This is a genomic window from Cytobacillus luteolus (assembly GCF_017873715.1).
Lineage (GTDB): Bacteria > Bacillota > Bacilli > Bacillales > Bacillaceae_L > Bacillus_BV > Bacillus_BV luteola.
The window spans coordinates 692,060-749,730 of record NZ_JAGGKM010000001.1 but is presented as its reverse complement, the minus strand read 5'-3'; the positions used below and the strand labels follow the sequence as shown (position 1 = coordinate 749,730).

Below are 57,671 nucleotides of genomic sequence, written 5' to 3'. Positions count from 1 at the left end.
CCGAGAAAAGATATTTTCTCAAGAGAGTTTGATGTTGAAAAACAAAAAGCGTTCAATCGTTTCCTTTTACCTAAACTAGGTTTTGACATGGACGGTGGTCGTCTAGATGAGACGGTTCATCCATTCGCTCAAAATGTAAACACAGGTGATGTTCGAATTACAACTCGTTACCTTAAAGATAACGTACGTTCCGCCATCTTTGGAACAATCCACGAGGCTGGCCATGGTATGTATGAGCAAAACGTAAATCCTGATTTCAACGGAACAGGAATTGTCGGTGGTACTTCTTTCGGTATTCATGAATCACAATCACGCTTCTTCGAAAACACAGTTGGTCGTAGTAGAGAATTCTGGAATCACTTCTATGGTGATTTAAAAGAACATTTCCCTGCAGAACTTGCTGATGTGGAGTTAGATGAGTTTTACCGTGCAATTAATGCGGTTGAGCCTTCTTACATCCGTGTTGAAGCAGATGAACTTACATATAACCTACACATTATGCTTCGCTTCGAAATTGAAAAAGCATTAATGGCTGGTGAAATTGAAGTGAAAGACCTTCCTAAGGTTTGGAATGAAAAAATGGAAGAGTACTTAGGAATTACACCTCCAACAGATACACTTGGTGTACTACAGGATGTTCACTGGTCATTTGGTGGCCTAGGGTACTTCCCTTCTTACTCATTAGGAAATCTTTATGCAGCTCAATTGTTCTATAAAATAAAAGAAGAAATGCCTGAGTTTGATTCAGTCATTGAAAATGGTGAAATTCCTAAAATTAAGGACTGGATGAAAGAAAAAATCCACCAATACGGTAAGTTTTATACTCCGGGCGAGCTAATCGTAAGAGTTACTGGAGAAGAACTGAATGCTGATTATTTAGTAAAGTATTTAGAAGAGAAATATAGTGAGGTTTATAAATTATAAATTAAACTAAGCTTTATAAAGGCCTACTGACTTAATAATCAGTAGGCCTTGTTTAATTAATTAAATTAGTTTTTTGTATACTATTAAGATTAAATGTGTTCTCAATTAAGTATTTCACTTAATTTGTTAAGTATTTGATAAAATTCGTTAAGTATTTGCCCGTTTTACTTAAGTATTTTCTAAATTTGATTAAGTATTTTAAAAAAACAATTAAGTATTGTTAAAATTTAGGAAAAGATATCAACCACCCAAACAAAAAAAGCAATAGATACCCTCACCTGTCACTCTAACTCGACTTATTCTCATACTTCAACATATAAATAGGTTGTTCTTCCTTCCATTCCGCGTAGAGAATTTCTTTATAATCCCTAACATGTTGCTGCGCCAATTGACTTTTTAGCCAATGTTCGTCCTTACCAGCTTCCTTTAAGTTCTTATGGACTACTTCTCCATCAAGAATAAAGGTGTATGGCAGATAAGCTGGTTTAATCGGCAAATTCAAATCGCTGTTTTTAGGCTTATCATACTGTGGTTTCGCCATCACACTCATAATCCCATTCGATTCTAAAATGGCGTATTCTACTTCTTGAATGGAAAAATACCCTTGTTGTCGGATTAAACTTAACATTTGATTTAAATCCAATTTTGCCTTTTTTAAAGCATCAAATTTGATTTTCCCCTTTTGTACAACTATATTTGGCTCTCCTTCTAAAAACTTTCTTGTTCGTTTAAACTTTTGTGTAGCCATTTCAATTCCATAAATTAAAATCCCCCAAACGAGTGTCGCAAAGATAATTTCATAGAATTTTGTTTCATGGTCATATACAGCATTTCCAACTAATTCCCCCAAAACTAAGGCAGAAATAAAATCAAAGGGTGTTAGCTGAGAAAACTGTGTTTTACCTAATAACTTTGTAAGTATATATAGAAGTACCAGCCCGATTGCTAATTCAGTTGCTGTCTGCAAATAATGAGTCATGAAAAAACACCTATCCTTTTTTTACATCTCTTTTCATTATTTCCAATAGAACCCTTATTCAAAACCAAAATAAAAACACCGCACAAACAAGCGGTGTCGTTACGCACTCTTTATAGAAAGTGTTATGCTCCCGAAACATTCGAATCAACCGCATCTGGATCTATACCAGAAGAAGTACTTACTCCATTATTTGTTACAATCCATTGGCCAGTGTTAAACCCGCCTGATCCAGCTACTACTTTACTTGTTGATTTCGGGGATATATAAAATGCATCGCCAGTTACAACCTGACCTTCATTGCTATTAAAAACAATTGGACCGACCACTATTGAAGGCACTATATCAACTCCTATTCCCATACTTTCTGTCAGTATATGATAAGAAACACTAAATTGTTTCGGACATGTAACTCCTTTTTAAAAGAATCCAAGTCCAAACACACGGTTCACTTTAGACAGGATTAACTTCATTAAAAACAAAAAGCCAGAGGGCAACAGAAGTACCCTCTAGCTTACATATTAGTCTTCCTGCTCATCATCCGCTAACTTCTCACCCTGACCAGATAAAATTTTCAATTGATCATTTTCATAACCAACCTCATAATCAACACGGTACGATTGTTGAACAATTTCTCCATTTACTCTTTCATCCGCAGTAATCAATACCGTCACGGTCATATTTTTACCTGTTTGTGTTGCTGTTAGTTCATCAATTTGAACGGCTAATGTATTGATGTAACCTGTTCGAAAATCCTCATAGGACGTTTCTGTTTGCCAATTGCTCCCTAACGCTGCATAAGCCGTAAGATAATCTCCGTAATTGATGCTTTCATAAAAATAGGTCACAACATAGCCAGCAATGTCTTCATCAGAAATTTCCTCAATCGCCATACCTTCAATCCCTAAATCAATGGAAGGTAATTCAACCATCGGACTCTCTGACCACTCTTCAATCATTGCTATAATCGATGAGATAGGAATACTAAATCCAATCACACCCTCAATAATTCCTGCAGAGTTAATTCCTATCACTTCACCTGTTTTACGGTCAATCAAAGGGCCACCACTGTTTCCACGAGCGATTGGAGCTGAGATCTGGTAAACATCCTCATAATGGAACGGTTCAATATCTAAGTCTCGATTTACACCACTAATAATTCCAGTAGTAACCGTATTTTGAAATCCTAGTGGGGTTCCAAGAGCTAACACTTCATCACCAATTTCAGCTTTACGCTCTTTTGCAATTGGAAGTGGCTCAATTCCTGCAAGACCTGGTACACGAATCAACGCGATGTCTGTTTCTCCGCTAATACCAATAACCGTACCCTCATATCCTTTTGAATCTGCTGTTGTAATCCGAACATTGGTTGCATTTGCTGCCACGTGGGCATTTGTGATCACATCACCCTTATTATTGTATAAAAACCCTGAACCAATCGAGCCGTCATCAAGTTCTACTTTTACAACGAGTTTTTGAGAATCATAAATTATCTCTTTCAACTCTCGCTTACCGCTATCTTCCTTCTTCTTACTACCTTCATTGACAATAAGTTGAGAAGACGCTGTAAGCTTTTGGGGGATAGAGTCTTGTATCGTTAAAAAAGCAAAAATCCCAGCTCCCCAAATGATCACTGAAGTGACTATACTTACAATCCATTTCCCCTTCACTCTACTCACCTTCTTCTATTATCCGAGGCTATTTTTTACTACTCCAAGTACCAACTAATATTTTCTACTTCTACATATACATCTTTATTGATGCCATAATGAATATCTTCGAAATATCCATTTTCTCCAGGGCTTAATGTGTAAGGATAGACGGTACGACTTCCTTCATCATACAAATTCCCCATACCATCATAGATTTTGTAAAAGATCGTGATTCCATAAATACTCGTTGTAGCTAAGTTTTTTACTTCACCGCTTATATACAAATCACCAAATTCATCAACAACAGATTCCAACTTAAGAACTTCAACTGCAGCAGTTCGGTTAACTAAGTCTTCTTTCTCTGCTGCCTCCATGGCCTTTTCCAGTCTAAGTTGTTCCGCTTCCTCAAATTTAAATCGTTCTCTCTCTATTCTTTCTTTAAAGGCAACCAATTCATTATGGTCCTTGGAATAATGTAAAGCCTTATCAATTGTAGCAATTGCTTTTGAAAATTCCTTATTTGCTAGCTGTCCTTCTGCGTCTTTAATCGTTAACTGAACGATTTTCTTTACAATTTGTTGTTGGGTTGCTTTTGCTTCCTCTGAAGTAAGTGATGTTAAGACGGATAGTTTGCTAATTAGTTCCTCAACTGTGTCTAATTGATCAATTTCAAGCTTAATTTTACCTACAGTTGCTATTACATCTTTCTCTTTCACTTTCTTGCTAATCACTTCGAATAATGGACCTTGCTCCTTATCTACATCATTAGCTAATAAAGCAATCTTTTGGGAAGCCTCATTCCACTTTTTCCTTTTAATTAGTATAGAAACTTCATTCAATCTTTCCGAGAATTCATCTGCCTTTACCACCACAGCCTTGGTATCTTTTAAAATTACATACGAAGGGCGAAGTTCAATTGCCTTGTCTAGCTCTTTTATCGCTTTTTCGTAATCTCCATCAATTGCATACCTTTCTGCAGATGCTTTAAGCGACATAACATTTTCATTCAGGGTGCTTTCATGGGTGTAATAACCATACACACCTCCACCAACAAGAAACAAACTAATCGTTGGAATTAGCAGCATAACAAGTTTTTTGGTAGATTGATTTCGTCTGCCTTCTCTAGAATCTATCTCAACTTCTAGATCTACTACATTATTTAGGTCGTTTTCTTGATCCAGCTTTGTGCCACAGTTTGCACAAAAGCGTGAGCCTTCGACTATTTTTGAACCACATTCATGACAATACACTCATTACCGCTCCCTTACTACTGGACACATAAGGTCTCTAGGATTTTTAATCTATGATTCTACTATGTTATGTTTTTTTTCTATCATTATTAATTAGGTACTATAGTAATTTAACATTTTTATGCCCCTTCGACAAATACTTACAAGAAATTGGTAGTTTTTCCTTAAGTCTTATTACAATCGAAATAGGACTATTTCTTTAATCCGTTTAATTCAAAATGATATACATTTTTATCCTATCCATTTACAATTATAAAATATATTGAATCTGCGAGGTGGGAAATTGGAGAAAAATAGTGCATATCTATTTATTATTATCGGAGCGGCTCTCTGGGGAATAATTGGCATATTTGTAACAACCTTATACGAACTTGGGTTTTCACCAACTCAGGTCGTGACAATACGTGCGATTACGGCAGCCCTTTTTCTAGTTCTTTATACTCTTTTAAAAAATCGACAACTTCTTAAAATACATATCTATGATACTAAATATTTTATAGGGACAGGAATTGTTAGTATTGTATTTTTTAACTGGTGTTTGTTTAGTGCTATTCAAGAAACTTCAATTTCAATTGCAGCCATTCTATTGTATACGGCTCCAGCATTTGTAACAGTTTTATCAAGAGTGATCTTTAAGGAATATTTTACGACCAAAAAGATTATAGCTTTATTTACCACACTAATAGGATGTGCACTTGTCATCGGAGTACTTCCAACTAACAGTGGCACCATCTCGTCATATGGGCTGATCCTTGGACTTGGGTCTGGTTTTTTCTATGCTCTTTATAGTATTTTTGGTAAATTTGCCCTACAGAAATATGACTCATTAACCGTTTCTGTATATACCTTTATTTTTGCGTCAATTGCGATTACACCTTTTAGTGGACTCTGGTCTATTTTACCACTATTTGTAAGTGTAGAGGTATGGTTAAATATCATTGGTCTTGGCTTTTTGTCAACGATGCTAGCCTATATCTTGTATACAAAAGGGTTACATTATGTAGAAACAAGTCGAGCTTCCATACTTGCCACTGTTGAACCTGTTGTAGCTGCATTATTAAGTTTCATTATTTACCAAGAACAACTCCTCTTTTGGCAGTATATAGGGATTTTCTTGGTTATCTTAGCTGTAATGATTGTTCAGGAATCAAAAAAACACAAAATTGAACATAATTTAACACGTTCGTCAGGCACATAGCCCCTAACGAACGTGTTTTTTATTTCGGACTTGGACCGTATTTATTTTCCCCGGGCTCACTATCTAATACAGTAAAGACAAAAAGGACGATTGCTCCAATTAGAGGAATTAAACTGATTAGTATCCACCAACCACTTCTCCCTGTATCATGTAATCTTCTTACAGTTACAGATAAGGAAGGTAAAAGCAGAAATAGAGAATAAATACCTGAAAGAATCGGTTCTATTCCTAAAAATGGTTCTATAAATGCAATAACGAATGCAAAGATTGCGCTGACTAATACAAACATCCAGTATTCCGTCCTTCGTGCTCTTCCACGAAACACTGCATAGTTCTTAATTGCCTTTAAAAACCAACTCATCATTTTCACCTCACATGAAGTCTATAATGGTTCATTTTTAAGGTACACCAAATGACTTAATGCTATTCATTTTTTCTATTTTCAAGAACATCTGACTAAGTTGAAAAACAGGCGGACAATAGTTCCACCTGTTTTTCGGTCAAAATTAAGTATTCTACTCAATTAGGAAAGTAAATTACTAGGTCTGTTAAGTATTATGGCAATTTAAGAAAGTAATTTAACAACAAAGTTAAGTATTCTTCGCAATTAATTAAGTATTACCATTCTACTGGAAATTACAACACCATCTACCAATCCAACAAAGCCGTTTTCAACACCGCAACATACTCTCTGAGCCATAACTTCTCCCGAACAATCCTTGGAGTTTCCGCGGCCAGCATATATGGCTCAAATCCCTGTCTGTTTGCAATAATTTTTGCTCGAAACAGATGAAAATCATTACTTACAATAACCACTTCATCGACCTCTGAGCCAAGTACCTCTTTCGAGAATTTTAAGTTTTCAAATGTCGAGGTTGATCGGTCTTCCATTATGATTCGCTCATCCTCGATTCCATTTTCTTTAAAAAATCGTGCCATCGCTTCTGCTTCTGTTATATCTTCCCCTGGTCCCTGTCCACCAGAAACAACTACATTTGTATTTGGGTTGCTTTTTAAATACTCTAAGGCGACCTGCACGCGATGATATAGCGCTAGTGACATATCCTCCCCATGCAATCTAGCACCAAGTACAATCATGTAATCAACTCCATCTGGCGGCTGCTCTTTTCCAATAGAAGCAATTAGCATATGTACAGATATCACATAACCAAGTCCAATCACCAAAACTAATACAAGAATCTTTCCCCACATTTTTTTCATTCTATAAGAATTCCTCTCAGGTCGCAATTTGACAATGTACTTACTACCATTCTACTAAAATCTACCATAAAACAAAAGGGCATTAAGCACCTAAGCTTAATACCCTTACAATCTATTACTTCCCGGTTGGTCCTTTTACTGCCACTACTTCATACTTATCTCCTTCTGAGCTAACAATGTAGTCTGGCTTTGGTTGACCTAACTTTGCTTTATGACCCGCTATATGAGCATCGCTTTTTTCCCATTGTTTCCAATGATCTTCAGACTCCCAACGGATCATTACAACGACTTCTTCATCACCACGGCGAATCTTTTTAACCATAACTGACAAATCAACAAACCCTGGTTGTTTTTCAATAATCCCTTCGCCACTAAAGCGCTCAACAACTTTGTCAGAATGGCCTTCTGTTACAACTGTTTTTCTCATTTGAACAAACATGCACAAAGTACCTCCTTCTTGTATTTCTACTATTCTAAGCTTGCACTAATTTCCTTAATCATTTCAGATACAGAGATTAATCCTCCGCCAGATAAATACCAGAAGTTTGGATCTAAGTAGACAATGTTACCTTCTTTAAATGCTTTTGTATTTTCAACTAAGCTATTTTCGATTAATGCTTTTGCAGAAGATTGACCATTTACCGCTGCTCCACGATCAATAACAAATAAGAAATCTGGATCTTTTTCAACGATATATTCAAAGGATACGTTTTGACCATGTGTTGATACTTCGATATTCTCATCTGCAGCAGCAAAACCAAATACATCGTGAAGAATTCCAAAACGAGAACCAGCACCATATGCACTGATATTTCCTTCATTCGCTAAAATAATTAGTCCCTTACCTGCAGCTGTTGCTTTATCATTTAGTGTTTTAATATCTGCTTCAATTGTAGAAAGCTCTGCCTTCACTTCTTCTTCCTTGCCAAAAATCTCACCTAATCTAGTCATGTTTTCGGTAAAAGAATCCATGTATCTTGATGTATCAAGTCCCATGAAGATTGTTGGACCAATCTTGGATAACTCTGCATACGCTTCTTGTTGTCTTCCAGAAATGATAATTAGATCTGGATTAAGTGAAGCAATCTTTTCGAAATCTGGCTCTTTTAAACTACCAACGTTTTCATACTTCGCATCTTTAAATTTCTCTAAGTAAGCCGGAATATTTGCTTGTGGTACTCCTGTTACTTCTACACCTAATTTATCTAGTGAATCTAACACACCGAAATCAAATACAACAACCTTAGCTGGATTTGTCGAAACAACAGTTTCACCTAATTGGTGAGTAAGTGTTAATTCTTTTGGCTCTTCTTTTACTTCTTCTTTTGTTGAATCAGTTGTTGAACCTGTTTGTGTTTCTTCATTTGAAGTTGATGTTTCCTCTGCTCCACCGCAAGCTGCTGTGAATATTGCAAAAAATAATACTAGCATAAGTAACGCTATTTTTTTCATGTAAAAACACTCCTAAATAAATATATTTTTATATTTAAAATTACTTTGATGTCAATCACTTTGAAAATTCTCACTCTATAGTTGCTAGCAACAGCCTTTTCTTGTAAAGTTAGATTTGTAAGGGCCTTCTAATCTCTTTGAAATTGGCAGATTTCAGATTAGTGGGTCTTTTTTTGAGCATTTCTACGGTCTGACATCAAAATAAGTTAAACCAAGCGGTTAAGAAAAATAAACACAAATCTTATTTTCATTGATGCATTGGATTTCAATATCCATGTCATATATATCCTTTAGAACAGCACGGTTAATAATTTCGTCTGTCTTTCCTTCTTTAACAACCTTACCATCCTTAAGAGCAACAATATAATCGGAATAACAAGAAGCAAAGTTAATATCGTGTATAACAATTACAACTGTCTTGCCGAGTTCATCTACTAATCTACGAAGAACCTTCATGATCTGAACTGAGTGCTTCATATCAAGATTATTTAGTGGTTCATCTAACAAAATATACTCAGTGTCTTGGGCAATAACCATTGCAATGAACGCTCTTTGCTTCTGACCACCACTCAATTGGTCTAGGAATTTATCCTGCATATCCGCTAATTCCATATAATCGATTGCCTCATCAACAAACTTCCAATCTTCTCTTGTTAACCTACCTTGTGAGTAAGGAAAGCGCCCAAAACTCACCAACTCTCTAACTGTTAAACGTAGATTAACATTGTTCGATTGTTTTAGAATGGAGATTTTCTTTGCTAGCTCATTGCTTTTTGATTTTGTAAGGTCTTTATCATCAATAAATACCTCTCCACTATCAACTGGGATAAGCCGGCTAATCATTGAAAGTAGTGTACTTTTACCAGCACCATTTGGACCAATAAACGAGGTAATCTTTCCTTTTTGAATATTGACGGAAACATCTTCAACTACGTTTTTATTACCATATTTCTTAAAAACACTTTTTACATTTACCATGATTTATTCCCCTTTAACAGAAGATAGATAAAGTACACTCCACCTACAAAGTTTATGATGACACTTAAAGTTGTCGAAAATGTAAACACTCGTTCTACAATGAGCTGTCCACCAACTAAAGCGATAATACTTATTAAAACAGAACCAAAGATTAAATATTGATGTTTATAGGTTTTGAAAAATTCATGTGCAACGTTTGCCACTAACAGTCCTAAGAAGGTAATTGGACCAACAAGTGCCGTTGCAACTGAAATAAGGATAGCAACAACGACAAGTAATCTTTTAACTACCGCGTCATAATCCACACCAAGGTTGATTGCATGCTCCTTTCCTAGTGAAATTACATCAAGGTATTTTGTAAATCTTAGGAAGTACACCACTGTTAAAACGACGAGAATACAAGAGATTAAAAGCACATCTGTGTTTACGTTATTAAAGCTTGCAAACATTCTGTCTTGAACAATCATGAATTCATTTGGATCAATTAGGACTTGCATAAAATCGGAGATACTTCCAAAGAAAGTTCCAAGGATAATCCCTACCAGAAGTAAGAAATAAATGTTCTGCCCTTCTCTTTTAAAAAGAAACTTATATAACAACCCAGCAAAAAGGACCATTAGGCCAACAGATACTATAAAATTAAAATTTTTATCTGTTGCAGTTAAACTCATTGAGCCAAAAACAAAGATGATAAAAGTCTGAATTAACAAGTAAAGTGAATCAAGACCGATAATACTTGGTGTTAGTATTCGGTTATTTGTGATGGTTTGAAAAATAATGGTTGAAAATGCGATAACTCCACCTGTTACAGCAATCGCAAGAATCTTCTTGCCTCTTCTTGGTAAAACATAATCCCAGTTTCCACCTGCATCGATAAACATAAATATGGCAATTAATATAATTGAAATCACGGACAATACAATTAGCTTCAGATTATTACTCATGTGTCTTTCTCCTCAAAAGTAAGTAAAGAAATATTCCGCTTCCGATGACACCGACAGTTACTCCGATTGGAATTTCGTATGGGTAGATAATAATACGCCCCAAAATGTCACAGGCTAAAACGAAAACGGCACCTAGTACTGCGGTGTGAGAAAGACTTTTCTTTAAATGATCTCCTTGATAAATCGTTACAATGTTTGGAATGATTAATCCTAAGAATGGAATCATCCCAACCGTTAGGAGAACAACTGTAGTAACAAGTGCTGATATGACCAGACCAATGTTTACCACCTGTTTGTGATTTAAACCTAAGTTAATTGCAAACTCTTCACCCATACCAGCTATTGTAAACTTGTTTGCATAAAGATAAGCAATGATAACTAGTGGGATACTTATGTAAAGCAGTTCATATCTGCCCTGAATGCTCATTGAAAAATTCCCTTGCAACCATGATGACATGTTTTGAATCAAGTCATTTTTATAAGCAAAAAAGGTTGTAATTGAACTAATAATATTACCAAACATTAAGCCTACTAACGGTATAAATATAGCATCTTTGAATTTGACCTTATCTAATATTTTGATAAATATAAAGGTTCCTAGTAAGGCGAACACAAAGGCAACAAGCATCTTCTCAATCGGGCTCGCTGATGTAAACAACATTAAGGCAACTAATATTCCTAATCTGGCAGAGTCCATCGTTCCAGCCGTTGTTGGTGAAACAAATTTGTTTCTTGTAAGCTGCTGCATGATTAAACCTACAATACTCATACTTAGTCCAGCTATGATAATACTAATCAATCGTGGAAAACGACTGACTAAAAGAATTTGTACTTGATCTTCAGTTAATGAAAAGAGATCAAGTGGTGAAACATCCTTTACCCCGATAAATAGTGAGGCTATAGAAAGGATGAATAACGCAATAAGTAAGTATCGTAGTTTCATAGAATCTGCCAAACCTTTCTAGAGCTGTATTTAGATAAAGATAATCATTATCAATTGAGTTTTTAAAAAAAGATGGCAGATTAAGCCATTTCCCATTTTGGTAATACTGATTATCATTATCATATGTCGTGAAAAAAATTTCTTTTTTTATATAAATACTTGTTTAAACAAGTACTTATGCAAAAAAAGAACTATTTTAAATTTTTTCTTATCTTATCGAGAATTTCCAAACAGTTATTTAAGTCTTCCTCTGCCATTCCATTTGAAGCTTCTGCAATCGTTTTCTTAGCTAAGCCTTCAAGATCCCCTTGAATCTTTTTACTTTCTTCCGTTAAAAAAATTAGATTTATTCTTTTATCTTCTGAATGAGGTACCCTTTTTACGAGGTTTCGCTTGATCATGTTATCAATTAACCTCGATACACTTGCCTGGTCCCGTTCGTTAAGAATGGCTAATTGGTTCTGTGTTTGCCCATCCTCATCGTATAACCTGCTTAATATCTGCCATTGCTCATAAGTAACAGGATAACCCTGCTCCTTAAAGTTTTGGTTCAGACGATTCATCATCAGACGTGAAGCATGAAAAAGCTTGTAACCAAGTGAATGGTCTAAGCAATATTTATAATCTTCCATTTTTAACCTCATTTCTAATAGTATAACGCGATACTTGTTTATGCAAGTATTTTTTATGAAATATTTTATGTCTATTTTATGAACTCTTTTATGTACTTAGATTCGCATTTTTTTCATTTCTCTTTATTTTATCACTTTAATTTCTAACTACATACATATATTTTCTATATCTACCCAAAATAACAGGAGAATAATAGGGGCATGTTTACCTGTATTAACACTATTTGGGGTGATTACAATCGATTCGAAACCACCTGTTCGATTAACAGCAGCAGAACTTGCAAACTTATGGACACAATACATGAATGATAGTATGGCATATCATTTCCTATCTCATGCTATAAAAAATTGTCAAGATCAAGACATAAAGAATGTATTAGAAAAAGCAGTTTCTATGTCTGAGAAACATCTTAAGAAACTAAAAGGCTTTTTTAACGCCGAGAAGTACCCAGTACCACACGGTTTTACAAAAGCTGATGTTAACCTTAACGCTCCTCCCCTTTTTTCAGATTCATCCATGCTCATCTATATGCAAACGATGACTCTACATGGTCTAACTGGTTACGCACTAAGTGTTGGCACATCAGTACGAGAGGATATTAGAAACTTTTATATTGAAGTGAATCAAGGTACGATGGACTTATACAGTATGACAATAGACATCATGTTAAAAAAAGGAGTCTATGTTCGACCTCCATCTCTTAACCCACCTGAAGAAGTTGACTTTGTAAAAAAACAAAGCTTTTTAAATGGTTGGTTTGGAGATAAAAGACCTATTAATGCCATTGAGTTAAGCGGGATTTTTTATAACATGCAAAAAAATCACGTCAAGATCTTACTAGAAATAGGGTTTAGCCAGGTCGCAACTAGTGCGGAGTTGCGTGATTACTTCTTACGAGGTATGAAAGTTTGTGAGAAGCAGAACGAAGTATTAGGGTCGATATTGGCCAGCGAGCACTTACCAGAACCAGGGAGTTTGGCATCTGAAGTAACAAACTCCACAACTCCGCCCTTTTCAGATAAACTAATGCTTTTTCACGTTGTTTCTCTTATATCTGTTGCGTTAGGTTACTATGGAGCTGCAGTTTCAGTGTGTCAAAGGAGAGACTTATCAGCTCATTTTTTGAGACTGATGGCTGAAATTGGACAGTATGCTGAAGATGGAGCAAATCTACTTATAAAAAATGGTTGGTTGGAGCAGCCTCCAACAGTTACAGATCGTGAATCATTAGCAACTAGAAAGTAGCCCTGCCATATTTGGTAGGGCTATTACTAATTTTATTCTACTGCTTTTAATACAGCAATTACTTTTATATAAAAAGCATTTATGACTGACTCTTAAAATACCACTTATAAAAGAATCGTAATAGAGCTAATGTAGCAAAAATACTACCCCATGAGATATACCATGTCCAGTTTATATATTCAATTAGGTCTGTATATTTCTCTACAATAATTTCTGGAATTACTATTCCTGTCGTTAAAGCGGCAGTATAAAAAAACTGTTTCCATTTAGTTGAAGATGCAGGATAGTACAGATTATAAAAGATACCAATCACGGGAAAAACAAAGAATTCAAACGTAAAACTCGTTTCGTTAACTGAAGCTAAGAACCTTTTTGGATACTCAATTAAATCGTATTCAACAACAAGAATCCCTAAAAACCATGATACGAAAATCATAAATAAAAAGGATATACTTGCTTTACGATAATAATACTTAGGAATAAAAAACACGGAAATGGCTGTTATCATCCAAACATAGTGTTCAATAAACGACTCTATACTCATATAACATCATGCCTTTTTAACGATTTAGTAAATGGCTCTCCTTTTAACATCCACATAATATATTTTCTACAAAGCATAAGTTCAAATAGAAAATTGATTGCACTTGTCTGGGGTTTTGCCTCCATTAAATCAGTTGTTCTCCCTATAATAAATAAGAATAAAATAATTCCGCCTACAGTATAAAGATAATGAAGTGCCTGCCTAATCTTCCCTCCATTTTCTGGATACCATCGTTGAAACAAAACTGCAGCTGTTGGAAAAACGATATATTCAGAAGAAAAATTAATTTTAGTTGCCTCTGGAAATTCACGAATCGGAGCAGATAACACACCAAACTTCGTCATAACGATACTAAACAACCACGTTAACATTTGAAAAAACAAAAAGACGGCAATCATTTCTCTTACTCGGTCACGTGGAACAGCAAAGTATAAGATTAATGGAAATATAACCCAGATGGCTAAAATAACAGTAAAATCAATCGACATATTTCACCATCCTTTTTTTGTTAGTATACTTTGTTGAAGCATAAATATACTTCGAATAGCGAAATGCTTTTAGGCTTAGATAAATAAGAAAACGCCCCTACCATTTATTAGTAGGAACGCTCTGCACGAAATTAGTTACATCTTGAATTAGTTGATCAACATCTTGATAACCACTATCTATTTGAAGCATTCTCTTTATTATTTTTAGACTCTTTGGTCTTAATGAGAGCTCTTCCATCCAGCTTCTTTCCTTCGCCTTATCTTCATAGCTTGAATAAAGCAAAAATAGCACAAAATGACCTAAGCCGTAAATATCTGAACGAAAAGCAATTTCACGAAACAACCTTACCTCTTCTGCTTCAATAAATGCTTGTTCGGATGCATGTTGTATATAACCTGCCAACCCAAAATCAATTATTACAATCTCATTTTCTCTAAGTAGGATGTTTGGAATTCGTAAATCTCGATGAACAATTCCTTTTTCATGGATCATTTTTACAACTCGAAGGACCTGTAATAGCACCTCAAAGGACTCTCGTTCATTAAAGGTCTTACCTTCTTCAAATATTAATTGCTCAAAGTTTTTCGCCTTTATCCATTCCATAACAAGAAAATGCCTTTTTCCTTCTTGGAATCGTTCATAGCAGACAGGAATCGATGAATGTTGGAACAAACCTAGGATGGCTTCCTCTTTTTCAAATGTCGCTAACCCTGTTCGATACTTTCGCTTACGAAGCTGCTTAACAATTACTTCTTGACCTATTTCCATATCAAGGGCTATATATACTAGACCATATCCACCCTTGCCTAAAAAGCGGTCAATTCGATACCTTTCTTTTAACACAGTACCTTTAGGTAAGGTTCTTTCAAGTAAATCAACAATGAACATATTACTTCTTAACTACTAAACGAGCTAAATTTATATTTGCCTTTTTTCTTATAGTAATGGTTACCGTATTTTGAAGGATGACCAAAGTGCTTCATTTTTTTATAATCGCTGCTAGAGTACTTATGGTGCTTGTTTTTGTGTAATTGTTGTTTTAAAAACATCTTTAACAGTTTCTTTAACATAAAACTCCCCCATTCTTAAACCTTAATTAGTTTCATTTATGTTACTTACATTGTAGATATGCTAATGAAAACAAAGCTTTTTTAAACTATGTGTTGATTTTCGTTACAGGACACTCGCTTTCCGCGGGGCGGGCGGTGAGCCTCCTCGGAGCACAGCTCCTGTGGGGTCTCACCTGTCCCGCTACTCCCGCAGGAGTCTCGTGTCCTTCCACTACAACCAACACTACTAGTTAATAAACACTGTCTCATAACTGCGCCAAAAAAAAAAACGCTTCTACCCATACTACCTGGTAAAAGCGTTTTACATCATACCTTTACCAAAGCAATTGGCAAAGGTCTCGCTTACAACAAAATGTTGCCAACAAAGCCGAGGAATGTTTTTCCTGAAATGACGACTTTATTGTGATTGCTACTCCCCTTTGAATGTAATCTCATTATATCGTAAAAAAGAGAACAACATCAACTTATTTTAATGAGACTTATTCCTCCAAATTAAATGCGATATCTCACATCATGAAATATCGCCACTGTCTTTTTTATTGATATAACTTTACGATTTCCTGAAGCTTTAAAGCTAACCCTAGCTTACCTTCAACCTTTAAGCCACCTGTCATAAAGGCCATCGTCGTATTTAGGTCGTCCTTTAAAAGTTTCGAGAAGTTCTTTTCATTTAGAAAAAGTGTTACCTCTGCCTCATGTGGTGTTCCTTCTACTACTTCAACACGTCCACTAGTTAGAACAATTTGTAGAGGCCCGCTTTCTTCTAAATTCACTTGATATACTCTGTCTTTTTCATTTTCGATATGTTCCGGATTTGTATTCATTTTTTCAACTAATGATTGTAATTCATCTCTTACTGACATCGAATCACCCTACCTAATCCTTATGTATTTATTATTCTACTAGACTATTCTAGAAAAATATAACATACTATTTTAACGGATTCAAAAGTTTTTTCGAAAAATTCGTTTTTTTGAGATAACTCTTCGTTAGGATGGTTAGTATTAGTATCATTCCAAGTAATCCAGAACCCACTGGATACAGAAATGGGAAAAAATACGTTGGATAAGCATGCAAAATATCAGAATAATAACCCATTGCCAATCGATTAGTTCCTGAAAAGTTAATAAGGTTTACAGCAAGTAAATCTTCAGAACGATTTTGAAACTGAATTTTCTTCTCACGCCACTTACCACTTGCTTCATTGATATAAAAGATCCGCCATTCACGTTGTTCCATTGGGACTTCATCATCCGAAACCCTTTGAACGATGGCTATACTATTTTCACCGGTTTGGTGGTCTTTTACTTTTAGAATATCAATCCAGGAAAAGTAGCGACTTCCGCGATCACGATTGGAAAGCCAAATCTCTGATGGTGTCGAAATTTCTTCTCCATTTAGAACAAATTGTATAGTAACAATATCACCTGGGGGTACTTTTTCATTCTTGTCCCATGGTGTAAGTGGAGCCTTTTTCCCTGTATTTTGTTCAACCAATCCTATATGTTGACTACCTATTGTAATCTCAGGTGTATCTATTATCGAGGGCCAGCCATCTTTTGCATATGAATGTTGTAATTCATAGCGATCATTTATCTTTTCTTCAAGAATCACTTCCCTAATCATATCAATTAAAGGCTTTGCAGAAGCTATAAGCAAGAGTAATCCTAGTAATAGCCGCACTCCATTTTTATTCATCTATGCATCTCCTTAGTAAAATACGGTATAATCTTTTATTACAATACCACCGTATGTAAAATTTTACTAATACTAGATTTCTAGGTCTTTATCATTTATAATCAAATTAGGAGTGTGTTTATTTGAATGTTAAGTCTTTTTTCAGGTGAGGTGTATTCACCTGAATTTTTTTTGCAATTAAATAAACAACTCCTTTATCTAAACCACTTTACTTTTATTTAAAATCATCCGTATCAAAATACGAATTTGCCCCCGATATAATAATGGTATAATTAATTTAAACATACATAATTTTGGAAAAAAAGCTACACTCTCATAAGGGAGTGTAGCTTTTGTTTTTAGTAAGGATTCACATAAGCCGGTAACGACTCATTCAGTGAACGAAACGTATAACCTTTTTGTGCAAAGTAGTTTAATAGGGTAGGTAAATGTTCTACCGTTTCTATATGCTCATGAAGGAGAATAACGACTGGCTTGTCACTTGATAATTTTTCATATTGCGTAATTACTTCATCAATATATCTTCCATCACGATACTGCCAATCACGGCTATCAATCGTCCAATCCCACAAAATAAATCCTGCATCCCTCACCGCTTGTTTGTACTCTGGCACCATGTATGGGGAACTACCAAAAGGTGCTCTTATTAAGTTGGATGAAATTCCGGTTAATTCATAAAGATAATCTTGGCCCTCCATCATTTCCTCGACAACTGAAGAAGCTGAACGATAAATGATTTCTTTGTTATGACTAACACCATGATGGCCAATTGTATGGTTCATTGCTACTTCTCTCACTTTGTCTGGAAACTCAATCATATTTGGGACAAGATAAAAAAATGTAGCCTTGGCATCATAGTCAGCAAGGATTTGTAAAATCTGTTCTGTTTGTTTACTTGGTCCATCATCGAAAGTTAGGTATACAACCTTCTCATCTACATGTTTAATAGGCTCACTATCAATCTCTTCAACAATTTCATCTACGATATCTATGGTAATCCAATCAATAGGAACAGTAAATGGTGTTCTCTCAATTGGAGCTTTTATTATATGAAACCCTGCTGGTGCTTGCACAATCGGTTGCTCTTTGCACCCCGCTAGAACAAGTACTATCATTAATAGTATAAGTGAGAATATCTTATGTTTCACAGTCTATCCCCTTTCAGTTCAATACTATAATTATACTTTTTTCGGGATGGAATGGGGTATTTTTTTTTGATACCCAAAATTTGCTAGAAAAGTGTTAGTATTCAAAGGTGGGTATACCCTAAGAGGTCGAATGGCCCGATTTATCGCGAGTTTAGCCCGATTATTCACGGATTTAGCCCGATTTATGTTTAGTTTTGATCTATCATCGTGTAGTTTGGATGGAAAAAGTTGAGTTTGGCCTGATTAATCAGGGATATGAGACGAAATAGTATAAGTATTTCAATTGGTGGTATTATGTAATAGTCTTACTTATTGGGGGTTTATTTTGAATATGATTGTAAGCATTTTAAATAAGATAACTAAAACACAATTCTTCTTATACATCGTATTACTACTTTTATTTATTGGCTCCATTCTTTTTGTTAACCACAATTACTCATACTACGACCGACCAATAGCAGAGATTATTAATACAGAACTAATAGAAACAACTGAAATCATTGATCATTTCGATAATGAGGATCATCTATTCACACAAACATTAATAGCAGTGCTAAAAAATGGTGAAGAAAAAGGGAACCTAATTCATTTAACAAATCAGTTTTCAACTTCTAAGGCCTATGACCATGAATTTAAGGTTGGGCACAAACTGTTTGTATCAATTAACGATAAAGTAAATACAGAATTAACTGGATCTATAGAAGATGTTAAACGCGATACATATGTATTACTTGTTGCATGGATTTTCATCTTTATTTTAATTATCGTTGGGAAAAAGCAAGGATTACTTTCCATTATAAGTTTGGCTGTAAATGCTGTTTTATTGTGGTATGCATTGGATATATACATCAATAACTCTGGAATGAATCTCGTATTGATATGTAGTGTAAGTGCAATATTGTTTACCGTCATTTCACTATTACTCGTTAACGGCGTTAATGAAAAAACCTATGCAGCTATTTTGGCAACTCTGATAGGCACATTTAGTTCACTGTTAATTGCTTATCTGGTTATTTTATTTACAGCTGAGAGTGGACTGCGATATGAAGAGATGCAATTTTCTACCCGTCCTTACCACATGTTGTTTATGGCTGGATTACTTGTAGGATCTTTAGGAGCCGTTATGGATGTTGCCATTACCATGTCTTCTTCTATTTTTGGGTTGTATGAAAAGAATAACAACATATCCCTACAAGCACTAAAAAAGTCTGGTATGGAAATCGGAAAAGACATCATGGGTACGATGACAAATATTTTGTTTTTTGTCTATATTAGTGGCTCAATTCCACTTATACTTCTTTATTTAAAAAATGACTCACAGTTTGGCTTTACACTTTCAATGACTCTTTCATTAGAATTGGCACGCGCTCTCGCTGGTGGTATTGGTATTGTATTAACGATCCCAATAGGTCTATACACGACTCTATTTTTCGTGCAAAGAAAGAGGGGTAGAGAATGAATACCTTAATTTTGTTATCAGCCATTTTATTTATTTTAATGACCTTAATTGGTGGAAAAAAAGGGGTACGATCCTTTTTAGCAATATTCTTCAATTTTTCTGTGCTTATCGTTATCATTTTCATCATGAATGACCCAGATGTTAATCTGATTATCTTAACCTTAGTTGCATGCACAATTATAAGCTGTATTAATCTTTTTTATATAAATGGATTTAACAGTAAAACAAAGACTGCCTTTATCTCTACAATTATCACCACTAGCATATTACTTTTTTTCATTGTCATTATCACCGAGAAGGCAATGATTCAAGGATTTGGAGAAGAAGAAATTACAGAACTTAGTATGTTTTCCCTTTATATTGGAATAGATTTTGTGAAAATTGCTTCCTCCGTTATTATCATGAGCACAATAGGTGCAATTACGGATACAGCCATTGCTATTTCATCACCAATGCGTGAGATACATTACCATCATCCATTGATTAGCAGAAAAGATTTATTCGCTTCAGGACTAAGCATTGGAAGGGATATTCTCGGAACGAGTACCAACACATTATTTTTCGCCTTCTTTGGTGGGTACTTAGGATTACTAATCTGGTTTAAGATTTTAAGTTATTCTCTAGGTGAAATTGTGAATTCAAAAATATTTAGTGCAGAGATGATCACCATCCTTTGTGCTGGAATCGCGGTAACGATGGTTATACCAATTACTTCTTGGATAACTGCATTTTTCTTAGTGGGTGAACAGAAAAGAAAAACATTCAAATAGTATAGTATAAGGAAAACCGGCTGGATTTACCTATCCAAGCCGGCTTTTAATGTGACTATTATTTAAGCTTTACTTCCCATTGCTCGTCAACCTTAACATAACGAGTCACAGATACTAAATGAAGTGTAAGCTCTTCTGGCACTTCCTCAATATCATTTATAGTTAGTTCAATTGTTGTCTTATAACGTCCGAACTCATCTTTTTCATCTAATATGGAACCACTCATCGACGTTTCATACACCTTGCCGTTATTATCTACTGCTAACCAAACTCCAGGGTCAGAGGCAAGCTGTTCTTTTCCTCCCTCCATCTGAATCATAAACATCGTTTCTTTGGAGATTGGAGGCAGTGACTTCTCTAAAGAATATTCGTTCTGCTTCCTAGCCTTATGAATCTTTACATAATTCCCTTCGTATTCAAACGAGACTGGATTTTTAGCAATATCCTTTGGTTTAATTTTGATTGAAAAGTCAGATGGAACGGTCTTCATGACACCGTCAACAATAAGCTGCAAATCAGACTCAGCCTTTTGTGGAACAAATGAATCAACCCAAGAGATATGTCCAAGTTGCATCTTATTCTGTCCCGATAATTGTATCATCCCATTATCACTTTTATGTCCTTGATGATCTGCAAATGTATTATGTGAGGCAATAGTCTCATTCGTAGAATCTTTAATACGATATTGGATGCTCGTATCATATTGTCTTCCTAGACGTTTCACAACATCTTTACCAAATGTCTTTTCAAATCCCTTTATTTCTTTTTTAATCTGAGCTAGTTCTTCTTTTGAAAAAGAAGTTTCATACACAATCTCTGTTGTTGATGGTGCAAACCTTGCTTCCTTCATCTCAATCTCTACGCCATGTAGACTATGTGATGCATGATCTAATGGAATCGTTTGAGTGGCTTTAAGGCTAGCTGTTAAATCAACAGGAAATTCTAAGTTCCAATTGCCTTTCACACCTTTTAGCTCTTTAACTGCTAATGTTAGTGTGAACTTTTCTAATTGATGCCTTTCTTGTAGTGAAAATTCAATTAAGCCATATTCATTACCATGTGACCATCCCATTCCTACATTATCCAAACGGTTACCTTGTTCGTCCTTTGCATAAATTTCAGCTTCCCCTAGATTTAGGTACGTATCTTGTGCCTTTCCACTTTCATCAAGCACTTGATAGGACAGCGCAATTCGGGAAGAATCGGCTATTACGTCCTCAACTTTTAGCGTAAGTCCCTGGTCTTTTACCTCTTGATTAACACGCTCGACAAAACCAGTATCAGCTGCTCTTCTAAGTCCTTCATCCACCTGTTGTGTTGTAAAAAGACCACCAAGCCACTCTGCAAAACCTGAATGGAATGTTGAACTCAACCCTAACACTAATACAATACCTGCTGCGCTGAGGGTCAGCTTTTTCCACGGGGTCCTATTTGTTCGAATCACCTTCGATTCATAAGGCTCTAATTCACCAAGAACAAGATCTGTGAAATTCGGTGGTAGTTCTGGTGTTTGTAATGTATCTTTTAAAAAACTTGCTTCGTTTTGATATGCCTCTACGATTTCTTTACACTTTGAACAAGTAATAAGGTGTGAGTCTACTTCACTTGTTTCTTTATTATCTAACATATGATCTACATATTGTGAAAGCTTATCTGCTGCCCAACATTTCATCATGAAAATAGCCCCCTTCTTGTTTAACTGAATCTCTCATTTTTTTCTTGGCTCGATGAAGCTTATTACGCACCTGGGAGAGAGGTATCTCCACAAGCTCACTTATTTCGTGATAACTTAGCTCATTCACATAACGTAATAGAAGTATTAGTCTCTCATCTTCTGGTAGAGTTTGAATTAACTTCTCAAGTTGACGTTGCTCTTCTTTTTTTAGAAAAATAACTTCAGGGTGATTCGGATTCAAAAGAGTTTCCTCCCCAATATCAACCTGCTTCATCTTATAGCGTTTTTTGCGAAACTCATCCATACAGTAATTAATCGTTACCCGATATATCCAACTAGAGAAAGATCCTTTTCCCTCATATTTATCAAGTTGGTGATATACTTTCACAAATGCCTCCTGGACTAAATCCTGGGCATCATGTGGATTTCTTGTCATCCGTAAGATAGTGGCATAAAGTTGGTTTTTATATTTATTAATAATGTGTGCGTAGGCTTGTTTGTTTCCAGCTAAAATGGACTGGATCCATTGAATCTCCTCTTCCATATTGACCTCCTTAAACGATCATGCGCATGTCTCGTTTATTTAGCGCTCATCATGAGTGCTTTTGTTTGTTTCATACTGTATAACGAGTTTAGCTATCTAATAATTTCACTTCTTTTAAAAAAATTTTCAAAAAGAAAAGGACCTCTTTGAATGGTCCTCTGTTACTCTCTGATTCTCTTCAATTTCCGTTCATAGAAAATGAATAAAGCAATAAATCCACCTATGATTATGATTGGTACAATTCCCACTTGACCATTAAACATCCCTTGAAAACCACTCGCAATACTATACTCACCAATTTTAACAGCTTTCACATATTTTCCATCAATTTCTTCAACAGCGATTACTTCATCCGAACTTTCACCTTTTATCGTGTAATATTTGGTCCCAACTTCATATGTATTTGAAAAATTACCTGAAAGCTGTTCCATATCGGAATAAGCTGTTACTTCACCAACTTCTATATCTACATCTGTTACATACTCATCTGTTACTTCATAGATATATCCTTCCCATACAACAAACGGATACTCCCAATCGGTTGCTAATGATTTCGTAGGTAGGATGAGGACTAATAGTGCGACTAGTAATAATAGTTTCTGATGTAATCTCACGGTTTCCGCTCCTTTTTTATCTATCATATCATGTTTATGTATTTATTCTAAATAGGAAGAAATTAAGTATTTTCACATTTTAGTTAAGTATATCTATGATTTAGGTAAGTATTGTATGATTTTATTTAAGTATTTTTCTGCCTTAGTTAAGTAAATGACCTCAATCGTTAAGTATTCCCTTTTATTGGATATTTTTCATCTTCACATCTCAGAAGAAATTATATAATCCATCCTCAAAATACGTAAATTCAGACTCTGTTATACGTTTTCCACCATATCCTTCAAAAAATACCACTCTATCACTCTCATTTTCGAATGCATTTTGTTTAGGACGGATTGCTAAGGCCGCATCATAGCGCGGATCACCGAAAGCTCCCCCGTTCCAATCAATAACTGCAGAAATTAGACCCTCCTTGACTAGAACATTATCAATCGTAAAATCACCATGGATCAAGGCTTGCTTGACAGATACTGGCTTCTTCTCCTTCAACCTCTGCAAGAGCTTAGCATTTCCATCTGTTTCATAATGTAGCAAGTTATATTCTGCTGTTTCTAGCATCTGATCTAGCCACAAACCTTCCCCCTTCAACTCCGAAGGACAAGGAGTCGAGTGAATCTCTTTTAAAACCTTCCCAAATTGATAAATGACTTCATGTCGCTTTATCTCATTCTGTTCATTCAACAAATAGCTTCGTAATGTTTGTCCTTCCATAAATTGAGTCAACATCCACGACTCACCGTTTCCCTCAACAAACTTTAAGAGTCTAGGAACTGGTAAATTTGCATCTTTTAGGCACTTAAGCACAAATGCCTCCCGCTTCAACCAATTACAAAACTGCTCTCCCTTTGATCTTTTTATAACAAACTTTTCACTATTCAGCGCTTTCACTATTCCCACATCTGAGGTATATCCCTGTTTAGGAAATGCTATCTCAGATAACGCTCCTACCATTTCCGTAATTTCTATAGGCAGCTCATTGATTTTAATCGATTCCATTCCTTCTTCTCCTCCACCTGAATCTTCTAACAAAATTATACACAATTTTGCGGACTGACAGGCCGTTATTTCCCCAAGAAAGCCCCTTTTTGAAGACTTTCCGGACTCAGAAGCCGTTATTTGCGATAAAACACACCAAAAAAAGGTCATCATCCCTCATTAAAGGCCTCTGAGTCCGCAAAGCCTTTAGAAACACTACTTTTCTGCCAAATAACGGCTTCTGAGTACGCTAATACTCCAAACTAATTAGAAGACCACTATTAAACTATAAAAAAGACCAGCCCCTACAATACAGGAGCTGGTCTTTCTCTTCAAAACTTACTTTTTAATCAATCCAATTTCAACTAAACGTTGGTATAAGAAATCACCAGCTGTAATTGCAGGGTATTTCTCAGGGTTTTCAGCCGACACACAAGAAGGAATTGTTTCTAATAAGTAACTGCTGTAAGGATGTACAAAGAAAGGCATTGAGAAACGTGAAGTATTCTCGCCTTTTGGATTTACTACACGGTGTGTTGTAGCTGGAATTACTTCATTTGTAATTCTTGAAAGCATGTCCCCAGCGTCAACGATGATTTGACCTTTTTCAGCTTTTACATCCATCCATTCGCCTTCACGAGTTAGTAATTGAAGACCTGAAGCAGTTGACTCTACTAAAAGAGTAATTAAGTTAATATCTTCATGCTCACCAGCACGGATTGCATTTGGATCCATCGAATCATCTAATGCAGGATAGTGAATTGCACGTAGTACACTGTTTCCGTCTTTAATCATGTCTGAGAAGAAGTCTAAACGAAGATCCATATCAAGCGCAAGTGCTTCTAACATATTACGAGCAACACGCTCTAATTCACGGTAGAAGTTTAAGCCATTTTTACGTAAATCTTCTACTTCTTCTGGCCAGATGTTTGCTGGGTATTCACCTGCTAATGGGTGACCAACAGGTAGTTCTTGTCCAATATGGAAGAATTCTTTTAAATCTCCAACTGTACGGTTTTTCGCATGCTCTTTCCCAAAACCAGTATAACCACGAGCTCCTCCAAGAACACTTTCATACTTCTTCTTCGTGTCTGTGTCTAAAGCATAAAACTTACGCCACATGTCATAGTTTTTCTCAATTAGATTAGGATCTACTCCGTGTCCTTCTAAAATGATAAATCCAGTTTCTTTTAGGCCAGCAACAAACTCTTCAGCAAAGATTTTGCGTTGATCTGAATTTCCATAAGTATAATCTTTTAGATTAAGTGTGCGAATCATTGTCATTTTATTTTCCTCCTTAATTATGAAAAGGCTTTCATAAACACCAAATACTATTATAACTGTTAATATAGTGAAATCTAGTACTTTTTTCACAATACTGGAATATTTTTTAACATTGATAGAAAACTAGTCCTTTTCACGAAAAAGCAGTGAATCCCATAGTAGGACTTCACTGCTTCGTTTTAAACCATTTTTGTAGTAACTTTACCAGATATGTTTGTTCCTTTACGTAGCTTAAAGCGAATCCAAATCTCTATTGCTACTAGATTTCCAACCCAACTGAGCCATATGGCTGCTACATACCCGACTGTAAAATTATCTAATGAATATCCGACAATTGCTGACCACATTCGAAATGTTAGAGCAGCAAATGTCATTGCATAGCTTCGATACATCCATTCCTCGTGGAGGCTTTGTTGTTTATTGCGAATATACTTATAAGCTTTCCATGTTGTATAAAACCAGAGTATGTCTAAGCATAAAAATCCAAGTATGGCTAAAATTCCGCCATGTGCGTAAAATGCTAAATATATCCCGACTAGAGAGCTTATTATAATCATTACAACATACACTTTTCCTGCATACCTATGGCCCTGTAAATACTTGTTACGTAACTTTTTTACAAATAAAAAAGGACCAATAATCAAAGGTAAAAAAGCTGTTAAAATATGAATATACAAGGCAATGTTCCATAGTTGATGATTCATTGCAAACATTTCCATTCCTTCACGGATAAGAATGGCATTGGTTTCAACTGGATCTAAGACAAAATAACGCACGACTGCAGAAATTGATAAAACAAACGCTAATAATAGAATAATAGCAAAGCCTAGTTTTTTACCCATTTCAATTGTTTTTCTCCTCTCACAACTCCCTGATATTTTTAATAATACCAAAAATTTCTAAATAAAAAATAGTAAATTTTATTGTAAAGATGGAATAGTAACTACATCAAAGTAGTCACCATTCATTTCGTTTATTAATCTGTATAGTATAAAACCATTTTTATAAAGTACCTCTATATCTTGAAATTTCATTTCAAAGATCATATCAGTAGAAACATCAGTTAATGTGATTTGATTCTCTTCGCTATATTCTAAGAAATACCTTTTAATTGGGGTTGTAATAAAATACCTTGAAAATAGTCCTGGTTCTTCCTCATAATAGGTAAGTGTTATTTTAGCTCGCCAACTGTTTTCGAACGACTCAACAAACTGATGAACTAATTCGCTATTTACTTCTGGAACTTCTTCATAAAAAATAACATCATCATTTTTTATTGCCTCAGATGGAGGATAAGGAAATACCCATGGTTTAGCGATCGCAATATAGATATGATTTATATTTATAAATGCAAAAAGGGCTATTATTGCGATACCACAAGATACCCACATCTTTTTATTCATCCTTACACCTCTTCCATGAAATTACCTAATTTTAACATGTCAACAATTTCTTAGAACAATATTTCCAAAATAAATCTATAAAAATATGTGAAATCATAATGTTTCGCTAATCGAAACATGTTACAATACATTCACACAAAACTACAAGGATAGAAGGGAACGTCATGAACAAAAAGGTTTGGCTGATTTATGGGATGCTTGCTTTAGCAACATCCACGTGGGGAAGTGCTTTTATTGCGGGAAAATATGCAGTGTTAAGCTTTGAACCAGCAACGGTTGCTTTTTTACGATTCTTTGGAGCTGCTATTCTACTCTTTCCTATTATGTGGATCATGGTAAAGAACCACACGAAACCCACACTTAAGGATTACGGACTATTTGCAATCCTGGGTCTAACAGGTATTGCCATTTATAATATATGTTTCTTTCTGGCAAGCAAGCATGCTCCAGTGATAAAAAGTTCCTTATTTATCGCTTCTAATCCAGTTTTAATTGTTCTTCTATCAGGTTTATTTTTAAAAGAGAAAATTACGAAAAATAATATAATTGGAATGATCATTGCGTTAACGGGTGTAGCCTTCATTATTACAAATGGCCACCTATTGACACTTTTTCAACTTGGCTTCGAGCCTATTGACTGGATTTTACTAGGCGCAGTTGTAAGTTGGGCATTATATAGTGTTGTTGGAAAAATCGTGTTGAAAAAATATACTTCGGTTGAATCGACAACCTATGCAGTTGCTTTTGGTACATTATTCTTACTACCCTTTGCCTTATTCGAAACCACCTGGCAGGATGTTCAGTTGGCTACATGGGATGCCTGGGTAGCCATCGCACATATGAGTGTATTTGTAACAGTTGTTTCCTTTATCATGTATTATCAAGGAATTAAAGAAGTTGGTGCAGCAAAGGCTTCTATTTTTATCAATGTAATGCCTGTATCTGCAGTTATTATGGCAACGGTATTTTTAGGGGAATCCTTCACCTTTGCTCATGGGATTGGTGCAGTATGTGTGCTTACCGGGGTGTATGTAGGAACGAATACGAAGAAATGGACACTATTTAAGAGGCAAAATAAATTGCGAGTTCAAACGAAGGATAGTGCATAAACGAATATAATATTCCAAAGCGCTAAGAACTTTATTCTTAGCGCTAATTTATTGTTTATTAATTTAGCTTTTCTTTTTGCTTTGAATTTTTGTAGTACTCGAAAACACTGCTGCCATCTTTACTGATTAAGGTGGTATTTATTTTTTCTTTCTTTAACGATTGTCTCAAGAGCATTTAACCCCTTGCTTTTAGCGGTCATTTCGTTTCCTTTCTTTCCGATTGAAATAACGGTGCAAAATACAGTTGGAGCCAGTGTTTTAGTTGTTTCTATCTTTATGTTATCAATGGAAGATAAGTCGAATCGTAAAGATAATAAACAACCCTCCTCTCAAAATTGAAAGGAGGGTAAACATTCTTTGATACGTCTAACTTGCTTGTTCAGCTACCTCTTCAGTTGAAACCTTTTCTTTTTTACGACGACCTTTACCGATTTTCCCTAAAGAATCGAATAGACGATAAGATGCTGGGATTAGCACTAGTGTTATCAAGGTTGCAAACAGTAACCCAGAAATGATAACAGTTGCCATTGGTGCTTGATAGTTACCAGAAGTTCCTGAAGCTAGTGCTAAAGGTAACATTCCACCAACCGTTGTTAATGTTGTCATTAATATTGGACGAATACGATTTTCACCTGCTTCAACAAGCGCATCTGATACTGAATATCCTTCACGTCTAAGTTGATTTGTTCGGTCTATCAGTAGGATAGCATTGTTTAATACAATACCAATTAACATAATTACACCCATTCCTGACATAATACTTAACTCACGACCTGTGATAACTAACCCCAAAATGACACCGACAATTGTCATTGGAATAACAGACATAACAACAATTGGATGGATTAAGTGATTAAACTGAACAGCCATAACAAAGTATACTAAGAAAATCGCAAGGCCTAAAACTAATAACATCTCTTTCATTAATTCTTGCTGCGCCTCTAGGTCACCAGCAACTGATACTGTGTACCCCGACGGAGCATTGAAGTCTTCAATCAGTTTAGAAACCTCGCGATTGATTGCTCCTAGGTCTTTCCCTTCAATATCAGCTGAAATGGAAATAAATCGCTCTCCATCATTGTGTGTAATCTGATTCGGCGTATTTACACTTTTTAACTCAATGAATGTTGCTAATGACTTTTCACCACTAGGTGTTGGAACTTTTAAGTCTAATAGTTCTGTTTGCTTCTCAACTTTCTCATCCCATTTAACCATCATTGGTACATTTTCTTCATTAATCGTCATTTCACCTAAAGGCATTTGTAGAAAGCTTTGCTCAATAAATTGTTTAATTTGTGGCTGAGTTAGACCCGCTTTTTCAATTTCACTTGTTTTTAATTCAATCACTTGTTCAACTGACGTACGTTCGATTGAATTATTAACCGCTACGATTCCCTCAATATCACTTAATTCACTTATAAAATCATCAGCGATCGCTTGAAGTTCTTCAAAGCTATCACCAGAGATATTCACTTGAACTGGAGAACCTCCTCCAGCTGACATTGCAGCCTGTGCGTCTTTAAGTGGAAAATTCTCTTTTAACTCACGTAAAGAACGCATAATTTCCTCGTTCACTTCTTTTTGCTCTCGGGTAATCTCTTCGCCCTTCGTCATATTAATGATAGTGTAAAGCATTGTTCCCATATCCATAACATAGTTTGTTTCTACATCCTGAACCTGAGATAGCGTTTCATTCATCTCGGAGATTAATTCTTCTTTTTCTTCAGTTGATAATCCTGTTTCCACAGTAACCATAACCTCTGCATAGCGATTTAACATATCTGGCATTATCGTCATTGGAATTTTCGTAACGAGTGCAAGTGATCCAGCAAACATTAAGAAAAATAATCCAATAACTGCAAAGCTATAACGCTTTTTCTTAACAGCCCAAGAAACAATGCGACTATATGAACGTAACAATGGACCTGTTTTCTTTTCCTTCTTTTTCTTTCCAAGCTTTAAAAAGTTTTCTGACAAGGATGGGATTAGCGTAAATGATACAACTACTGAGCTAATTAATGTAATTGCTACTACAGCCGATAGCATAATCATGAAGGTTCCCATTTCTCCACCTAATAATCCTATTGGAAGAAAAACAACAATCGTAGTTAGCATAGAGGCAATAACTGCAGTTGCTACCTCTTTTGTCCCTTCAATCACTGCTGCAAATTTATCTAACCCTTGTTCTTTTTTACGATAGATCGACTCTAAAATTACAATGGCAGAGTCAACCATCATTCCTATACCTAACCCAAGTCCAATAAGGGTTAAAAGGTTAAAGCTGTAGTCGAAGATCCACATCGCAGAGAAAGTTAGTAAAACAGATGTTGGAATTGTCAGTCCTACTATAAATGTTGCTCTAATGTTTCGAAGGAATAACAATAAAATCACAACCGCAATAATACCACCAATAAGAATATTGCTTGTTACTCCATCAATAGATTCCTTGACATAATCTGCTTGTGCAACCATTTCTGTTAATTCAAAGCCAGTAATAACATCTTCATCTCTAATTTGTTGGATTTCAGCCCGAATCGCTTCTGCCATTTCAATTTGGGTATACTCAGAGCTACGCCCCACTTGGATAAAGATAAAATCCTTTGATCCATTTTTCCAAACAGAAGACGAGTTTTCTAAAGGAACAAGTGACACTTCCGCGACTTCCTCTAAGTTAATAAAACCTGTTTGTGTTGGGATTTTAATGTTTTTTACATCCTCGATAGTTTCTAGTTTCGTATTCCAGCGTAACGAAGGCGAGTCTTTATCTCCACTCAATTCACCTAAAGTTGCTTCACTGTTACCTTGTTGTATAGCACCGATTACATAGGTAATATCTAGACCTTTTTCAAGCATTTTCTCACGGCTAAATTCAATTGAAACTTCATTTTCAACTAAACCTGAAAGCAACACATCACGTACTTCCGGTAATGCTTCAAGCCTTGGTTCGATCACATCTTTCGCAAAAGCTGTCATCTCTTCCATACTGCCACCGGAGACATCCATAAAAAATTCGTAACTTTGACTTGTTCCAATTTGACCAGCAAATACATCTTTAACACTTGGTATACTTGCTGTTGTTGAATTAACAATAGATTCTACTTCTTTAAAAAGCTCTTCTCCACGCCCACGTTCAAACATGACTTGAATCGAGGTTCTGCCAATATTTGTTGTAGAGCTGACACCTTCAACCCCCTCAATTGACTGTATCTGACTTTCTAAAGGTGTAGTTATCGTTCGCTCTACCTCTATAGCAGCCATTTCACCTGCCCCGATTTCAACAAAAGCACCATCAAATTGTACCGATGGCAAAAGCTCTTTATCTAGTTTCAAAATTGAGTAGTATCCAAGAATAAGAACAAATACAACCATCAAGCCTACTAAAATTTTTCTCTTAACAATAAAGTTAAGCCAGTTCATAGTTTCCTCCTCTTGATAGTTTCTAAGACCTAAGTCTTATACACTACCAATATGTAATAAATTAACTTCCAAAGACCATTATAAACATTTTTTAGGAAAATACACCTATAAATTAGCATTTTATCCAATATTTACAAAGTGTTTACATTTTGAATTTACCGATAATTCGCAAACCACAAAAAAGACACCCTATTGGATGTCTAATACTTACCTTATGCATCAATATAGAAAACAAAGTCCGGATGTATATACATTACCTCAAAATCAGGATTATCTTTTAAATTAGTATATAAATCTTCTGGAGCAAACCATAAATGGTCATTCGGAAACTCATAATCTGCTCCATAATAATAACTTAACCAGATTAATTTCGAGCAGTAGATATAGTTCCATTCATCTTCTAAAGGTGTATTGAGAGTAAATAGAAAGATAGGCTTTGCAATCCCTTTTTCCTTGTTCTCATTAAAGGTTTCCAAGTAGTTTAATGCATACTTAGCTGCCTTTTCACCCATCTCTTTATTCTTCGGCCGGAAGTGTGCAAACAATTTATGATTATTAAAAAAGTTTTCTACAGGTACCTTTCGAATAATCGGGTTTGTAACCACGCCTTCTACGATACTACTCTCATCTACAACCATAGCAGAATGCCCCATATACCCATAAGGAAGACCATTTAAGTTATCACAGGCAACAAGAATATCGCCCGCTCGGAAATAGGTTTCACGTTCCGAAAAACGTAGATCTCCAATATCGTATGTTTCATAGATTCTCTTAATGTAACCATCAATCATCACATCTGCTTGAATAAGTAACTTATGATTAAAGTTATTTCTCGAGTTGATGATAATGGAATCAATAAACGACATATGTCCCATATGCTGATTGTCTAAAAAGATGGAGATATTCATCAGGTTAACCTGGTCATCTTTCTTATCTATCTTAATTTTCCGCTCATCCCTATACACATTAAAATACTGCTGCATTCTTTCCCCTCCCACAAAAGCTAAACTAGGATATCTAAACTGTGAGGGCGTGATTTATTTTTAACCGATTAAAATTGGACCGACTATTTGCCCAAACTAAAATCGAAATCAAAATCAGGATCAAAATTAAAGTATGCTTGAGTTGTAGGGTTTACTTGAAAATCACTCAATAACTTTGGATTAATCTGAGTTTGTGGATTGACCTCTAGGCTTGGGTTTACTTGTGTCCATGGGTTTACCTGTACATTTGGATTAACTTGCATACTTGGATTTACTTGTGTATACGGACTTACATTCACATAAGGGTTAATTTGTGTCGTTGGATTCATTTGCAATAATGGCTGTAACATTGAATCATATTGCATGATTTCATTATAGTTCTTGTAATATTTTGTGTAAGCTTCCTGCATTTGAGCTAAACAATTCTGCCTTTTTTTCATAAGTTGTTCATAATTCATAGTCAAATACCTCCTTTTATTATTCAGTTCATGCTATGAAAAAATAGATTAATAGGTAACACGTCCTGACAAGAATGGGCTTTATAAAAATAGAAAAACCTAGGTACACGTATCCTAGGTATGTTAAAAGTTATGTTTTTTTAGTTGTAAATCAAGAACAATGTTTCCAAATGGAATGAAGGCTACGATAAATGCACTAATAGCCCATTTTAATGACCAACGGATTTTATAGGTTGTATAGGCTATAACAATTACATATAGAGTAAATAGCCCACCGTGAATTGCGCCAACAACGCTGACGACTTGAGGCATGTCTAAAAAATACTTTAGTGGCATTGCAATAAATACAAGAAACAGAAGAGAACCACCTTCAAGAAATCCCATCGTTCTAAAGCGGCCTAGCGGTGTATGTAACATTTTTAAAAGATCCTCCTAGAATAATTCTATCCTCTAACTATATACTATTTTAATCTTTACCTCTATAACTATATTATTGAAAAAATCTCCAATAAAAAAGACCAACCTGTGAAGTTGATCATTTAACACTCTATATTTTGTTTAAGTAATTGATTTAATCTCTCTTCTGCTCTGTCTTTGTCCATATCTAATCCCATTAAAAAGTGTAACAATGGATCCTTTTTTGCAAATTGTCTCATAGAATAATACGCTTTTGGCTTACTATATTTAAATACGGTCATCACTTCAATGGTTGGCAATTGCCCCTCATCTACTTTTGTTCGTAAAAATTGTTTAATAAAATATGCGAAATCGTACGTTGAACTTGGGCGGTCCGGCATTCTATCTAATAACTGATAGAAATGTTGGATGGTTTCAATTAACTCGATATTCCTTTCCATAAGTCCCCCTACTTTGTATCCATGAACGAAATTGGCAGAAGGCAATCCTAGTTGTCCAACTTTAGACCCGTGACTTTGCCCTCATCTTTCAATAAGTTTGCCCTAGATTACTAAAATAGTACCATTTCCTTATCTTTCAATCAATCTATTTTAGGTAAAAAGTATAGTTTATTCTGAAAAATAGAACTGTATTTCTTATCCATTTCCATTTATTATAATAAAGGAATCTAATTTAATTTAAATGGGGGAATAACTTCATGCTAAAAGCTCAACAATTACACGATATTGAATCCCTTCAAAAGGTTTGCGAATCGCATGACAATCTTAAACTAAAATTAAATTGGGATATGCTACGTTCCAGAGGTAGTCAAGAGCCAGAAGACTTTTTCATGTATGAATCCTCTTTACTGGTAGGTTTCATTGGAATCTATGGATTCGGTGATAAGGTTGAGCTATGTGGAATGGTTCACCCCAATTTTAGAAACAACGGTATCTTTACTAAACTCTTTCAACAAGCCATTGAAGCTTGTAAAAATCAAGGTTTTGAGAGAATCCTACTGAATGCTCCAGCTGATTCAGTTTCAGCAAGCGAGTTTCTAAAGAAATTACCCTGTATTTATTCTATTTCTGAATATCAAATGAAATACAATCACACTCCATTAGAATGCAACAATGACATTGTTTTGAGGCAAGCTTCTTCTTTACAAGACAAAGTAGCTGCGATTGAGTTAGATATGAAGTGTTTTGATATGACTGAAGAAGCAGCAAAATCTTTTAATGAAAGAGTACTAGAAGAAGGTACATATTATATTATTGAAGTGGAAGGGAAAACGGTTGGTAAAATCCGCGTTTACCGTGAACACGGGGAAAGTTGGATTTATAGTTTCGCTGTTTATCCTGAATACCAAGGAAAAGGGATTGGACGTAAAGCATTGACCAACGTTGTATTAGATGAAGCAAAACATGTACAAGATATTTATTTAGAGGTTGAAATAAAAAACGAACATGCACTTGGGTTATATAAATCCTGTGGGTTTGAACAATTCCACACTCAGGATTATTATGTGTATAAAGGGTAAAAAACACCTGAACACGCTGACTTGTTCGTTGTCAGCGCGTTTGATTTCCCCTAAAATACTCTTTTATTACCTTTTACACCTTACAAAATGTCTTCCATCCATCTGAAAACAGTTCTTGATTCACAGCCTCAACGATACGAACCGCACATACCTCTAATTTTTCATTAAAAGTATTTACTTCAACATCATACATTTCTCCGTTCTGGTGTACAAAGTTCAACTGAATTTTCGCTTGTCCTACCGTTCGATCGCCACGTTCACGTTCACGACGCTCTAATTCTTCTAACGGGCATTGAACCCCAACAAACAGTACTGGATAATCTTGAAGGGTTTCAGTCGCACTTTTCAAGCTTACGTTGTCATGTAAAACATCATCTATTATTAGATTTACACCTTTATCTGAAAACATCTTAATCGTTTGATGATAAAAAACCTCAGTCGCAATGGGAATCAAACGTTCATTCTGTCGATCCTCCATTTTCTCGATGATATAATCAAAATCATCCAATGAGAAATGAAAGTAATTCGGTAAAAGCTTAATCAGTTCTTTACTTAAGCTCGTTTTACCAGAACTTGATACACCATTTAAATAGATAATCTTCCCTTTGTTCATCTTTTGTGTAGTCCCCTTATGTTTTTTGAATGATTATATCGTTTTTTTAAGTAGAACACTAGTTTTTAAAAAAACATATCAGTCCTCTACCTCAACCCTAACAATCGTCTGTAGCTTGGAGGGCTCATTACAAAAAGGCTGATTAATATAAATCTCTCGATGAGATCGATTCTTTACGACTAACCCATTCTCCTTACAAAAATTCAATACATCTTCAAGCGTTTCATATACATTGTTATATGAACCTACATGTAGTGCCTGAACACAACGGCCCTGATGGTTATTCTTCAAGTAAACAGGAACTCTGACACTCCTCTTTCTGAACTCAAGTTCCTGTATTGCTTCACTAAACATACCTTCAGTAATTAAATTTGGGACCTGCATCATTGCTGTCCACTCACCTATTTCACCAGTCCAAATCACTTCTAAAGGCATTAGCTTAAACTTGTAATCCATCCCAAGTTTTGTCATGTCCTTTAACCGATTAACGACACGAGAGATTGACCAGATCGTATCACCATCGTGCATTCGGTAAACATTTCTCTCTCCCTCTCCATGTGCAACGACAAATTGAAGCTCAGGAATATCTATAACCTCAATCATTCCTTGTTTTAAAGAATACACACTTTTATGTATTTTGCGAAAATCATTCACTCTCACCCTTATCACTCCTCTTTATGGGGCCTGACCCCCACCGCTTTAAAGCTTTAACATATTGCTTCTGCTCATTTCCTTTTCCTTATATTCTCCATTTGGAATAATATCCCTTTGTTTTTTATAAAATCTTCTGCCTACGTGAAAACTATGGTAAAATACGATTTGTGTGAAATGAAAGGATGATAGAACTTGCTACTTTATGCACTACTAACTATAACAGCTACTGCAATAGAACTAGTATTTGTTTTTTTCTTATCATGGATTTTAGAAATGCATTACCATGATGTTTTATTCCTGTTTGGAGCTTTTATGAGTGGAGCTATCTGGTTATCCTCAAACAAGGGTAGAAATGCAGAGGTTGGCCTAAGTTATGATATATACAGTGGCCTTGGAGATATGTTAAAGATGAAGTTTATACCAGAAGAAAAATATAATGTATTCGTTAATCCGTTTTTTATTGGCTCACTCTTGGTAATGGTTATCGGAATCGCACTATCTATTATTGTATATTTATAAAGACTACTAAAAAACAGCATTCCAGTTTGGATGCTGTTTTCTCATTTTTACTATGTATGAGGACTTGGTAGGCCTCTCACCTACAACATGCACAACCATATTCGATGATACGGTTGGCTGCTCTATTAGTTGAGCTACAAATCCTCACAGATAGTATCTACCAACTTTTTGGACTTCATTCCTTCTTATAAAAAAATAAAAATTTCGTGTTGCGAAATAATTTAGAAATCATTAAAATATAGCTATTACAATTTTAAGGAGAACCACATGAGTAAAAAAATAATTCTTTATACAAAAGCCTTCTCTGATTTAGGAACCTTCATGGATTTGATTGTGTTAAATGTTGTGATGTATGCTGCAACAGGAAGTACGGTTTGGCTAGCTGCAACCATGGCTGTTCGTACACTTGGAGGTGTATTATCCAGTCTTTTCTCTGGGATAGTAGCAGATAGATATGACCGTCGTAAAATTATGATCTACACAGATATTTTCAGGGCCATTATCATCCTTCTATTAATTCCGTTTCCTAATCCAGTCATGATCTTATCTGTTGCCTTTTTAATCGGCTTATCAAGTACATTTTTTATGGTTAGTTTCAACTCAGAAATACCACAAATTTTTGGGCAAGATAAAGTACTTGAAACAAACGCGCTTATCTCAAGGCTAACATCAATCAGTCTTGTTGCTGGTTTTATTGGTGCAGGAGTAATCACTGATTTTCTCGGTTATAAAGTAACTTTAATGATTGATGCACTAACTTATCTGTTATCAGCTGCTGTTCTCTTAAAGGTAAAATGGGAGTCCAGTACTCCTAAACAAGTTGCTGCTTTGGCTAGTGGTTTCAAACAAAAGTTAAAAAGCGTAGGAAATGATTTGAAAGAAGTTTATTCCTATATAATGGTTGCTCCAATGCTACTCATGGTTAATCTTGTTTTCTTAATTGGTGCTTTTGCTGGTAGCTCACACAACCTTGGCATTCCATTACTTGCCGAAGATATAGATCCTTCTCGTCAAGGTTTCTACTATGGGATGATCTGGGGAATATGGGGAATTGGTTCAGTTGCTGCCACAATGATTATCCCAAGGATAAAGTGGCTACAGAGTGACCGCATATTTTATAGTTGTTTCATATCAGCTATCCTAATGTCCACCGGATTCATTGTCTTTTTGTCAAACCTTAATCTATGGATTATCTTTCCGTTTGCTTTCTTTACCGGAGTGTTCGATGCTACATTTACAACGCTCCACTCAACCATCTTACAGAAAACAGATAACCATATACGAGGGCGAATCTTCGGAGTTGGCATGCTATTAAAATCATTAGGTTTTGCTTTAGGATTTGTTGTAGCACCAATTTTACTAGAAGCTCTTACTCTACCAAAAATGGTTTGGATATTACACGGGACATTAATCACTTCGACTATCGTTATTGCCTTAGTTGCATTAAATCTAAATACAAAAGCTAAGTCCCTACCACCAGTTAAACCTAGCGTATAAAATATCTCATTTTTCAACATATTTCGTCATATCCTTTATTGCCTTAAAAAGAATATCGCTATATAATTAATCTATTACTAATTAACTATAGCTAAATTCCTAAAGTTAAAGGCAAACCCGTCGAAAGTCGGGGACGCAAAGCCACGGATCTTCAGCATAATGCTATGATGGCCGGGTTGTCAGATGGGATGTTGAAAACTCTTTTCTGCTTTGCGTAAATTTGCTTCAAACTATTTACGTCAAAGAGGAAAGAGTTTTTTTTGAAAAAGTTTTATACATAGGAGGTACACAAATGTTTAAAAAGAGACCAAGCCTTTTAAAGTTTAGTAACCTTAAAATAGGCTGGAAATTTGGAATAGCACTAGGTTTATCAATTGCATTATTCTGTGCTTCAGCTGTCATTATTTTTTTCCAGATACAAGGAGTAAAAACTGAACTAACTTCACTAGAAAAAAAGAGTAATAACTCAATCATTATTACAGAAATTGCTTCCTTAATTCGATCAAAAGATGCTCGTATTGCAGATTATATAAGTAGTCCTAAGGAGGCATATATCAAGGAATATAATGAAATTGATGAATCTCTTACATTGTTTCTAGTTGAATTAAAGCCACAATTAACTTCAAATGAAGAGATTGTCATATTAGGTGAGATTGACAAAGCTGATGAAGAAATAAATACGCTCTTTTTAAATTCTATCGGTCCAGCAATTAAAAGTGGGGACCAATCTGTAGCATTGTTAAGCCGTGGAAAAACACAAATACTTCGCAGTGGAGTTGTAAAAAAACTAGAAGAGTTACGTAGTATCTTGGATAACCAACGTGATACAGCTATGAAACAAGTTTCAATGAGCTTAAACAGTGCAATTACAAATCTACTAATCGCAATAGCTCTATCTACAGTGCTAGGTATTCTAATAGTTTATTTAATCAACCGTATCGTTCATAAAAACTTAAACAATGTCATAAAAATGGCCAAGGAAATCTCTGAAGGTAACCTAACAATTGATGAAAATAGCTATACAGGTAAGGATGAAATCGGCCAACTTAGTTCAGCCATGAATGTTATGTTAATTAGCTTACGAGACATGGTAACAAAAATCTCCAACGTATCTGAAACAGTAACGAGTCAAAGTGAAGAATTGACACAATCAGCAAATGAAGTAAAAGAAGGCAGTAGACAGGTTGCTGCTACAATGCAAGAGCTTTCTGCTGGTTCTGAATCTCAAGCCAATGATTCATCTGAACTATCAGAAGCCATGTCTACCTTTATTGATAAAATCCAAGGCGCGAATACGAACGGTCAACTGATTCATGATTCGTCAAACTATGTCTTAAAGCTTACTAAAGATGGCAGTCAGTTAATGGATTCATCTGTCAAACAAATGAATTCCATTGATGAAATCTTTAATGTTGCAGTAGACAAAGTAAAAGGACTTGATAAACACTCTAAAGAGATCTCAACTCTTGTTGGTGTAATTAAAGCAATCGCTGACCAAACAAACCTTCTTGCGTTAAACGCTGCCATCGAAGCAGCAAGAGCTGGCGAACATGGTAAAGGCTTCGCAGTAGTAGCTGATGAAGTTCGTAAATTAGCTGAACAGGTTTCAGTTTCAGTTTCTGATATCACTGGAATTGTTGCAGGTATTCAAAAAGAATCTGGTGAAGTTGTAACTTCACTTGAAGAAGGCTATCACCAAGTTGAAAAAGGCTCAGAACAAATTCAAACTACAGGTAAAACATTCGAGACTATTAATCAATCCGTACTAGAGATGGTTACTAGAATTCAAGATGTATCCAACAATTTAAAAGAAATTGTGAGTAGCAGTGAACTTATGAGTCAATCTATAGTAAACATTGCATCAGTTTCTGAAGAATCAGCAGCAGGAATTGAACAAACCTCTGCCTCTATTCAACAAACGACCAGTTCAATGGAGGAAATTGCAGGAAGTGCAAATCAGTTATCAGTGCTTGCCGAAGAGCTTAATGGTCAGGTTCGTAGGTTTAAACTTTCATAACCGTTCATCTTAAAGAGCATCCATTATGGTGCTCTTTTTAATTTGCTTCTCTATGTCTACCTCTTCTCCTTGGGACATCTACAGATAAGATATTTCCGATTAAGAAGGTTCTTCTCTTTTTACGTAAGTAACAATAAGCAATCAATGTATTTTCCTTAATCTCCATTACTCTAATTAAACGCCCCGATACAACACCACCCTTTGATATATAAATAATTTCAATGGTTGACTGTTCATGGAATGCTCTTTTTAAAATCCCCATCATCGCAACATCACTCCTTTGTTACGATTATTATATACCAAACAAGTGTTCTGTACCTATATTTTTTTGGAAATAAAAAAGAGTAACCTTTAGCAAGTTACTCCCTGAATAATCATGCCCTTGTCATTAACTCCTTTTCCCAAGTAGGAACCTGGTACCTAGTAATTTTGAAACGATGAAGGAGACAATTAAAGCTAATAATAGACCTCCAATATGGTACGTTATCACATGTGGGCTTTCATTATAGTTGTAGATAAATGAAGGAAAGATAGCCCCACCTAATAGATAAAAACAGACGAATACCCCCACTTTAAGAACCGGTTGAAACTTTTCATACACAAGAATCTTGCCGTTATTTTCACTTTTCATCGCCTTAGAAAAATACATGATCAATCCTAAACCTACAATAGTTACTATAACCGGAACAATTAGTGGCTCAAGACCTAACTGATTAGGACCATTTACATATCCATGTAAAAAACCATTAATCCGATGATCAAGTAGAAGTAATTGTATCGGAAAACTAATATGCTCAAACAGACTGTAAATTACATTAGGTAAATAGAAATGCCCCAATCCAAGTGCTTCCCAATGGTAGTTAAAAAATTCATCAATCAACATAGCCATTCCCATAGGAAATAATAAAAAGATGACACTGAAAACAAACTGAGAAATAACACTAGCTCCCATAAACCCAATCAATAAAGCAAACGTATAAACACCTATTAGTACAAAAATGGAAACCAATCCATAGTACCAAAGGATACCGGAATCCATATAATCAATCAGCAATGAATTGCTTAGCAGAATGACTGCTGCTACGATTGAAACAATGGTTGCTCCAATAATGTTTATAACTCCAAGTAACCACTTAGTAAGCATGATAGTCTGTCTTTTAAATGGAAGTGACAATGTTAAATCCATACTTTGATTCGTACGTTCTAACCCTATCAAGGTACATGCTAAAATTAGTACGACAAGAATTTGGAGGAATGCAACGTCAGTATTATTCCAATAAAGATGATATTCAAATGGGTTCCGCTCTCCTGATTCTTTCCAGAATTGAATTGCAACATTTAAGTGCTGAATCTCATTAACAACTTTTATAGGAATATACAAAGATACGAGCCACAATGCCCATAATATAAACTTAGATTGCTTGTAATCCTTTAACCACAAACCTTTAGTGCCCTTCACGGTCATCCCCTCCTAACGCCGAAATGAACATATCCTCTAATGTCATCGGTAATTCTTCAAATAAGATTGGCTGGTATGTGTTTAGCTGATTCATTGTGTTCTCTGTGTCGCCTTTAATAAGAAGGGTATGAACTCGACCAATCTGATTGATTCGTACAATATTTTGAAGTTGTCCAAGCTCCTCTGGATAGTCCCCTTTAAATACGACCTGAACCTTTTTAAAGTGCTCCTTCGCGTTGTCCATCGTAATAATAGATTCAATTTTTCCTTCTTTCATCATCATGATTGTATCAGCAATTTTCTCTAACTCATCTAAATGATGAGTGGAGATTAAGATTGAAAGCTCGCTTTCAGAAACCTCACCGATTAATAATTGAAGGACCTGACGTTTGATAATTGCATCAAGACCATTTGTCGGCTCATCAAGTATAATTAATTTTGCCTTTGTGGAAATGGCTAATATGATGAACATTAATGCCTTCATCCCTTTTGAAAAGGTTCTTACTTTTCGATTTGTAGGCAACTTAAATTCTTTCATATGACTGTAAAAAAAATCTTCCTGGAACTCCGGATAAATGGCTTTATATAAACGGACTAACTCCTTCACACTATATCCATTGAACGTGGCCGTTGAATCAGGAACATAAGCAATTGAACGCTTTACTTCAGGTTTAACTGCTATATTTTCTTCTTCATATAAAACTTCACCTTGTTCTGGATCAAGAATTCCAACAAGTGTCCTTAGTAATGTCGTTTTACCGACACCATTTCTACCAACAAGGCCAACAATGGAACCTTTTCCAATTGTAAAAGTAATGTCATCAAGGACTTTTTTCCCCTCAATGGTTTTACTCAGATTCCTTACCGTTAGCATCTTTTCCTCCCCCTAACTCGTCTAAATACGTTTGTACCCATGATAAAAATGTATCCTTATCAATTCCTAAGTAGGAAGCTTCTACAATTAAAGTTTTCAGTGATTGTTTCATTGTTTCGATCCTTTCTTCATCAGGTTTTGTAGAGATATTCTCCGATACGAACGTCCCTTTTCCTCTGCGTGTCACAATGATGCCCTGTCTTTCTAATTCTTGATAGGCCTTACTCACCGTATTTGGATTTACTAGTAAAGTCGAACTTAATTCACGAACAGACATGAGTTTATCATTCGGTTGGAGGATCCCTTTTAGAATCATCTCTTTCGCCTGATTCACAATTTGCTCCCAAATTGGAGTATTACTACGCTCATCTAAATTAAAATACATAGTTTGTTTTAGCCTCCTTTCAGCTTTTTGGCTTATGTATGATTGTATTATGTGTATTACACTAACTAGTACACTTAATACAATAATCCCTTTCCATTTAATTGTCAATGGTCTTTTGGGTAAAAAAAAGAAATCACCTTGAATCAGTGATTTCTTCACACTTTTTTATAAAATAAAAATAGTGAGCACACGAGCAGAACTAATGCTAAAGCTCTTTTGCAATCAAACGGGATTTGTTTACTGCCGAATAGTCCGAAGTGATCGATGACGGCACTCATAACTAGCTGCCCCACAATTACGGCTGTTAAGGTAGTTGCAACACCCACTCTTGGAACCACGAGCACGGCTACGAACACATAGAATGCACCAAGCAACCCGCCAGTTAACTGCCATTTGGGTATCGTCGTGACTGCCGTTAGGTTCCCCTTTCCAAAGAAGATTACAATAAACAGCAAGGCGAGAGTGCCGATTGCAAACGAAACAAGGGATCCTTCCAATGTACCCACTTTTTTACCTAATCCCCCATTTATGGTCGCTTGAATTGCCACTGCCACCCCACCTAATAACGCTAAGATTGGGAAAAGCCATTTAATGAGCATGATTTTGCCTCCGAAGGTAGATTTATAGAATGATTATAATGTGGGGTGGGGGGATTTGCTAGTGATTTGATTGTTTAGAGGGGAAATATGCGAGTCTGTTTGGAATTTTTTAGTAATACTTTCTTTTCCGGGTTTAATACTTTCCTTTTGGATATAAATACTTTCCTTAGAAGATATAATACTTTCTATTCTTGGTAAAATACTTTCCACATTTAATAAAATACTTAATATTAATACATTTACCTCAAAATTAGTGGTTTAAGATTATAGACTTTGTCCTTAAAGGTACCTAAGGAGGGTAAATTTAGAGAAGCTAATAACTTACTGGAAGTGACGATACTTTCAATGTTTAAAAACTCTCTAAATTCTCTGTTTGATATTATCTCACCTACTAAAAAGTAATAATCAACAAGTGACTCAATATGGGCATTAGTACTTTTAACATTACACTTGTTGCAGTACCATCCTCCTCGTATTCTAGGTAGAGGGAGTGTATTGCATTTTTGACAATGTACACCTGTTACTATATCTGATTGTTTGATAGCAAATCTCTGTAGGTAATCAGGTATAAGAGGGGTATTCAGTTTTTTAAAGAGCTTTGAGAGTTTTGTAATTTGAGAGCCTGTTAAACTATCCTTTGTAAACAATTTCTCAGTTGCTTCAATTTTAAAAGGGAGGTTAGCAGAGTGGATTACATATTTTTGAACGGTTTTAATATGCTCTGGTGCAGTTTTAATAATTGCGTTGGGGTTAGTTATAACAACGAGTGATACAATAGGAGTCTCAGGAAATTTGTGTTTCTTTAACCAATACCTTAATTGTAGTTCATGTCTTTTAACTTGTGATACTGGACTTATATAGGGTTTTACAGTTCCATCATTTCTCTTTTGAAGTAACTGATCAAAATCCTGATCAAAAAATAACTCCCCTGATAGATTTTTAACTTCTATATTTAAGAAATAACGACTTGATATAATTGGTGTATCCAATTGAAAATATATTCCCTCAACATACTCTAGCCTAGCACCACGGAATAAAAGATGATATTTCTTCAAATCTAAAAAATTCAAAAAGTAGTCAATCGATTGTTCTCCTCTCTGGCCAGCCAAACTGATAGACAATTCTTCCTCGATTTGAGGCATCGTTGGAAAACTAGGTGAAACTCTCCTTACTATGGCTTCTAATTTACGAATTTTAAGCGACTTTTCTATTTTGTTGATTGACAATGGATACCATTCCTCCTTTTTTATTGATTTCTATATAAATCTATCATTTTCCTTCTTAAAAAGTGTACTAGGGTAATAAATTCAAAATATATATTGGTAATATATACCAATATTTTCTCATAATCACTAAATACTTAACAAAACGTGAGAAATACTTTCCATTTTGCAAAAATACTTAACAAAATAAGTAAAATACTTTCACAAACACCAAAAATACTTTCTTAAGAACAAAGAATCATAATAACGAACACACAAACATCCCCCACACCAATCCCTCATTCCCCTCCCCCCAAACAAATGGTACAATAGTAGGGTGAAAATTCTTACAAACAAAGGAGCCAATGTATGACAACTTTTATTCAAAACCTTGAAAAGTACGCGGATCTTGCGGTTCGTGTAGGTGTTAATATTCAAAAAGGGCAAACACTCGTGGTTAATGCCCCAATCTCAACGGCTGACTTTGTTCGCAAAGTGGCGAAGAGTGCATATGAAGCTGGTGCAAAAAACGTGCATGTGGAGTGGAACGATGATGAGCTGACTCGCACGAAATTTGACCTAGCGCCAGACGAAGCTTTCAACGAATACCCAGTATGGAAAGCAAAAGGCTTTGAAGAGATGGCTGAAGGTGGTGCAGCATTCTTATCAATCGTAGCTTCAAACCCAGACTTACTAAAAGGTGTAGATCCTAACCGCATTGCAGCAGCACAAAAAGCGGCAGGGCAAGCAATGGAAAAATACCGTAGCTACGCACAAGCAGATAAAATTAGCTGGTGTGTTATTGCGGTTCCTTCAAAAGAATGGGCTGCTAAAGTATTCCCTGACCTTACTGAAGAAGAACAAACAAACAAACTTTGGGATGCTATTTTCCAAGCTACTCGCTCTGACCTAGAAGACCCAGTTCAAGCATGGAGAGAGCATAACGCAACATTACATAGTAAAGTAGATTACTTAAACAATAAAAAATACAAAACGCTTCACTACAAAGCTCCTGGTACGGATCTAAAAGTAGACTTACCAGAAAAACACATCTGGATCGGTGGCGGCGGCCAAAACGAGCAAGGCGTACCATTCGTAGCAAATATGCCAACTGAAGAAGTGTTCACAACACCTCAAAAAGACGGTGTAAACGGTGTTGTTACAAGCTCTAAGCCTTTAAGCTATGGTGGTAACTTAATTGAAAACTTCACACTTACTTTTGAAAATGGTCGTATCATTGATGTGAAAGCTGAAGCTGGTGAAGACACATTAAAACGTTTAGTAGAAACGGACGAAGGCTCTCACTACTTAGGTGAAGTAGCTCTAGTACCACACAATTCACCAATTTCAAACACAAATATCATTTTCTTCAACACATTATTTGATGAGAATGCATCAAACCACTTTGCAATCGGAAATGCTTATGCTTTCTGTATTGAAGGCGGAAAAACAATGTCAAAAGAAGACCTTGCTAAAAACGGTGCAAACTCAAGTATCACACACGTTGACTTCATGGTTGGCTCTGCTGAAATGGATATCGACGGCATTACAGCTGATGGTACAGTTGAACCTTTATTCCGTAACGGAAGCTGGGCATTTTAAATACTAAAAAAGGAGCACACAGACATTACTCTGCGTGCTCCTCTTATTTCTCTATAACTCAACTGGCTCAACCTGATCCAGTGGCACACTAACTTCTTTCAACCGAACAGAAACAACTGCACCAACAACCAATAAGATACTACAACCTGCCAATGCTACCTGAGGACTCACAAACTCCGATATTCCACCAGCAAATAAACTCCCCAAAATCGCTGCCAAACCACTTAGCAAAATACCACCACTCCCCACACGAGCTAAAAAGTGGTCTGGTGTAATCGCTTGACGTGCCGACCCATTCACGACGAATCCCATTGAAAGAGCCCCATCAAATAAGAACATCCCAATAGCTGCTGCAACAAATGTTTCAGAAAACACCATTAAGCCAACTCCTACCCCAGAAACGAACATAATGCCTCCAAATAAATAGCCCCATGGTAAATGACTCACTCGACTTAACAAAAACACGCCAACAACATTTCCTACACCCGCTGCTGAAAGTAATAATCCTATTTCCACAGGATTCAACACTAGGGTTTGCTTAGCAAACACAATGACAGTTAACACAACTGCAGTCGTTGTAAAATTCAATAACAATTGATTTGCTGTCACAAAACGTTGGACTTTACTTCCAATCAAGTATCGTAATCCATCCTTTACTCCTTTTAACGTTGACTTACTTTTTCCCTCTTCCTTAATCCCTTTACTCTCGTCAAACCGAATCAACAATAAACCAACAAGAGAAATTAAAAAACTCATCATATCAACAGCCAATGTCATCGCCATACCGAGCACAGTAAACACAACTCCAGCCAGTGCCGGTCCGGTCAACGTACTAATGGCATCCGCTCCTTCAAAATAGTTATGAGCCTGCACGAGTCTTGCACGTCCAACAATCCCAGGCACCATTGACTGAAACGCAATTCGAAAAAACACACCAGCTGCTCCCATCACAAGCAGGGTACCAGCTAAAACCCATACTGTCACCACTTCAAAGATCACTGCAAGCACAAGACCTGCCATCACAATAACACGAACTCCTTCAGACATAATGGCCACTTGTCTTTTGGACCTACCCTCGACCCATGCCCCTGCCGGAATCGATAATAACAGTGGAGCCACCTGAGAACATACAGCCACCAGTCCTGCTTGCCAAGGAGATCCTGTCAACCCCAACACAATTAATGGAATTGCAAATTCACTAAAACGACTCCCAAAGATCGAAGCCAATTGTCCAACCCATAAAAACATAAATCTTCTATCTTTCCATAAAGCCATTTTAAAAAACTCCCTATTTTAAACTTTAGATTCATAGGGAAGTATCACATTAACACCGCTCCCTCTCATAACTTACTATTACATAGTATTCTCCATTCAACTTGCCTATCCCTCTAATCACTTTACACGAAAAAGACCAACACGCAGGTCACGCATTGGCCTTAAAAACTTACATTCCAAAAGGAGAACGGTCGATTTTCCAACCGGTATCTGTCTTTTTAAACACGACTGTAATTACCTCATGTTGCGGCATTCCTCCAAGCGGAACGACACATTCGTACTCCTTTACATTTTCTGTTTCTCTACTAAGTTTCATCCTTGCTTTTTCCCAGTTCAATAACGAACCACCATCCGCATTAGGCTGAGCGACTTTTCCATTATGCACAATATACCCTGACTGATTCCAAAAGTCTTTTGCAACCTTAGGAGTAAAAGTCTTTTCTAAAAAAGCAATGAGCTCCTCTTTCGTACCGATATCTTTACTTACATATCGATACTCCACTCCATCTTTCATAAACGTTTTTAGCTCTCCTTCTTGCTCTCCACCATTCATAACATATTGAAAACGGGACCGTGCCTCAATAATTGACTGAATGACTAACTTGTCTTCATGCTTTATAATCTGACCTTTTGGAAGAGTAAAGCTAGTAAACACACGGTCTATTTCCTTACTCATCTCAATAAATTCTTTATGCTCGTCAGTACCAAAAGGATAAGGGTTTGCTGAATTTTTTAATCCTGTAAACGCCAATCCATTTTCAATCATTAATAGTTGATGTGTTGTATTCCCTTCAAGCTCTGACTTCCAATAATCCTCTTGGAACACATGTACAGTAAAAAGTGCTCCTCCTACATGATCCTCACCCTTCGAGTGGCGAATAATCATAGCTGGTGTATCTCCAAAAACACGTTCAAGTAGTTCCTCAACGATAACCTTACCTTCCCAAGAAGCAGGAAACTTCAAGGTATAATCAAAGTAAGAGTCCGTATGAGTCATCCCTTTATAATAATTCCCGTCGTTACCCATTGCCTCTACAACCTGCTTTTTCAATTCTTCAAATTCTCCTTTGGCAGGGTAGCCATTTGGAAGCGCCATTCCTTTTTCAATTGAATCAAGTGCCTCCTCATATTGCAGCGACTTTAAGTGTGCATCGGCGTGATAATACCAATAAAACGGTGCATCTGGCATTTCAATCAATCGGTCTTTATAATAATCTACTACCCATGGAAAATACTGTGGATATGAGGCAGGATCAGCTATTAGTTTGCCATTATCATACTTCAACACATCAACAGAATATGCTTCTCCTGTATCCTTTTGCCATACTGCTAAACGTGCTTGTTTGTCATGATCTTTCGTAAAAACATCAAGCTTATGATAGGCTGTTCCAGCAATTTTTTCTAACGTTTTATCCTTCCATTGATAGATATCTAGATTATTCCCAGCCGATGCCCCAATCGTCCATCCAATTAATAACTCTGGCATTAAGTCTCCTGTCAAGTCCGCAAAACTTGCATGGCTAATATCATAACCTAAGCCTTCTGTTCTCCACTGTATCTCCCAATCCTTATCCTTCTGCATTAAAAGCATAACCCCGACCTCTCCAGGAGTTCCTTTATGTTTATACGAAACAACCATTTCATCAATACCGTCAAAGTTAATATCAATGGTTTGAATTGCTGTTCCCCCTGTAGGTTGGGATGGAGTAATAAGACTTGCTCCTGGTGGTAGGAATGATTGTATAATCGTATTCTTATCTTCACCTTGCTTGTTAAAAGAGGCATTAGGTGACTTAGGTGGTTGAATCAAACTTCCTGGTTCAGGTAATACACTGCAACCGCTAACTAATAGAACACTTATCATTAAAAGGCTAATTAGAATATTTCTACACTTCATATTTTGTTCCTCCAACTCCAAATTCTTTATAACCTTACAATAAAGCTATTTGGAGCATTAATCGTTATGAAAAAGTTAAAAATGGTTACAGAAAGGTTACAGGGGAAGTTGAACTTTTACAGTGGTTCCTTTTCCCTTCTCACTCATAATCGTCAAACTTCCATTGTGTTGTGTCACAATTTCTTGGCAAATGGCTAGTCCTAAGCCACTGCCCCCTGCTTTTGATTTACCTTTATAAAACTTATTTGTAATTTTTACGAGGTCCTCTGCTTCAATTCCCAGACCAGTGTCTTTAACCTCAATTACATAATTCCCTCCACTTTGGTAGGAGTAAAACTTAATCTCCCCTTGTTGTGATGTAAACTTAAATGAATTATCAAGTACATTAATTAGCACTTGCTTTATCCTGTTTTTATCAACTTTTAAAAGCACCTCAGGATTTTCTGCATGAAAAGAGAATGTTATAAATTGCCTTTTACTACGGGGCAGCATCTGTTGGTATACCTGCTTCATTAAGTCCCCTACATGAACTTCTTCAAAATTAAACTGAACTTTCCCTGAAGACAGACTAGAAAAGTCCAGTAAATCATTAACAAGCCCATTTAGTCGTTCACTTTCACTAATCATAATTTCAAGGCCTTCTCTCATATGTTCATCTCCAGACATGGAATGAAGAGTAATCCCCCATCCTTTTATCGATGTTAAAGGAGTCCTTAGTTCATGTGAAATAGAAGCAATGAATTCTCTCTTTACTTGCTCTAGCTGTTCAAGCTCACTCGCCATAAAATTCATGGTATCTGCAAGTTTTCCTAGTTCATCGTCATATACCTTTTCTGCCCGAACACTCATATTTCCACTCGCCATTTCATGTGCAGCTTCTGTTATTTTTTTCACAGGTTTTGTAACCGTGTTAGCTAAAAAGTAGCTTAGTAGAGTAATGACTAGTAGAACAAACATACCAATGAGTACCAAATATAGAATAACTGTATGGAATACTTGTTTAACTGGCTCAAGTGAAGATATAAACCTAACCACCCCAACCTGTTCATTGTTTGCCATCAAAGGATAAGCAACCGCCATCACTTCCTCATTGCTCATATCTCCAAGAATTCCAGTAAACTGAGTTATTTTACCTTCTAACGCTGTTTGAACATCTATAAATGGTTTCATCTGAGTTTGCGAACTTAACATTGTATCAGCTAGTAATCGACCGTCCATGTTAATAATTTGAATTTGAGTTGGTGCATAAGTCGTATACTCGTCGATAATGAATTCTGCATGTTCCTCGAGTGAATTATCCTCAAGATACTCTTTATAAAAAGAAGAAAAGATCGTTGCATGATTCGTAAGATGATCTTCAATAGTATTGTAGTAATAGTAACGGATTGAGAACAATAGGATGACTTCAAATAAGATAACAGTTAATAAAATCATCAAAAAATAACTTAAAACAAGTCTCCGTTTTATTCCTTTTTTCATACACCGACCTCAAAAAAACGGTAGCCATGACCCCAGACTGTTTCAATATAGATAGGATTAGAAGGATCATCCTCTATCTTTTCTCGTAATCTACGAATATGTACATCTACTGTTTTACTATCCCCGAAATAATCTTTACCCCAAATAGCATCTAGTAGGTCATGGCGACTGATGGAAATATTCTTATGTTCAATAAAATATTCCATAATTTGAAACTCACGTAATGTTAGCTTTAACAGTTGTCCAGACTTCACAATTTGCTTAGATAAGGAATCAAGCTGGAAAGGTCCTGAAATGATTTTATGATCATGTACCTCGACTACATTCACCTTTGTTCTTCTTAAAACAGATCGTATTCTAGCAACAAGCTCTAATGGATTAAAAGGTTTAACCATATAATCATCTGCACCTAATTCTAAACCCATTACGCGATCCAGGTCTTCACCTCTCGCAGATAATATAATGATTGGAATACTTGGATACGACTTTCGGATTTCCTCACACAATTCGAATCCGTCAATATCAGGTAACATTAGATCCAATATTACAAAGTCTACTTGCTTGCCCGCCAAAGCTAATCTTGCATCAGCTCCACTTGAAGCTTCAACCACCTCAAATTGATTTCTTTCTAAATTAATCGCTACAAACCTACGTATAGAAACCTCATCTTCAATTAGTAACACTCTCACCATACACTTCACCTATTCATTATCAATTATTTTCCATTTCATTATAAATCATTTCTCACTAGAAGATGGAAATTTTTATTAGTTAGGATTAATTAATCATTTCCCAGTTAAAACTAGGAGTAAATGAATTAAAGGAGCATTCGCTATGGAAAACAATCAGCAGCCTGAAGCATGTGAAATCATTCCATTCCTTGATGTAAATAATAGCAAAAAGAACCTATTCCAAACCTTGCAAAAACATCTTGACGTTTTGCAAACTGAATTTACAAACGATTACCCTTACGAAGTTAGACAAGCAATTAAAAGTAGAATCGCTGAACTCGAACGAACACAAACCTCGCTAAAAAATGATTTCGACAATGTTCGTGAATAATAAGCGGGGCCAGACCCCCGGCACGCTAAAGCTTTAAAGCGCCGGGGGTCAGGCCCCGCTTGACACATTTAATCAGCTTATTTCTCTTTTACGCTTCAATAGTTCTGACAACTTCTGGTCAATCTCATTGTACTTCGGGTCTTCTCTCGTTAATAATGAAATTTCGCCTAATAGTGCTGTGATCTTGTTTTGCAAAACGAGTAGTTCTTCTTTGCTGTTGCTAACTGGCTCTTCTGATCGACTTAAATATTCAGTAAGCGACTTTTCCACTCTTAGAATTTTCTTATTTTCAAAGACTAACAATTTATCACATAACTTATTCATAAAATACACATCATGGGAAATCACCAAGATTGTTCCTGCAAATTCTTCTAGTGTTTTCTCTAGACTCTCACGACTAACCAGGTCCAAGTGATTGGTCGGCTCATCCAAAATCAGTAAGTCCAGATTCTTTAGGAGCATTCCTACAAGCTTTACCCTTGTCCGCTCTCCTAAGCTTAGGGTCGAGATAGGTTTCGTGATCTTGTCTTCTTTTAGTCCAATGTTTGCAAAAATGGTTCTAACCCTACTAATCTCATCTCTTTCAGTAATGCCCAAAATTTCTAAAGCAGTCTTTTCAGTATCTAATTCATCTACATCCTGACTTAGATAACCAATTTTCAATGAATCACTTTTCCAAAGTTCTCCCTTCGACAAAGCAATCTGCCCAAGAACAGTTTTAATAAGTGTTGTTTTCCCACAACCATTTTCTCCAAAAATTCCAATTCGTTCACCATGCTTAATATAAAAATGGCTATCTTCAAACAGCACTCGGCCTTCAAAGGACTTCGAAATCCCTTTCGCTTCAAGGATACTATTTCCACGCTTTCCACTTGATCCAAACTGAAAATTCACCTTACAGTCTTCTACTGGCTTTTCTACTTTATTCTTCTCAAGCTCTTTTTCAAGCCTCTTCCTTTTCGACTTCACTTGGACATCCATCTTTTTTGCCTTCATTCGGTAATACTCTTTGTAACCATCTTGTTTTGTCGATTGCTTATGTGCCTTATCAGACCAATTTTGAAGATTTTCGATTTGCTGTTCGACCTTTTCTTTTCGTTTTTGTTGAACCTCATAATGGTGCATTTGTTCTAGATTGCGTCTCTCCTTTTCTTCACGGTACTCAGAGTAGTTACCCTTATATACCGTCGATATACCGTTTTCTAATTCCACTACTTGATTAACCGTCTGATCCATAAAATATCGATCATGTGAAATAATAATAACGGTCCCTGAGAATTGTTTTATTTCTCCAACTAACCACTCCACCCCCTGATAATCGAGATGATTTGTCGGCTCATCTAAAATAAGCACATCTGGTTTTGCTGCCCATATCCGTGCAAGCGATAGTTTGAGCTTCTCTCCACCACTTAAATGCTTAAGTCGCTCTCCATCCCATTCCTGAACCTTTTTCAATCCTAGTTCACTCGAATTCTTGAGGAGCTCATTTTCATGACTAGTAGTCACCTCTTTAAAATCAGTAACTGTATATTCAGTCGATTGCAGCAAAAAACCCATCTTTATGCCTTGTTTACTACTGTTTACCGTTCCCGAATCCGGTTGGATACTTCCATAAAGAATATTTGCTAACGTCGTTTTCCCTGCTCCATTATTCCCTACCAAACCAATGCGGTCTCCTTTTTTTATATCTGCATTCACTTTTTCTAAAATCACTTTATCTCCAAAGCTTTTCTTTATATCTCTAATTTTCATAACAGTCATAAATAACACCTCTAGTTAAAGTCTCCTAAAGAGGTACATTAAAAAGCCTCTCTAGGGAAGTAACCTAGAGAGGCTGTCATGGCATTTTTATTCATATCAAAAAAGTAGATAGCATGAAGTCCAGTTGAAACCATAACAACGCTTCAACCCACCTACTCATGTATCTCTGTTTTATTGAAATGGTAAAAAATTAGACAGACTAATCCTATTCTCTAAGCTACAAATTTTTCTTCAATTGAAAAATGAGTAAGAAAATAAGATTATAACTTCATCGGTCCTTTTTTCCATTCCCTTCAACTAGTAGTAAATAAAGTATATGTTCTTTATTTCCATTATGTCAATACTTATTGCCTTGGCACTCCACCTGGGCTTGTTTGACGGATATGGTCTCCTTCAAAGTTATTCTCTCTAGCCTTTTCTACCTTTTCATTTAATAACGCTTTTTGGTCAACTTGATTCGATGGTGTTTGGTCCTTTTTTGTCATGAAAATTCCTCCTCTTCATTATCTACCTCGTTAGTATGGTTAAACATCCATCTTTCATTCATAATTGGTATATACTAAAAAGAGATAGGTACATCAAAGAGGTGGATTAGATGAAAAAAAACTTTGAAGAAAATCAAGATCAAAAAAGACTTGTTGGTGAAAAAGCGGCTGAATACATAAAAGATGGAATGACAGTCGGTTTAGGCTCAGGCTCTACTGTTTACTGGACATTAAGAAAATTAGGTGAAATGATTCAACAAGGAATCAAAGTGAGCGGGATACCATCATCCAAGCGAACGGAAGGCTGGGCGAATGAATTCGGCATTCCATTGATTGACTTTAAGGATGTAGACTATTTAGACATTGCTATTGATGGTGCCGATGAAGTAGATACTAACCTTAACCTATCAAAAGGTGGCGGTGGATCACTTTTACGTGAAAAACTCGTTGATGATTATGCTCGCAAATTAATCATTGTAGTCGACCAATCAAAAATGGTCAATGAACTAGGAAGGTTTTCTCTTCCCGTTGAAATCGTCCCTTTTGGATGGGAGGTTACAGCTGAACGAATTGCTAAACTAGGCTGTGTTCCTAAATTAAGAATGAATGAAAATGAGATCTTCATTACAAATAACGGTAACTATATCGTTGATTGTCAATTTAAAAGTATCCCGAATCCTGCAGAGTTACATAACCAGCTAAAACTATTACTTGGCGTAGTTGAAACAGGTCTATTCATAAATATGACAGACGTTGTAATCGTTGGTGGAGATAATGGGATTCGTGTGATTGAAAAAAACAAGACCTTCTAATTTGAAGGTCTTTTGTGATAATTAAACTACTTATCAGCCGGATACACTATCCCTGTTTGCTTTCTAGCGACCTCAATGATTTCCGCAGTCGTTCTAGAATGTTGATGTGAGTTAACTTCAGATTCAAGTTTACCTAGTTTGATTAGGTCAATAAATTCCCTCAATTCATAATACATGGATGGCATTTCATCTTCCACTGAGATCTTTTCAGTAGATCCATCTTTATAGCGGATCTCTACCTCTGTCGGTTCAGAAATGTTGTTGATCATCATGCTACCATCTTCGCCTATTATCTCTGAAGGTGAGTACGAATTAGAAATCTTGGAATGCATAATGACTGCATCCATTTCATCATACTCTATTAACAAACTTCCCTCTCCATCTACTTGTGTTTCAAGTAGGTAGCTTGAAGCTTTTATACTGTTTGGGTGACCAAATAACAAAACCATTGGATAGATACAGTACACACCAAGATCCATTAAAGAGCCATTTGAAAACTCAGGTTTAAAAGCATTTAGAATCGTACCTTCTTTATATGCATCATATCTTGATGAATACTTGCTAAAATTCCCGACATATCTACGTATTTTACCAAGCTTATATAAATTCTGTTGAATGCTTTTGAAGTTAGGTAAAAGCGTGGTTTTCATTGCTTCCATTAATAAAACTTGATTTGCATTTGCCGCTTCAATCATCGAATCAACTTCAGCGGTGTTTGATGCTAATGGCTTTTCGCACAGGACATGCTTCCTATGATTCATAAATGTGATAGCTTGAGTAGCATGTAAGGAATTAGGACTTGCAATATAAACTGCATCAATTTTATTACTTTTAGCCATTTCATCAAGATTTGTAAATGTTTCTCTAATCCCATACCTAGCCGCAAAATCTTTTGCATTTTCCTTTGACCTTGAATAAACGGCTGCAACCTGAAAATCATCTAGTTTTGTTCCTGCATCAATTAATCGGTCGGTAATCCAATTGGTCCCTATGATTCCAAAACGTATCAATATTTCTCCACCTCTATTTTTATCTGCTGATATAGTACCCCATTTTATAGATTCATTTTACATATGTCTATCTATAGATATAACTATTTCTTCGCAAAAAATCCTATTCAGATTCAGAATACTTCTAATTAAACTTGAAAAACTATTCATAGAAAGGGTGTGGTCAAATGAACCAAGAAGTCGTGATAAAAGAATTGAATGCCTTTTTAAAAGGACAGTATATGGGGATACACCAATATGAACACTTTATTAAGCATTTGAAGGATCCCTCTGTAAAAAAAGAATTTCAAAAAATACAACAAGAGCATAAAGAACATGCTTCTCAGGTTGCAGAGCGTATTCAAAACCTTGGTGGTGTCCCAGTAGATAGTGAGGGCATTATGGGTTCAGTTCAAAATTATATGAGTCGATTTTCCATCCCTAACACAACCGAGGATATGATTAAAATGGCTAAAGAGGGTGAAGATCTGTATGGTATCCACATGTCAGAGGAAATTGTAAAAGGTGATCTTGATCCAGAAAGTAAGGCTTTAATAGAAGTAATCTTGGATAAAGATCGTCAGCATGTTGAACATCTTGATAGCTTAACTCACTAATATTTTTTTTGAATGAATATCCTACTTATGAATCATGCTATAGGTAGGAGTGTGACCACAATGAGTTCAACTTTTCTACTCGTCTTACATACGACAACCATTGAATTTCAGAAGGTTCTTGAAGCAGAATCTACTTATTATAAACTATTACGAGAGTATTGGTATGAATACAACTTTCTAACGCCTACTTGGTGGATGTTGCTTTTATTAACCATCATCACCCCCATTATCTGGTGGATTTTACTAGATAAAACAAAGATCTTTGAAGTAATAACGTATGGACTATTTCTGGGAACAATTGCAACCATTTTAGACTCAATTGGAACAAAAATGATGTTGTGGACTTATCCAATTCGTTTATCACCTTATTTATTTCCACAGTTTTATCCATACGATATTGCCTTAGTCATCATACCGTATATGTTCATCTACCAATGGGTTACACATACCAAGCGATTTATTGTAGTTGCCATACTTTTGGCTGCATTTGTCTCCTATGTAGCCGAACCTTTTTTTCAATGGACAGGGGCTTACCAAACAATTACATGGAAACACATTTACTCTTTCGTGATCTATCCACTTATAGCTATTTTCACAAAGTTTGTCATGATCTTTTTAAGCAAAAAGAGTGCTAGGAATCATCCCTAACACTCTTACTTTTTTCAAGATGCTTCCACCATGTGGTTCATCTCAACTTTAATTTTTGTAATACGCTTTTCATCTACTTGCTCTACATTGAATATAATTCCGTTGTATTCAATAAATGATTTATCTTCCACAACTGGAATATTTCCAAGCTGACCAATGACAAATCCGCTCAACGTATCATAATCAGATACAGGCAATTCAATCTTAAGCGTGTCTCTAACATCATATAAGC

General features: G+C 35.8%; 60 protein-coding genes, 2 pseudogenes and 2 riboswitches (2 of these 64 running past the window's edge). Of the genes and pseudogenes, 15 read left to right on the top strand and 47 right to left on the bottom strand.

Annotation, left to right across the window (positions count from 1 at the left end; translation table 11 throughout):
• Positions 1-924, top strand: partial view of a carboxypeptidase M32 gene (locus J2Z26_RS03880; protein ID WP_193538504.1) — the 3' portion only. The gene continues 609 nt to the left of window position 1, outside the view; only the last 924 of its 1,533 coding nucleotides appear in the window; the start codon falls outside the window, past its left edge; its stop codon occupies positions 922-924.
• Positions 925-1,210: 286 nt separating this feature from the next.
• Here the strand turns inward: J2Z26_RS03880 and J2Z26_RS03875 are convergent, their stop codons facing one another.
• The 4 genes from J2Z26_RS03875 to J2Z26_RS03860 form a co-directional block, all read right to left on the bottom strand.
• Positions 1,211-1,903 carry a DUF421 domain-containing protein gene (locus tag J2Z26_RS03875; RefSeq protein ID WP_193538502.1) on the bottom strand — a complete coding sequence of 231 codons (693 nt, stop codon included), beginning with the start codon at positions 1,901-1,903 and terminating at the stop codon, positions 1,211-1,213.
• A 122-nt stretch (positions 1,904-2,025) separates the two neighbouring features.
• Entirely contained in the window at positions 2,026-2,241 is a 216-nt protein-coding gene (locus J2Z26_RS03870; protein ID WP_193538500.1) for a spore germination protein, read from the bottom strand.
• 180 nt (positions 2,242-2,421) lie between these two features.
• Positions 2,422-3,570: a S1C family serine protease gene (locus tag J2Z26_RS03865; protein ID WP_193538498.1), complete on the bottom strand. Its 1,149-nt coding sequence runs from the start codon at positions 3,568-3,570 to the stop codon at positions 2,422-2,424.
• Positions 3,571-3,608: 38 nt separating this feature from the next.
• On the bottom strand, positions 3,609-4,802 hold the full coding sequence (locus tag J2Z26_RS03860; RefSeq protein ID WP_193538496.1) for a zinc-ribbon domain-containing protein: 1,194 nt from the start codon (positions 4,800-4,802) through the stop codon (positions 3,609-3,611).
• Between the two features lie 283 nt (positions 4,803-5,085).
• Here J2Z26_RS03860 and J2Z26_RS03855 point away from each other — a divergent pair, with 283 nt between their 5' ends.
• Positions 5,086-6,000 (top strand): DMT family transporter, encoded by a 915-nt coding sequence (locus J2Z26_RS03855; RefSeq protein ID WP_193538494.1) that lies wholly within the window; start codon positions 5,086-5,088, stop codon positions 5,998-6,000.
• Positions 6,001-6,019: 19 nt separating this feature from the next.
• On the opposite strand, the gene J2Z26_RS03850 is transcribed toward J2Z26_RS03855, so the two are convergent.
• The 8 genes from J2Z26_RS03850 to J2Z26_RS03815 all read right to left on the bottom strand — a co-directional run bounded on the left by J2Z26_RS03850 (position 6,020) and on the right by J2Z26_RS03815 (position 12,170).
• On the bottom strand, positions 6,020-6,361 hold the full coding sequence (locus J2Z26_RS03850; protein WP_193538492.1) for a DUF805 domain-containing protein: 342 nt from the start codon (positions 6,359-6,361) through the stop codon (positions 6,020-6,022).
• Positions 6,362-6,648: 287 nt separating this feature from the next.
• Positions 6,649-7,221, bottom strand: coding sequence for a YdcF family protein (locus J2Z26_RS03845; RefSeq protein WP_193538490.1), 573 nt, complete (start codon positions 7,219-7,221; stop codon positions 6,649-6,651).
• 115 nt (positions 7,222-7,336) lie between these two features.
• Positions 7,337-7,660 carry an antibiotic biosynthesis monooxygenase gene (locus J2Z26_RS03840; RefSeq protein ID WP_193538488.1) on the bottom strand — a complete coding sequence of 108 codons (324 nt, stop codon included), beginning with the start codon at positions 7,658-7,660 and terminating at the stop codon, positions 7,337-7,339.
• A 29-nt stretch (positions 7,661-7,689) separates the two neighbouring features.
• Positions 7,690-8,673 carry a siderophore ABC transporter substrate-binding protein gene (locus J2Z26_RS03835; protein WP_193538486.1) on the bottom strand — a complete coding sequence of 328 codons (984 nt, stop codon included), beginning with the start codon at positions 8,671-8,673 and terminating at the stop codon, positions 7,690-7,692.
• Positions 8,674-8,892: 219 nt separating this feature from the next.
• Entirely contained in the window at positions 8,893-9,651 is a 759-nt protein-coding gene (locus J2Z26_RS03830) for an iron ABC transporter ATP-binding protein (protein ID WP_193538484.1), read from the bottom strand.
• Entirely contained in the window at positions 9,645-10,595 is a 951-nt protein-coding gene (locus J2Z26_RS03825) for an iron chelate uptake ABC transporter family permease subunit (RefSeq protein WP_193538482.1), read from the bottom strand. The genes J2Z26_RS03830 and J2Z26_RS03825 overlap by 7 nt, the downstream gene beginning before the upstream one ends.
• Entirely contained in the window at positions 10,588-11,538 is a 951-nt protein-coding gene (locus J2Z26_RS03820) for an ABC transporter permease (protein WP_193538480.1), read from the bottom strand. Before J2Z26_RS03820 ends, J2Z26_RS03825 begins: the two co-directional genes overlap by 8 nt.
• A gap of 191 nt (positions 11,539-11,729) precedes the next feature.
• Positions 11,730-12,170 (bottom strand): MarR family winged helix-turn-helix transcriptional regulator, encoded by a 441-nt coding sequence (locus J2Z26_RS03815; RefSeq protein WP_193538479.1) that lies wholly within the window; start codon positions 12,168-12,170, stop codon positions 11,730-11,732.
• 229 nt (positions 12,171-12,399) lie between these two features.
• On the opposite strand from J2Z26_RS03815, the gene J2Z26_RS03810 reads away from it, so the two are divergent.
• Complete coding sequence (locus J2Z26_RS03810) at positions 12,400-13,416, top strand: DUF3231 family protein (RefSeq protein ID WP_319638079.1); 1,017 nt, start codon at positions 12,400-12,402, stop codon at positions 13,414-13,416.
• A 79-nt stretch (positions 13,417-13,495) separates the two neighbouring features.
• Here the strand turns inward: J2Z26_RS03810 and J2Z26_RS03805 are convergent, their stop codons facing one another.
• From J2Z26_RS03805 to J2Z26_RS03775, 7 genes are all read right to left on the bottom strand, one after another.
• Complete coding sequence (locus J2Z26_RS03805; RefSeq protein ID WP_193538477.1) at positions 13,496-13,960, bottom strand: CBO0543 family protein; 465 nt, start codon at positions 13,958-13,960, stop codon at positions 13,496-13,498.
• On the bottom strand, positions 13,957-14,448 hold the full coding sequence (locus J2Z26_RS03800; RefSeq protein ID WP_193538475.1) for a CBO0543 family protein: 492 nt from the start codon (positions 14,446-14,448) through the stop codon (positions 13,957-13,959). The genes J2Z26_RS03805 and J2Z26_RS03800 overlap by 4 nt, the downstream gene beginning before the upstream one ends.
• Positions 14,449-14,545: 97 nt before the next feature.
• A complete protein-coding gene (locus J2Z26_RS03795; RefSeq protein ID WP_193538473.1) occupies positions 14,546-15,337 on the bottom strand; it encodes a serine/threonine protein kinase in 792 nt (263 codons plus the stop codon).
• Between the two features lie 8 nt (positions 15,338-15,345).
• Complete coding sequence (locus J2Z26_RS03790) at positions 15,346-15,519, bottom strand: hypothetical protein (RefSeq protein WP_193538471.1); 174 nt, start codon at positions 15,517-15,519, stop codon at positions 15,346-15,348.
• A 536-nt stretch (positions 15,520-16,055) separates the two neighbouring features.
• Positions 16,056-16,382 carry an SCP2 sterol-binding domain-containing protein gene (locus J2Z26_RS03785; protein ID WP_193538469.1) on the bottom strand — a complete coding sequence of 109 codons (327 nt, stop codon included), beginning with the start codon at positions 16,380-16,382 and terminating at the stop codon, positions 16,056-16,058.
• 67 nt (positions 16,383-16,449) lie between these two features.
• A complete protein-coding gene (locus J2Z26_RS03780; protein WP_193538467.1) occupies positions 16,450-17,217 on the bottom strand; it encodes a hypothetical protein in 768 nt (255 codons plus the stop codon).
• A 338-nt stretch (positions 17,218-17,555) separates the two neighbouring features.
• Positions 17,556-18,365, bottom strand: a complete 810-nt coding sequence (locus tag J2Z26_RS03775; protein ID WP_193538465.1) for a polysaccharide deacetylase family protein — start codon at positions 18,363-18,365, stop codon at positions 17,556-17,558.
• Positions 18,366-18,696: 331 nt separating this feature from the next.
• Here J2Z26_RS03775 and J2Z26_RS03770 point away from each other — a divergent pair, with 331 nt between their 5' ends.
• Together J2Z26_RS03770 and J2Z26_RS03765 are read left to right on the top strand one after the other, a co-directional pair.
• Positions 18,697-19,824 carry a YibE/F family protein gene (locus J2Z26_RS03770; RefSeq protein WP_193538553.1) on the top strand — a complete coding sequence of 376 codons (1,128 nt, stop codon included), beginning with the start codon at positions 18,697-18,699 and terminating at the stop codon, positions 19,822-19,824.
• On the top strand, positions 19,821-20,594 hold the full coding sequence (locus tag J2Z26_RS03765; RefSeq protein WP_193538463.1) for a YibE/F family protein: 774 nt from the start codon (positions 19,821-19,823) through the stop codon (positions 20,592-20,594). The genes J2Z26_RS03770 and J2Z26_RS03765 overlap by 4 nt, the downstream gene beginning before the upstream one ends.
• Positions 20,595-20,652: 58 nt before the next feature.
• Here J2Z26_RS03765 and J2Z26_RS03760 read toward each other — a convergent pair whose 3' ends face one another.
• From J2Z26_RS03760 to J2Z26_RS03730, 7 genes are all read right to left on the bottom strand, one after another.
• Positions 20,653-22,269 (bottom strand): DUF4179 domain-containing protein, encoded by a 1,617-nt coding sequence (locus tag J2Z26_RS03760; protein WP_193538461.1) that lies wholly within the window; start codon positions 22,267-22,269, stop codon positions 20,653-20,655.
• Positions 22,244-22,813 (bottom strand): RNA polymerase sigma factor, encoded by a 570-nt coding sequence (locus J2Z26_RS03755; protein WP_193538459.1) that lies wholly within the window; start codon positions 22,811-22,813, stop codon positions 22,244-22,246. The genes J2Z26_RS03760 and J2Z26_RS03755 overlap by 26 nt, the downstream gene beginning before the upstream one ends.
• A gap of 161 nt (positions 22,814-22,974) precedes the next feature.
• A complete protein-coding gene (locus J2Z26_RS03750; RefSeq protein ID WP_193538457.1) occupies positions 22,975-23,427 on the bottom strand; it encodes a hypothetical protein in 453 nt (150 codons plus the stop codon).
• Positions 23,428-23,635: 208 nt separating this feature from the next.
• Positions 23,636-24,424: a phosphotransferase family protein gene (locus tag J2Z26_RS03745; RefSeq protein ID WP_193538551.1), complete on the bottom strand. Its 789-nt coding sequence runs from the start codon at positions 24,422-24,424 to the stop codon at positions 23,636-23,638.
• Between the two features lie 318 nt (positions 24,425-24,742).
• Entirely contained in the window at positions 24,743-25,687 is a 945-nt protein-coding gene (locus J2Z26_RS03740; protein ID WP_193538455.1) for an isopenicillin N synthase family dioxygenase, read from the bottom strand.
• Between the two features lie 179 nt (positions 25,688-25,866).
• Positions 25,867-26,529: a DUF2306 domain-containing protein gene (locus J2Z26_RS03735; protein ID WP_193538453.1), complete on the bottom strand. Its 663-nt coding sequence runs from the start codon at positions 26,527-26,529 to the stop codon at positions 25,867-25,869.
• A 78-nt stretch (positions 26,530-26,607) separates the two neighbouring features.
• Complete coding sequence (locus J2Z26_RS03730; protein ID WP_193538451.1) at positions 26,608-27,090, bottom strand: hypothetical protein; 483 nt, start codon at positions 27,088-27,090, stop codon at positions 26,608-26,610.
• Between the two features lie 164 nt (positions 27,091-27,254).
• On the opposite strand from J2Z26_RS03730, the gene J2Z26_RS03725 reads away from it, so the two are divergent.
• On the top strand, positions 27,255-28,199 hold the full coding sequence (locus J2Z26_RS03725) for a DMT family transporter (RefSeq protein WP_193538449.1): 945 nt from the start codon (positions 27,255-27,257) through the stop codon (positions 28,197-28,199).
• A 366-nt stretch (positions 28,200-28,565) separates the two neighbouring features.
• On the opposite strand, the gene J2Z26_RS03720 is transcribed toward J2Z26_RS03725, so the two are convergent.
• From J2Z26_RS03720 to J2Z26_RS03700, 5 genes are all read right to left on the bottom strand, one after another.
• Entirely contained in the window at positions 28,566-31,616 is a 3,051-nt protein-coding gene (locus J2Z26_RS03720) for an efflux RND transporter permease subunit (RefSeq protein ID WP_193538447.1), read from the bottom strand.
• A gap of 212 nt (positions 31,617-31,828) precedes the next feature.
• Positions 31,829-32,599 carry a C40 family peptidase gene (locus tag J2Z26_RS03715; RefSeq protein WP_193538445.1) on the bottom strand — a complete coding sequence of 257 codons (771 nt, stop codon included), beginning with the start codon at positions 32,597-32,599 and terminating at the stop codon, positions 31,829-31,831.
• An 83-nt stretch (positions 32,600-32,682) separates the two neighbouring features.
• Positions 32,683-33,057: a hypothetical protein gene (locus J2Z26_RS03710; protein ID WP_193538443.1), complete on the bottom strand. Its 375-nt coding sequence runs from the start codon at positions 33,055-33,057 to the stop codon at positions 32,683-32,685.
• A 123-nt stretch (positions 33,058-33,180) separates the two neighbouring features.
• Positions 33,181-33,474, bottom strand: a complete 294-nt coding sequence (locus J2Z26_RS03705; protein ID WP_193538441.1) for a DUF3817 domain-containing protein — start codon at positions 33,472-33,474, stop codon at positions 33,181-33,183.
• Positions 33,475-33,596: 122 nt separating this feature from the next.
• Positions 33,597-33,914, bottom strand: coding sequence for a hypothetical protein (locus J2Z26_RS03700; protein WP_193538440.1), 318 nt, complete (start codon positions 33,912-33,914; stop codon positions 33,597-33,599).
• A 30-nt stretch (positions 33,915-33,944) separates the two neighbouring features.
• Positions 33,945-34,026, bottom strand: a riboswitch (cyclic di-GMP riboswitch).
• Between the two features lie 145 nt (positions 34,027-34,171).
• Here J2Z26_RS03700 and J2Z26_RS03695 point away from each other — a divergent pair.
• Positions 34,172-34,993 carry a GNAT family N-acetyltransferase gene (locus tag J2Z26_RS03695; protein ID WP_193538438.1) on the top strand — a complete coding sequence of 274 codons (822 nt, stop codon included), beginning with the start codon at positions 34,172-34,174 and terminating at the stop codon, positions 34,991-34,993.
• A 73-nt stretch (positions 34,994-35,066) separates the two neighbouring features.
• Here the strand turns inward: J2Z26_RS03695 and J2Z26_RS03690 are convergent.
• Positions 35,067-35,612 (bottom strand): annotated as a pseudogene (locus tag J2Z26_RS03690) (phosphotransferase-like protein); the annotation flags it as partial.
• A gap of 72 nt (positions 35,613-35,684) precedes the next feature.
• Positions 35,685-36,266: a GyrI-like domain-containing protein gene (locus J2Z26_RS22370; protein ID WP_193538434.1), complete on the bottom strand. Its 582-nt coding sequence runs from the start codon at positions 36,264-36,266 to the stop codon at positions 35,685-35,687.
• Positions 36,267-36,452: 186 nt separating this feature from the next.
• Here J2Z26_RS22370 and J2Z26_RS03680 point away from each other — a divergent pair, with 186 nt between their 5' ends.
• From J2Z26_RS03680 to J2Z26_RS03670, 3 genes are all read left to right on the top strand, one after another.
• Positions 36,453-36,779 carry a hypothetical protein gene (locus tag J2Z26_RS03680; protein ID WP_193538432.1) on the top strand — a complete coding sequence of 109 codons (327 nt, stop codon included), beginning with the start codon at positions 36,453-36,455 and terminating at the stop codon, positions 36,777-36,779.
• Between the two features lie 267 nt (positions 36,780-37,046).
• Positions 37,047-38,276 carry an MFS transporter gene (locus J2Z26_RS03675; RefSeq protein ID WP_193538430.1) on the top strand — a complete coding sequence of 410 codons (1,230 nt, stop codon included), beginning with the start codon at positions 37,047-37,049 and terminating at the stop codon, positions 38,274-38,276.
• Positions 38,277-38,376: 100 nt separating this feature from the next.
• A riboswitch (cyclic di-GMP riboswitch) is annotated at positions 38,377-38,460 on the top strand.
• A gap of 108 nt (positions 38,461-38,568) precedes the next feature.
• On the top strand, positions 38,569-40,293 hold the full coding sequence (locus J2Z26_RS03670) for a methyl-accepting chemotaxis protein (RefSeq protein WP_193538428.1): 1,725 nt from the start codon (positions 38,569-38,571) through the stop codon (positions 40,291-40,293).
• Between the two features lie 37 nt (positions 40,294-40,330).
• Here J2Z26_RS03670 and J2Z26_RS03665 read toward each other — a convergent pair whose 3' ends face one another.
• The 6 genes and pseudogenes from J2Z26_RS03665 to J2Z26_RS03640 all read right to left on the bottom strand — a co-directional run bounded on the left by J2Z26_RS03665 (position 40,331) and on the right by J2Z26_RS03640 (position 44,836).
• The gene (locus tag J2Z26_RS03665; RefSeq protein ID WP_193538426.1) at positions 40,331-40,558 is read right to left on the bottom strand and encodes a hypothetical protein; all 228 of its coding nucleotides are present in this window, start codon (positions 40,556-40,558) and stop codon (positions 40,331-40,333) included.
• Between the two features lie 123 nt (positions 40,559-40,681).
• Positions 40,682-41,752: an ABC-2 transporter permease gene (locus J2Z26_RS03660; RefSeq protein WP_193538424.1), complete on the bottom strand. Its 1,071-nt coding sequence runs from the start codon at positions 41,750-41,752 to the stop codon at positions 40,682-40,684.
• Positions 41,739-42,536: pseudogene (locus J2Z26_RS03655) on the bottom strand (ATP-binding cassette domain-containing protein); the annotation flags it as partial. The gene J2Z26_RS03660 and the pseudogene J2Z26_RS03655, both read right to left, overlap by 14 nt.
• Positions 42,537-42,600: 64 nt before the next feature.
• Entirely contained in the window at positions 42,601-43,011 is a 411-nt protein-coding gene (locus J2Z26_RS03650) for a GntR family transcriptional regulator (RefSeq protein WP_193538419.1), read from the bottom strand.
• Positions 43,012-43,166: 155 nt separating this feature from the next.
• The gene (locus J2Z26_RS03645) at positions 43,167-43,604 is read right to left on the bottom strand and encodes a DMT family transporter (RefSeq protein ID WP_193538549.1); all 438 of its coding nucleotides are present in this window, start codon (positions 43,602-43,604) and stop codon (positions 43,167-43,169) included.
• A gap of 245 nt (positions 43,605-43,849) precedes the next feature.
• Positions 43,850-44,836: a nuclease-related domain-containing protein gene (locus tag J2Z26_RS03640; RefSeq protein ID WP_193538417.1), complete on the bottom strand. Its 987-nt coding sequence runs from the start codon at positions 44,834-44,836 to the stop codon at positions 43,850-43,852.
• 345 nt (positions 44,837-45,181) lie between these two features.
• Here J2Z26_RS03640 and J2Z26_RS03635 point away from each other — a divergent pair, with 345 nt between their 5' ends.
• Positions 45,182-46,414: an aminopeptidase gene (locus J2Z26_RS03635; RefSeq protein WP_193538415.1), complete on the top strand. Its 1,233-nt coding sequence runs from the start codon at positions 45,182-45,184 to the stop codon at positions 46,412-46,414.
• A 51-nt stretch (positions 46,415-46,465) separates the two neighbouring features.
• Here J2Z26_RS03635 and J2Z26_RS03630 read toward each other — a convergent pair whose 3' ends face one another.
• From J2Z26_RS03630 to J2Z26_RS03615, 4 genes are all read right to left on the bottom strand, one after another.
• Positions 46,466-47,689 (bottom strand): MFS transporter, encoded by a 1,224-nt coding sequence (locus J2Z26_RS03630; protein ID WP_193538413.1) that lies wholly within the window; start codon positions 47,687-47,689, stop codon positions 46,466-46,468.
• A gap of 169 nt (positions 47,690-47,858) precedes the next feature.
• A complete protein-coding gene (locus J2Z26_RS03625; protein ID WP_193538410.1) occupies positions 47,859-49,586 on the bottom strand; it encodes a DL-endopeptidase inhibitor IseA family protein in 1,728 nt (575 codons plus the stop codon).
• Between the two features lie 96 nt (positions 49,587-49,682).
• On the bottom strand, positions 49,683-51,065 hold the full coding sequence (locus J2Z26_RS03620) for a sensor histidine kinase (RefSeq protein WP_193538408.1): 1,383 nt from the start codon (positions 51,063-51,065) through the stop codon (positions 49,683-49,685).
• Positions 51,062-51,757, bottom strand: a complete 696-nt coding sequence (locus tag J2Z26_RS03615) for a response regulator transcription factor (RefSeq protein WP_193538406.1) — start codon at positions 51,755-51,757, stop codon at positions 51,062-51,064. The genes J2Z26_RS03620 and J2Z26_RS03615 overlap by 4 nt, the downstream gene beginning before the upstream one ends.
• 142 nt (positions 51,758-51,899) lie before the next feature.
• On the opposite strand from J2Z26_RS03615, the gene J2Z26_RS03610 reads away from it, so the two are divergent.
• Positions 51,900-52,127, top strand: a complete 228-nt coding sequence (locus tag J2Z26_RS03610) for a hypothetical protein (RefSeq protein ID WP_193538404.1) — start codon at positions 51,900-51,902, stop codon at positions 52,125-52,127.
• Positions 52,128-52,199: 72 nt separating this feature from the next.
• Here the strand turns inward: J2Z26_RS03610 and abc-f are convergent, their stop codons facing one another.
• Together abc-f and J2Z26_RS03600 are read right to left on the bottom strand one after the other, a co-directional pair.
• Positions 52,200-53,888 carry a ribosomal protection-like ABC-F family protein gene (abc-f, locus tag J2Z26_RS03605; RefSeq protein ID WP_193538402.1) on the bottom strand — a complete coding sequence of 563 codons (1,689 nt, stop codon included), beginning with the start codon at positions 53,886-53,888 and terminating at the stop codon, positions 52,200-52,202.
• A gap of 344 nt (positions 53,889-54,232) precedes the next feature.
• Entirely contained in the window at positions 54,233-54,373 is a 141-nt protein-coding gene (locus J2Z26_RS03600) for a hypothetical protein (protein WP_193538400.1), read from the bottom strand.
• 110 nt (positions 54,374-54,483) lie between these two features.
• On the opposite strand from J2Z26_RS03600, the gene rpiA reads away from it, so the two are divergent.
• Positions 54,484-55,185 (top strand): ribose-5-phosphate isomerase RpiA, encoded by a 702-nt coding sequence (gene rpiA, locus J2Z26_RS03595; protein WP_193538398.1) that lies wholly within the window; start codon positions 54,484-54,486, stop codon positions 55,183-55,185.
• A gap of 26 nt (positions 55,186-55,211) precedes the next feature.
• Here rpiA and J2Z26_RS03590 read toward each other — a convergent pair whose 3' ends face one another.
• Positions 55,212-56,195: a Gfo/Idh/MocA family protein gene (locus tag J2Z26_RS03590; RefSeq protein WP_193538396.1), complete on the bottom strand. Its 984-nt coding sequence runs from the start codon at positions 56,193-56,195 to the stop codon at positions 55,212-55,214.
• Between the two features lie 167 nt (positions 56,196-56,362).
• Here J2Z26_RS03590 and J2Z26_RS03585 point away from each other — a divergent pair, with 167 nt between their 5' ends.
• The gene (locus J2Z26_RS03585; protein ID WP_193538394.1) at positions 56,363-56,791 is read left to right on the top strand and encodes a ferritin-like domain-containing protein; all 429 of its coding nucleotides are present in this window, start codon (positions 56,363-56,365) and stop codon (positions 56,789-56,791) included.
• Positions 56,792-56,851: 60 nt separating this feature from the next.
• Positions 56,852-57,439 (top strand): CBO0543 family protein, encoded by a 588-nt coding sequence (locus tag J2Z26_RS03580; protein WP_193538392.1) that lies wholly within the window; start codon positions 56,852-56,854, stop codon positions 57,437-57,439.
• Between the two features lie 14 nt (positions 57,440-57,453).
• Here the strand turns inward: J2Z26_RS03580 and J2Z26_RS03575 are convergent, their stop codons facing one another.
• Positions 57,454-57,671 carry the 3' end of a hemolysin family protein gene (locus J2Z26_RS03575; protein WP_193538390.1) on the bottom strand. The gene runs 1,102 nt beyond the window's last position, so 218 of the gene's 1,320 nt are visible here — the last part of the coding sequence; its start codon lies beyond the right edge, outside the window; the stop codon is at positions 57,454-57,456.

Bases quoted from the DNA above. Each gene is read 5' to 3' on its own strand.
- J2Z26_RS03745 (WP_193538551.1), bottom strand. From the start codon at position 24,424: ATGGAATCGATTAAAATCAATGAGCTGCCTATAGAAATTACGGAAATG.
- J2Z26_RS03585 (WP_193538394.1), top strand. From the start codon at position 56,363: ATGAACCAAGAAGTCGTGATAAAAGAATTGAATGCCTTTTTAAAAGGA.
- J2Z26_RS03710 (WP_193538443.1), bottom strand. From the start codon at position 33,057: ATGAATTATGAACAACTTATGAAAAAAAGGCAGAATTGTTTAGCTCAA.
- J2Z26_RS03600 (WP_193538400.1), bottom strand. From the start codon at position 54,373: ATGACAAAAAAGGACCAAACACCATCGAATCAAGTTGACCAAAAAGCG.
- abc-f (WP_193538402.1), bottom strand. From the start codon at position 53,888: ATGACTGTTATGAAAATTAGAGATATAAAGAAAAGCTTTGGAGATAAA.
- J2Z26_RS03705 (WP_193538441.1), bottom strand. From the start codon at position 33,474: ATGTTACATACACCGCTAGGCCGCTTTAGAACGATGGGATTTCTTGAA.
- J2Z26_RS03695 (WP_193538438.1), top strand. From the start codon at position 34,172: ATGCTAAAAGCTCAACAATTACACGATATTGAATCCCTTCAAAAGGTT.
- J2Z26_RS03805 (WP_193538477.1), bottom strand. From the start codon at position 13,960: ATGAGTATAGAGTCGTTTATTGAACACTATGTTTGGATGATAACAGCC.
- J2Z26_RS03820 (WP_193538480.1), bottom strand. From the start codon at position 11,538: ATGAAACTACGATACTTACTTATTGCGTTATTCATCCTTTCTATAGCC.
- rpiA (WP_193538398.1), top strand. From the start codon at position 54,484: ATGAAAAAAAACTTTGAAGAAAATCAAGATCAAAAAAGACTTGTTGGT.
- J2Z26_RS03755 (WP_193538459.1), bottom strand. From the start codon at position 22,813: ATGGAAGAGGAGATTCAATGGATCCAGTCCATTTTAGCTGGAAACAAA.
- J2Z26_RS03825 (WP_193538482.1), bottom strand. From the start codon at position 10,595: ATGAGTAATAATCTGAAGCTAATTGTATTGTCCGTGATTTCAATTATA.
- J2Z26_RS03850 (WP_193538492.1), bottom strand. From the start codon at position 6,361: ATGAGTTGGTTTTTAAAGGCAATTAAGAACTATGCAGTGTTTCGTGGA.
- J2Z26_RS03815 (WP_193538479.1), bottom strand. From the start codon at position 12,170: ATGGAAGATTATAAATATTGCTTAGACCATTCACTTGGTTACAAGCTT.
- J2Z26_RS03795 (WP_193538473.1), bottom strand. From the start codon at position 15,337: ATGTTCATTGTTGATTTACTTGAAAGAACCTTACCTAAAGGTACTGTG.
- J2Z26_RS03760 (WP_193538461.1), bottom strand. From the start codon at position 22,269: ATGATGAAATGTTGGGCAGCAGATAAGCTTTCACAATATGTAGATCAT.
- J2Z26_RS03580 (WP_193538392.1), top strand. From the start codon at position 56,852: ATGAGTTCAACTTTTCTACTCGTCTTACATACGACAACCATTGAATTT.
- J2Z26_RS03625 (WP_193538410.1), bottom strand. From the start codon at position 49,586: ATGAAGTGTAGAAATATTCTAATTAGCCTTTTAATGATAAGTGTTCTA.
- J2Z26_RS03715 (WP_193538445.1), bottom strand. From the start codon at position 32,599: ATGCAGCAGTATTTTAATGTGTATAGGGATGAGCGGAAAATTAAGATA.
- J2Z26_RS03790 (WP_193538471.1), bottom strand. From the start codon at position 15,519: ATGTTAAAGAAACTGTTAAAGATGTTTTTAAAACAACAATTACACAAA.
- J2Z26_RS03700 (WP_193538440.1), bottom strand. From the start codon at position 33,914: ATGGAAAGGAATATCGAGTTAATTGAAACCATCCAACATTTCTATCAG.
- J2Z26_RS03610 (WP_193538404.1), top strand. From the start codon at position 51,900: ATGGAAAACAATCAGCAGCCTGAAGCATGTGAAATCATTCCATTCCTT.
- J2Z26_RS03845 (WP_193538490.1), bottom strand. From the start codon at position 7,221: ATGAAAAAAATGTGGGGAAAGATTCTTGTATTAGTTTTGGTGATTGGA.
- J2Z26_RS03770 (WP_193538553.1), top strand. From the start codon at position 18,697: ATGATTGTAAGCATTTTAAATAAGATAACTAAAACACAATTCTTCTTA.
- J2Z26_RS03635 (WP_193538415.1), top strand. From the start codon at position 45,182: ATGACAACTTTTATTCAAAACCTTGAAAAGTACGCGGATCTTGCGGTT.
- J2Z26_RS03630 (WP_193538413.1), bottom strand. From the start codon at position 47,689: ATGGCTTTATGGAAAGATAGAAGATTTATGTTTTTATGGGTTGGACAA.
- J2Z26_RS03675 (WP_193538430.1), top strand. From the start codon at position 37,047: ATGAGTAAAAAAATAATTCTTTATACAAAAGCCTTCTCTGATTTAGGA.
- J2Z26_RS03830 (WP_193538484.1), bottom strand. From the start codon at position 9,651: ATGGTAAATGTAAAAAGTGTTTTTAAGAAATATGGTAATAAAAACGTA.
- J2Z26_RS03765 (WP_193538463.1), top strand. From the start codon at position 19,821: ATGAATACCTTAATTTTGTTATCAGCCATTTTATTTATTTTAATGACC.
- J2Z26_RS03620 (WP_193538408.1), bottom strand. From the start codon at position 51,065: ATGAAAAAAGGAATAAAACGGAGACTTGTTTTAAGTTATTTTTTGATG.
- J2Z26_RS03720 (WP_193538447.1), bottom strand. From the start codon at position 31,616: ATGAACTGGCTTAACTTTATTGTTAAGAGAAAAATTTTAGTAGGCTTG.
- J2Z26_RS03780 (WP_193538467.1), bottom strand. From the start codon at position 17,217: ATGAATAAAAATGGAGTGCGGCTATTACTAGGATTACTCTTGCTTATA.
- J2Z26_RS03800 (WP_193538475.1), bottom strand. From the start codon at position 14,448: ATGTCGATTGATTTTACTGTTATTTTAGCCATCTGGGTTATATTTCCA.
- J2Z26_RS03725 (WP_193538449.1), top strand. From the start codon at position 27,255: ATGAACAAAAAGGTTTGGCTGATTTATGGGATGCTTGCTTTAGCAACA.
- J2Z26_RS03670 (WP_193538428.1), top strand. From the start codon at position 38,569: ATGTTTAAAAAGAGACCAAGCCTTTTAAAGTTTAGTAACCTTAAAATA.
- J2Z26_RS03730 (WP_193538451.1), bottom strand. From the start codon at position 27,090: ATGAATAAAAAGATGTGGGTATCTTGTGGTATCGCAATAATAGCCCTT.
- J2Z26_RS03840 (WP_193538488.1), bottom strand. From the start codon at position 7,660: ATGTTTGTTCAAATGAGAAAAACAGTTGTAACAGAAGGCCATTCTGAC.
- J2Z26_RS03615 (WP_193538406.1), bottom strand. From the start codon at position 51,757: ATGGTGAGAGTGTTACTAATTGAAGATGAGGTTTCTATACGTAGGTTT.
- J2Z26_RS03835 (WP_193538486.1), bottom strand. From the start codon at position 8,673: ATGAAAAAAATAGCGTTACTTATGCTAGTATTATTTTTTGCAATATTC.
- J2Z26_RS03650 (WP_193538419.1), bottom strand. From the start codon at position 43,011: ATGTATTTTAATTTAGATGAGCGTAGTAATACTCCAATTTGGGAGCAA.
- J2Z26_RS03785 (WP_193538469.1), bottom strand. From the start codon at position 16,382: ATGTCAGTAAGAGATGAATTACAATCATTAGTTGAAAAAATGAATACA.
- J2Z26_RS03665 (WP_193538426.1), bottom strand. From the start codon at position 40,558: ATGATGGGGATTTTAAAAAGAGCATTCCATGAACAGTCAACCATTGAA.
- J2Z26_RS03735 (WP_193538453.1), bottom strand. From the start codon at position 26,529: ATGGGTAAAAAACTAGGCTTTGCTATTATTCTATTATTAGCGTTTGTT.
- J2Z26_RS03875 (WP_193538502.1), bottom strand. From the start codon at position 1,903: ATGACTCATTATTTGCAGACAGCAACTGAATTAGCAATCGGGCTGGTA.
- J2Z26_RS03740 (WP_193538455.1), bottom strand. From the start codon at position 25,687: ATGACAATGATTCGCACACTTAATCTAAAAGATTATACTTATGGAAAT.